The organism is Pseudomonas sp. Z2-11, from assembly GCF_054161305.1.
Genome location: NZ_CP096395.1, coordinates 4,965,768 through 5,022,842 on the forward strand (window position 1 = coordinate 4,965,768; position 57,075 = coordinate 5,022,842).

Here is a 57,075-nt window from a genome sequence, read left to right on the forward strand (position 1 = left end):
CGGCGAAGGCGTCGGCAGTCATCTGGTCAGTCACCCCAAGGTGCGCATGGTCTCGTTGACGGGCGATATCGTCACCGGCCAGAAAATCCTCCAGGCCGCGGCAAAAACCCTCAAGCGCACGCACCTGGAACTGGGCGGCAAGGCCCCGGTGATCGTCTGTGACGACGCCGACCTGCAGGCAGTGGTCGAGGGTGTACGCACCTATGGTTACTACAACGCTGGCCAGGATTGCACCGCTGCGTGCCGGATCTACGCCCAGGCCGGGATTCACGACCGGCTGGTGGCTGAACTCGGCGCGGCGGTCAGCAGCCTGCGCTTTGCCGGCAAGCGCGACGCCGACAACGAAATCGGCCCGCTGATCAGCACCCGCCAGCGCGACCGCGTCGCCAGTTTCGTCGAGCGTGCCCTCGGCCAGCCGCATATCGAGCGCATCACCGGCGCGGCGGTGCATTCCGGCGCCGGTTTCTATTACCAGCCCACGCTGTTGGCGGGCTGCAAGCAAAGCGACGAGATCGTCCAGCGCGAAGTATTCGGCCCGGTGGTCACCGTGACCCGTTTCGATGAACTCAGCCAGGCGGTGGACTGGGCCAACGATTCGGAATACGGCCTGGCCTCCTCGGTCTGGACTCAGAACCTCGACAAGGCGATGCAGGTGGCGGCGCGGCTGCAATACGGCTGCACCTGGATCAACAGTCATTTCATGCTGGTCAGCGAAATGCCCCACGGCGGCCTGAAACGCTCGGGCTATGGGAAGGATCTGTCCAGCGATTCGCTTCAGGACTACAGCGTGGTGCGCCACATCATGGCCCGGCATAGCCGGGAGCTCTGAGCTGCAAGCTGCAAGCCGTGCGCTACCTGCTTTTGCTTGCAGCTTGCCGCTTGAAGCTTGCAGCTAAGCTAAAACAATAACCAGCGACACGTTTCTCGAACCCTGCCCCGACCATAATTAAAGCAAGAGGGATTTCCATGTACGCGCACAAGACCGCATTGCTCAGTGCAATCACCACGGCGCTGCTGGCCAGCGCCAGCCTCCAGGCCGCCGAACCGCTCAAGGCCATTGGCGCTGGCGAAGGCCAACTGGATATCGTCGCCTGGCCGGGCTACATCGAACGCGGCGAAAGCGACAAGGCCTACGACTGGGTCACGGGTTTCGAGAAAGAAACCGGCTGCAAGGTCAACGTCAAGACCGCCGCCACCTCCGACGAAATGGTCAGCCTGATGACCAAGGGCGGCTACGACCTGGTCACCGCGTCGGGCGATGCCTCGCTACGGCTGATTGCCGGCAAACGCGTGCAGCCGATCAACACCGCGTTGATCGCCAACTGGAAAAACCTCGACCCGCGCCTCAAGGACGCGCCGTGGTACGTGGTCAGCCAACAGACCTACGGGACGCCCTACCAGTGGGGGCCGAACGTACTGATGTACAACACCGAAGTATTCAAGCAAGCGCCGACCAGCTGGAGCGTCCTGTTCGAGGCGCAGAGCCTGCCCGACGGCAAGCCGAACAAGGGTCGGGTGCAAGCCTACGATGGGCCGATCTACATCGCCGACGCGGCGCTCTACCTCAAGACCGCCAAGCCCGACCTGGGCATCAAGGATCCGTATCAACTCGACGAGGCCCAGTACAAGGCCGTGCTGGAATTACTGCGTGCCCAGCAGCCGTTGATCCACCGCTACTGGCATGACACGACCGTGCAGATGAGCGATTTCAAGAACGAAGGCGTGGTCGCATCCGGCGCCTGGCCATACCAGGTCAACGGCCTGATCAACGAAAAACAGCCGATCGCCTCGACCATCCCCAAGGAAGGCGCCACCGGCTGGGCTGACACGACGATGCTGCACGCCGAGGCCAAGCATCCCAACTGCGCGTATAAATGGATGGACTGGTCGCTGCAGCCCAAAGTCCAGGGCGACGTAGCCGCCTGGTTCGGCTCGTTGCCGGCCGTGCCCGAGGCGTGCAAGGCAAGCGAACTGCTGGGCGCCGAGGGCTGCAAGACCAACGGGTTCGACCAGTTCGACAAGATCGCCTTCTGGAAGACTCCGCAAGCCGAGGGCGGCAAGTTCGTGCCGTACAGCCGCTGGACGCAGGATTACATTGCGATCATGGGTGGACGCTAAGTCGCAGTCACCTGTTTGGACCGGGGGGACATGGTTAGCCCTGTGGCGAGGGAGCTTGCTCCCGCTGGCGCGCGCAGCACGCCCAATTTTGGGGTGGCTGCGCCACCCAGCGGGAGCAAGCTCCCTCGCCACGGGACCGCGTTCCAACCGTTGAGATTTCATATCCGCCCCGCTTTCTGGAGCACCGCACCATGACGCTCGCAGTCCAGTTCACTCACGTTTCCCGTCAGTTCGGCGAGGTGAAGGCCGTTGACCGGGTCTCCATCGACATCCAGGACGGCGAGTTCTTTTCCATGCTCGGCCCGTCCGGCTCGGGCAAGACCACTTGCCTGCGGCTGATCGCCGGGTTCGAGCAGCCCAGCGCCGGTTCGATTCGTATCCACGGAGAGGAAGCCGTCGGGCTCGCGCCGTATCAGCGAGACGTCAACACGGTCTTCCAGGACTACGCCCTGTTCCCACACATGAACGTGCGCGACAACGTCGCCTACGGCCTGAAAGTCAAAGGCGTCGCCAAGGCCGAGCGCATCAAGCGCGCCGATGAAGCGCTGGAGATGGTTGCCTTGGGCGGCTATGGCGAACGCAAGCCGGTGCAACTGTCCGGCGGCCAGCGCCAGCGTGTCGCCCTGGCCCGCGCGCTGGTCAATCGCCCGCGTGTGCTGCTGCTGGATGAGCCCTTGGGCGCGCTCGACCTGAAGCTGCGCGAACAGATGCAAAGCGAGTTGAAAAAACTGCAACGCCAGTTGGGTATCACCTTCATCTTCGTTACCCACGACCAGACCGAGGCCCTGTCGATGTCCGATCGCGTGGCGGTGTTCAACAAGGGCCGGATCGAACAGGTCGATACCCCACGCAACCTGTACATGAAGCCGGCCACCACCTTCGTCGCCGAATTCGTCGGCACTTCCAACGTGATTCGCGGTGAGTTGGCCAGGCAACTGAGCGGTTATCCACAGCCGTTCTCGATCCGCCCGGAACATGTGCGCTTTGCCGAAGGTCCGCTGGCCGGCGATGAAATCGAAATCAGCGGTCTGCTTCACGACATCCAGTACCAGGGCAGCGCCACGCGCTACGAGTTGAAGCTGGGAAACGGCCAGACCTTGAGTCTCAGCCAGGCCAACAGCCAATGGAACGACAGCGGCGCCCAGCACCATACCGGCCAGCACCTCGCCGTGCGCTGGGCCCGCGAGGCGATGGTTGCCCTGCACGATACCGCCGGCAGCGAGGCCTGAGATGAGCACCCTGGCCATGACTGAAACCGAGACGCACGGTACGCCGTTGCGACGCTTTTCGAACCTGCTGTACCGGCGTCCCAACCTGTACCTGTCGCTGTTGCTGGTGCCACCGCTGATCTGGTTCGGCGCGATCTACCTGGGCTCGCTGCTGACCTTGCTGTGGCAAGGCTTTTATACCTTCGACGACTTCACCATGGCGGTCACGCCGGACCTGACCCTGGCCAATTTCTCGGCGCTGTTCCAGCCGTCGAATTTCGACATCATTGCGCGCACGTTGACCATGGCGATCGCGGTGTCCATCGCCAGCGCCATTGTCGCCTTCCCGATCGCCTACTACATGGCGCGCTACACCAGCGGCAAGACCAAGGCGTTTTTCTACATCGCGGTGATGCTGCCGATGTGGGCCAGCTATATCGTCAAGGCTTACGCCTGGACACTGCTGCTGGCCAAGGGCGGCGTGGCGCAGTGGTTCATCCAGCACCTGGGGCTGGGGCCGGTGTTGCAGTTCGTGCTGGGCATTCCCGGCGTCGGTGGCAGCACGCTGTCTACTTCGCACCTGGGGCGCTTCCTGGTGTTCGTCTACATCTGGCTGCCGTTCATGATCCTGCCGATCCAGGCCTCCCTGGAGCGCTTGCCGCCATCGCTGCTGCAAGCTTCGGCGGACCTCGGCGCCAGGCCACGCCAGACCTTCATGCAGGTAATCCTGCCGCTGTCGATCCCGGGCATTGCCGCCGGCTCGATCTTCACCTTTTCCCTGACCCTGGGGGATTTCATCGTGCCCCAGCTGGTGGGCCCGCCGGGCTACTTCGTTGGCAGCATGGTCTACGCCCAGCAAGGCGCCATCGGCAACATGCCCATGGCCGCGGCGTTCACGCTGGTGCCCATCGTGCTGATCGCCATCTATCTGTCTGTCGTCAAGCGACTGGGGGCTTTCGATGCACTCTGACTCCAAGGCTTCGTGGGGCTTGCGGATCGCGGCATGGGGCGGGCTGGTGTTCCTGCATTTCCCGATCCTGATCATTTTCCTCTATGCCTTCAACACTGAAGACGCTGCGTTCAGCTTCCCGCCCAAGGGCCTGACCCTGAAGTGGTTCAGCGTCGCCTTCTCGCGCCCGGACGTGCTGGAGGCGATCAAGTTGTCATTGCAGATCGCAGCCGTCGCCACCCTGATCGCCATGGTGCTCGGCACACTCGCGTCGGCGGCACTGTACCGCCGTGATTTTTTCGGCAAGCAGGGTATCTCGCTGATGCTGATCCTGCCGATTGCGCTGCCAGGGATCATCACCGGCATCGCGCTGTTGGCGACCTTCAAGACCCTGGGCATCGAACCCGGCATGTTCACCATCATCGTCGGGCATGCGACCTTCTGCGTGGTGATCGTCTACAACAACGTCATCGCCCGTCTGCGCCGCACCTCCCACAGCCTGATCGAAGCGTCGATGGACCTGGGCGCCGACGGCTGGCAGACCTTTCGCTACATCATCCTGCCTAATCTGGGGTCGGCCCTGCTGGCCGGCGGGATGCTGGCGTTTGCCTTGTCGTTCGATGAAATCATCGTCACCACGTTCACCGCCGGTCATGAGCGCACGCTGCCGCTCTGGCTGCTCAACCAGCTCAGCCGCCCTCGCGATGTGCCAGTGACCAATGTGGTGGCGATGCTGGTGATGTTGGTGACGATGCTGCCGATACTCGGCGCGTATTACCTGACGCGCGGCGGGGAGAGCGTGGCGGGGAGTGGTGGGAAGTAACCCAGGCCCCAATGAAAACTATCCCATGTGGGAGCGAGCCTGCTCGCGATGACAGATCGGTATTCAGCAGAGATGTCGACTGTTGCATCGCCATCGCGAGCAGGCTCGCTCCCACAGGAAAACAACAGCGTTCAAGAGGACACGGACATGCAAACCAAACTGTTGATCAACGGCCATCTGGTGAACGGCGACGGCCCTGGCCAGGCCGTTTTTAATCCGGCGCTGGGCCGGGTCCTGGTGGAAATCAATGAAGCCAGCGAGGCCCAGGTCGATGCCGCCGTGCGCGCCGCTGACAGCGCTTTCGATGCCTGGTCGCAAGTGCCGCCCAAGGACCGCTCCCTGCTGCTGCTCAAGCTGGCCGATGCCATCGAGGCCAATGGTGAAGAACTGGCCAGGCTCGAATCGGACAACTGCGGCAAGCCATTGAGCGCCGCCCTGAACGATGAAATCCCAGCGATCGCCGACGTGTTCCGTTTCTTCGCCGGCGCCAGCCGTTGCATGAACGGCTCGGCGGGCGGCGAGTACCTGCCGGGGCACACCTCGATGATCCGTCGCGACCCGGTGGGCGTGATCGCTTCCATCGCCCCGTGGAACTACCCGTTGATGATGGTCGCCTGGAAAATCGCCCCGGCCCTGGCCGCCGGTAATACGGTGGTGCTCAAGCCGTCGGAACAGACGCCATTGACCGCGTTGCGCTTGGCGGAACTGGCGTCGGAAATTTTCCCGGCAGGTGTCCTCAACGTCGTCTTCGGTCGCGGGCAAACCGTCGGCCAGCCGCTCGTCACGCACCCGAAAGTCCGCATGGTTTCCCTGACCGGCTCCATCGCCACCGGCTCGAACATCATTTCCAGCACCGCCGAGAGCGTCAAGCGCACGCACATGGAGCTGGGCGGCAAGGCCCCGGTGATCATCTTCGATGACGCCGACATCGACGCTGCGGTGGAAGGTATCCGCACCTTCGGCTTCTACAACGCCGGCCAGGACTGCACGGCCGCCTGCCGCATCTATGCCCAGCAAGGCATCTACGACAAATTTGTCGAAAAACTCGGCGCCGCCGTCGCCAGCATCAAGTACGGCCTGCAGAGCGAACCCGATACCGAGATGGGACCGTTGATCACCGCTCAGCACCGTGACCGCGTGGCCGGCTTCGTCGAGCGGGCCATCGCCCAGCCCCACATCCGCCTGGTCACCGGTGGCAAGGCCGTGGACGGCAACGGCTTCTTCTTCGAACCGACGGTGCTGGCCGACGTCCAGCAGGACGACGAAATTGTCCGCCGCGAAGTGTTCGGTCCGGTGGTGTCCGTCACGCCATTCCTTGAGGAAGCACAAGTGCTGGCCTGGGCCAACGATTCGGACTACGGCCTGGCCTCATCGGTGTGGACCGCCGACATCGGCCGTGCCCATCGCTTGTCGGCACGCCTGCAATACGGCTGCACCTGGGTGAATACGCACTTCATGCTCGTCAGCGAAATGCCCCATGGCGGTCAGAAACGTTCTGGCTATGGCAAAGACATGTCGATGTATGGGCTGGAGGATTACACGGTGGTGCGGCATGTGATGTTCAAGCATTGACACGAGACAATGTGGGCAACACATGCCAACGCCTGCCATGAGTTCGTCCTGCTAAGGTTTTCGTCGATCGGTGCACGCTCGCCGGTTGACGAAAAACCTGGTACCGCCTAGGGTGTCTACAACGTATACACTTTGGAGATCCCCCATGGCCTCGCCCGTTTTGTCCTTCCGCGTGGAAGAAGGTTTGGCCCAACAGCTGGACTTGCTGGCTGCCGCCACCGACCGCGACCGTCAATATCACCTGAAGCGTGCATTGGTTCGATACGTAGAGGCCGAGTCCTGGCACCTGCAAGCGATCAGCGAAGGCATAGCGGATGCCGACGCCGGGAATCTGACCGATCTGGATGCCGTGAAGGCTAAGTGGGCAAAGCGTGCCGAGCATCGTACTGACCAACAAAGCACAAAGTGACCTCGACTCGATCCACGAACATTACCAAAGCGCACTCGGCGCAGAAGGCGCTGACGATGTCATCGCCACGATTCTGGAATCGCTGCGCCAACTGCAACGTTTTCCCGGCTCGGGGCGTCCTTCAGTGGTCCCCGATATTCGGGAGCTGGTGCTGACGCGCTACCCGTTCGTTGCCCCCTATCGGCTCAAGGACGGACAATTACAGGTCTTGCGGATACTGCATCAACGCAGCGAACGTCCTCAGGACTGGTCAGTACAATAAGGGCGGCGGGCTGCTAGCCCCGTTGCAACGACCTTCAAAACCGCGAAACACGGCCCATCGCATCCATCAGATAACGCATGGCGATCCGGTCGCTTTCCGACAACTCTCGATAACGTTCGACCAGCCTCGCTTCCTCCAGGCTGAGCGGGCGTTTGCTCCGTGTTCTGGTCAGGCCAGGAAAGATCCCCAGTATCTCGGTAATGCTCTGTATTTTGGTCATGGGTTGTCCTTCGTTACGTCGATTCAAAGCGTAGAAAGACAGTCTTAAAGTAATTGATCAAAAAATTCCCGAATCCTCACAAAAACAGAAATAACTGTAAGAATTTTTAACCAAGCCACGCTTTCCCATCTCTCCAAGCGGGCATTTCCCCTATGATTTTGCGTTTCGGTGAACCGATCCAGCTCTCAGGCATCTGTTCTAACGTTCGTCGCGTTTGGCCAAAGGCATGTCCGAACTCCTTTACCAGTCTCTGTTGCCAGGATCGGCTCGGGATTGTCTTCAGATAAGGTTGTATTTATGCACCGCAGGAATCTGCTCAAGGCCTCCATGGCCTTCGCCGCCTACACCGGACTGTCGGCCTCCGGGCTCATGGCCGCACGTGCCTGGGCTGCCGATCAGACCGCCGACGGCGAAGCCCGTCCCTTCGATTTCAACCAATTGAAAGACCAGGCCCTGCGACTGGCCGCAAGCCGCTACGTCGACACCAAGCAAGTCCTGCCGCCGACGCTGGCCCAGATGTCCCCCTTGCAGTTCAATGCCATCCAGTACGACGCCAATCATTCGCTGTGGAATGAACTGGACGGCAAGCTGGACGTGCAGTTCTTCCATGTCGGCATGGGCTTCAAGCAGCCGGTGCGCATGTACAGTGTCGACCCGAAGACCCGCATGGCGCGTGAAGTACACTTTCGCCCGGAACTGTTCAACTACGAGAAGACCACGGTCAATACCTCGCAGCTCACCGGCGACCTCGGGTTCGCAGGGTTCCGGGTGTTCAAGGCACCGGAGCTGGACCGGCATGACATTGTTTCGTTTCTCGGCGCCAGTTATTTCCGCGCGGTGGACGCCACCGGCCAGTACGGCTTGTCTGCCCGCGGCCTGGCCATCGACACGTATGCGAAAAAACGCGAGGAATTCCCGGACTTCACCAAGTTCTGGTTCGAAACGCCGGACAAGAACAGCACCCGCTTCGTGGTCTATGCCCTGCTCGACTCACCGAGCGCCACCGGTGCCTACCGCTTTGACATCGACTGCCAGCCTACCCGGGTGGTGATGGAAGTCGACGCGCACGTCAACGCGCGTACCGCCATCGAGCAGTTGGGCATCGCGCCGATGACCAGCATGTTCAGTTGCGGCACCGTCGAGCGACGCATGTGCGACACCATTCACCCGCAGATCCACGACTCCGACCGCCTGGCCATGTGGCGCGGCAACGGCGAGTGGGTCTGCCGCCCGCTGAACAACCCCGCCACCCTGCAGTTCAATGCTTTCGCCGACAACAACCCGAAAGGTTTCGGCCTGGTGCAGACCGACCACGACTTCGAGAGTTACCAGGACACCGTGGACTGGTACAGCAAACGGCCAAGCCTGTGGGTCGAACCTACGACCGCTTGGGGCGAAGGCTCGGTCGATCTGCTGGAAATTCCTACCACCGGCGAGACCCTGGATAACATCGTTGCGTTCTGGACGCCGAAAAAACCGGTCGCTGCCGGCGATTCGTTGAACTATGGCTACAAACTCTACTGGAGCGCCCTGCCGCCGGTCAGCACGGACCTGGCCCGCGTCGACGCCACCCGTTCCGGCATGGGCGGCTTCATCGAAGGCTGGGCTCCCGGCGAACATTACCCCACCGTCTGGGCACGGCGCTTCGCGGTGGACTTTACCGGTGGCGGTCTCGATCAGTTGCCACCGGGCACCGGCATCGAGCCGGTGGTGACCTGCTCCCACGGCGAGGTCAAGGATTTCAACGTGCTGGTGCTGGACGCGATCAAGGGTTATCGCATCACCTTCGACTGGTACCCGACCGACGACCGCGTGGACCCGGTGGAGATGCGCCTGTTCATTCGCTCCAAGGACCGGACGCTGAGCGAGACCTGGTTGTACCAGTACTTCCCGCCGGCGCCGGATAAGCGTAAGTACCCCTGAGCCCTGCTGCGTCAGAAATGACGCCTTCGCGAGCAGGCTCGCTCCCACAGTGAGCCTGGTTATGAACGCTATGCGCCACACAACAGATCCACTGTGGGAGCGAGCCTGCTCGCGATGAGGCCGGTACAAGCACCAAATTTTTTAAATCAGAAAAAAAGCCCCGGCCAATCGACCGGGGCTGTTTGTTTTATCAGGTGCTCAGTCGCGCAAATCCGACTCATGGATCGGCTGGTCCCGATGCGTCGCGCGCTGGTACTGCGCCGGCCAGGTGGCCTTGCGTCCGCCCAGGTCGTCGTCGGCATGCAACGCCCAGTACGGATCGCGCAACAGCTCGCGAGCGAGGAAGATGATATCGGCCTGGCAGGTGCGCAGGATGTGTTCGGCCTGGGCCGGCTCGGTGATCATCCCGACCGTGCCAGTGGCGATTTCCGACTCCTTGCGCACCCGCTCGGCGAAGCGCGTCTGGTAGCCCGGGCCGGTGGGAATCTCGGCGTTGGCGGCGGTGCCGCCCGACGACACATCAATCAAGTCCACCCCCAGTGCCCGGAATCGCCGCGCCAGTTCCACCGTTTCATCGGGGTTCCAGCCGTCTTCGACCCAGTCGGTGGCGGATACCCGAACAAAAACCGGCAACTCCTCAGGCCATACGGCCCGGACCGCTTCGGTCACTTGCAGTACCAGGCGGATACGATTTTCAAACGACCCACCGTATTGATCCCGACGCTGATTGCTCAACGGCGACAGGAACTGGTGCAGCAGATAGCCATGGGCTGCATGGACCTCGACGACCTTGAAACCAGCCGTCAGGGCGCGCTTGGCCGCGTCGACGAATGCCTGGATGACATCGGCGATTTGTCCTTCATCGAGCTGCTTCGGTTGGGTGTGCTGGGGGTCGAAGGCAATCGGCGAAGGGCCGACCGGAACCCAGCCGCCCTCTTCCGGTTTGACGCTGCCATGCTTGCCCAGCCAGGGCCGCCAGGTGCTTGCCTTGCGCCCGGCGTGGGCCAGCTGGATGCCGGGCACGGCGCCTTGGGCGGTGATGAACCGGGTGATGCGTTGCAAAGGCTCGATCTGTCCATCGTTCCACAACCCGAGGTCCTCGGCGGTAATCCGGCCATCGGCCGTGACGGCGGTGGCTTCGGTGAACACCAGGCCGGCACCGCCCACGGCACGACTGCCGAGGTGCACCAGATGCCAGTCGTTGGCCAGGCCATCGGCGCTCGAATACTGGCACATCGGCGAAACCGCGATGCGATTGGGCAGGGTCAGTTGACGAAGGGTATAAGGTTCCAGCAGCAGACTCATGGGGCACCTCTCGAATCAGTGGGCAGGCTCCAGGGTTCTGTTTGAAAAGTCGACGAGTGACAAACGGTGCAACACCCGCCCCCGCGGGCAAAACAATCGACAAGACGTCACAAGGCCTATCAAGCAGTGCTTAGAGACTAGTCGACAACCGGGGAGGAGGAAGGGTTCAGAGTCAAAAACCGCCCTTTCGAAGCCAAGCTTTGTCTTCAAGGCTTGTGTGAACTCCCGTGGCGAGGGAGCTTGCTCCCGCTCGGCTGCGCAGCAGTCGTAAAACCGATCATTGCGGTTTACCTGAAAGAATTGCTTCACGCCAACAGGGGCCGCTTCGCAGCCCAGCGGGAGCAAGCTCCCTCGCCACGGGGGCAGTAAAGCTACCGCGGTTCGATATGAGCAATCATCAACTGCACCGTTTCCTGGCCACGGAACTCGTTGAGGTCAAGCTTATAGGCCAGCTCTACCCAGCGCACGGTGGGGTTGGGCCAGATTTCCCGATCAATGCCGAAGGCTATGCCATCGAGTTTCACCGAACCGCACTCAGTCTTGAGAATGACCTTCAGGTGCCGTTCACCCACCACTCGCTGCTCGACCAGCTGGAACACGCCGTGGAACACCGGCTCCGGAAAATGCTGTCCCCACGGCCCGGCATGGCGCAGTGCCCGGGCCAGTTCCAGGTGGAACTCTTCCACCGCCAGAGAGCCATCCGACAACAGCCGCCCCGTCAGGTCTTCTTCACGTAGTTGCCGGCGCACCTCCGCGTCAAAAGCCTCGGCAAACAAGGCAAAGTTCGCCTCCGGCAACGTCAGCCCCGCCGCCATGGCGTGACCGCCGTATTTGCTGATCAGGGTCGGATGCTGCGCCGCGACAACGCTCAACGCATCGCGGATATGAAATCCCGGCACCGAGCGGCCCGACCCTTTGAGCAGGCCGTCCCCGGCATCGGCGAAAGCAATGGTCGGACGGAAATAGCGCTCTTTCATGCGTGACGCCAGGATCCCGATGACGCCTTGGTGCCATTGCGGATCGAACAGGCACAAGCCGAACGGCATCGACTCCACCGGCAGATCCTTGAGCTGGGCCATGGCTTCACGTTGCATGCCCTGTTCGATGGATTTGCGGTCCTGGTTCATGCCATCCAGCTGCGCCGCCATGTCCCGTGCCAGCGCCGGGTCGTTGGTGAGCAGGCATTCGATGCCCAGGCTCATGTCGTCCAGCCGCCCCGCCGCATTCAGGCGCGGCCCGAGGATGAAACCGAGGTCGGTGGACGTGATGCGCGAGTGATCGCGCTTGGCTACTTCGAGGATGGCCTTGATGCCGGGCCGGGCGCGTCCGGCGCGAATACGCTCCAGGCCCTGGTGCACCAGGATCCGGTTGTTGGCATCCAGCGGCACCACGTCGGCGACGCTGCCCAGCGCCACCAGGTCGAGCAGTTCGCCGATATTCGGCTGCGGCTTGCTGGCATACCAACCGAGGCTGCGCAGACGGGCCCGCAGGGCCATCAGCACATAAAAAATCACCCCGACGCCCGCCAGTGCCTTGCTCGGGAACTCACAACCGGGCTGGTTCGGGTTGACGATGGCATCGGCCGCCGGCAATTCGAGCCCCGGCAAGTGGTGGTCGGTGACCAGCACCTTGAGGCCGGCCGCTTTCGCCGCTGCCACGCCTTCCACGCTGGAGATGCCATTGTCCACGGTGACCAACAATTGCGGCGCGCGTGTCAGGGCGACTTCGACGATTTCCGGCGTGAGGCCATAGCCATATTCAAAGCGATTGGGCACCAGGTAGTCGACATGGGCCGCACCGAGCAGGCGCAGACCAAGCATGCCCACGGTACTGGCGGTCGCGCCATCGGCATCAAAATCGCCGACGATGAGGATGCGCTGGCGTTGCTCCAGCGCCGCCACCAGCAGGTCCACCGCGGCATCGATCCCCTTGAGTTGCTGATAAGGAATCAGGCGCGCCAGGCTCTTGTCCAGCTCCGCTTCGGACTGCACGCCACGTGCTGCGTAAAGACGGGTCAACAACGGCGGCAGGTCACCGAGAAACGGCAGGGTGGCGGGTAACTGGCGGGGTTCTATGCGCATGGGGTAACGATCATTTCTCTATTTTTGGAAATCCTGTGGCGAGGGAGCTTGCTCCCGCTGGGCTGCGTAGCGGCCCTTTTTTGTGGGCGCTGCGCACCCAAGCGGGAGCAAGCTCCCTCGCCACAAAGCGTTCACTTGATACAGGGTCAACGGCTCAGCCACGCTCGCCCAGCAACCATTGCAACTGAACCGCATGCTGGCCACGGTCGTCGGTCACGAAAATCGTCCCTTCGCTGATCATCACGTCCCACTTGATCACCCGTGGCATGTCCTTGGCCAGGGTTTCGAGCACCTCCTGGGGGACGGCGGCGATGTTCACGTTCTTCAGGTTCTTCACCGCGGGGATCACCTTGCCTTCCCACACCCGCAGGCTGCCGTAGGCCAGCAGGCTGGTGCGCTCGGTGCGGCGCGAGCACCAGGTCAGGCGATCGGCATCCGGCTGGCCTACTTCGATCCAGTGCAGCACACGGTCATCCAGACTTTTTTCCCACAGCGCGGGTTCGTCGACATCCGACAGCCCACGACCAAACGCCAGCAGCTCGTTGTACCAGAACGCGTAGGCCAAGAGGCGCACGGTCATGCGCTCTTCCGTTTCCGAAGGATGGCGGGCAATGGTCTGCTTCACATTCTCGTACACGCTGCGGTCGAGGTCAGTGAGGTTCAGTTCAAACTTGTAGGTCGTGGACGGCTGGGCCATGAACGGGCTTCTTGATACGAGGAAAGGCGGCAAGTCTAACCGATGCGACGGCTAATCCACGAATTGCCGACCATCAACCTGCGGCGACGATGGTCGGCCTATGATAAAACGCTCTATTCGTTCTGCCTTTGTCCTACAGGATCCGTCATGTCGCTTACTGCCAAACCTCTTGCCGGCGTCAAGGTCATCGAACTCGGCACGCTGATCGCCGGCCCTTTTGCCTCGCGTATCTGCGGTGAATTCGGTGCGGAGGTCATCAAGGTCGAATCGCCGGACGGCGGCGATCCGCTGCGCAAGTGGCGCAAATTGTATGAAGGTACGTCCTTGTGGTGGTTCGTCCAGGCACGCAACAAAAAGTCCGTGACGCTGAACCTCAAGCACCCCGAAGGCCTGGCGATCCTGAAAAAACTGCTTGGCGAAGCCGACATCCTGATCGAGAACTTTCGCCCCGGCGTGCTGGAAAAGCTCGGCCTGGGCTGGGACGTGTTGCACGCACTGAATCCGAAGCTGGTCATGGTCCGGCTATCAGGCTTCGGCCAGACCGGGCCGATGAAGGATCAGCCCGGGTTCGGCGCCGTCGGTGAGTCGATGGGAGGCCTGCGCTACATCACCGGCTTCGAGGATCGCCCACCGGTGCGCACCGGTATCTCCATCGGCGACTCGATCGCCGCGCTCTGGGGGGTGATCGGCGCGCTGATGGCCTTGCGTCATCGGGAGGTCAACGGCGGGACCGGCCAGGTGGTGGACGTGGCGCTATACGAAGCGATTTTCGCCATGATGGAAAGCATGGTGCCGGAGTTCGACGTGTTCGGTTTCATCCGCGAACGCACCGGCAACATCATGCCTGGTATCACGCCGTCGTCCATCCACACCAGCGCCGACGGCAAGCATGTACAGATCGGCGCCAACGGTGACGCCATCTTCAAGCGTTTCATGCAGGTCATTGGCCGGGATGACCTGGCGAACGACCCGCAGCTGGCCAGCAACGATGGCCGTGACGAACGCCGCGACGAGTTGTATGGGGTCATTGATCGCTGGGTCAACTCGCTGCCGTTGGATGCCGTCATCGACCAGTTGAACCAGGCCGGCGTGCCGGCGAGCCGGATCTTCAGTGCCGAGGACATGTTCAGCGACCCGCAATTTCTCGCCCGCGAGATGTTCCTGCAAGCCAGGCTGCCGGATGGCAAGGCGTTCAAGATGCCTGGGATCGTACCGAAGCTTTCCGACACACCGGGAACAGCCGAATGGGTCGGGCCAGCATTGGGTGAGCACACGGCAGAGGTGCTCGGTGAGCTTGGCTACGATGCGCAACAGGTCGCCAGGCTGCGCACCGACGGCGCCGTTTGAGGCAAATTCTTCGGATAGCTGAAGATCCACGGTGGGAGCGAGCCTGCTCGCGAAGGCATCAGACCAGTCAACCTGCTATTGACCGACAAACCGCTTTCGCGAGCAGGCTCGCTCCCACAAGGGTTCTGTTTTGCCTGATGCAGAGCACCGTGGCCATAAACACCAGGCAAAAAGAAACCCCGAGAAGTGGGGAGACAACTCGGGGTTAAACGTGACCCTTAAAGGTCCGTACAACAAGCGACAAGCACCGGAGCACAATGCTTGCTCTTGTTGGTAAAAAGTCTGACTCGCTAGAACGTAGGAAGGTTCCCGCGGGATGTCACTCAATTGGCAGCAAGCATGACCTTGTCGCGCGCCACGTTACGTAACGCCGCGATGACACACGGCTCCAGCCGCCCCTCGGCAATCAGCACATCGCGATGCAGGCCGTCGACCACGTCGGTCAGTTGGCGCTTGTCGGTCAGCTGGGCCTGGTTGAACAGCCGTTCGACCATGATGGCCCCCGAGGAATTCTTCAGCGTTACCAGGCATTCGCCTTTGGTACCGGAGGGCGTGAGCGTGACCTGATACGGGCTCAAGGCTTCACTGAGCAACAGGCTGATACTTTCCATTCGATCACCCTTCAATAGTCAAAAAAAAAACAACTGCACATTAAGTGACCCCGCGGCCCGGCGGAAAGTTCGCCAGCGCAACGAACCGGCACAACGGCGACCTGTTCAACCGAGCATGCGCGTTCAATATGACAGCTGGATATCAGCCTCAGCGGATGCAATCGATCAAGCCGGCAGCCGCTTGGAACGATCCCTCCGGCGTCCAACCTCGATCCAACCGCCCAGGACACCGCGCAACCGGCCATCGGCGGCATAAAAGGGCACCGACCAGTGATAGATGTCCTGCAATCCACCGCGCAACATCAGCTGGCGTTCGACAAACCGAGGCTGACGGGTTCGCAGCTGCTCCATCAGCTCCTCGTGCAACAGTTCGGCGGTCGCCGCCGGCATTGCCGCAGACTCCGTCAGACACGTGCCTCGCAGCTTCTCGAAGCGAGTCGCGAACCGCTCCTCATAACTTTTGTTGCACATGATCAGCCGCCCTTCGAGATCTCGAATGAAGATCGGATCGGGAATGGCATCCATCAAGGCGCGCTGGAACGTCAATTGGTCGTTGAGTACGGTCTCGGCCTTGAGGCGCTGTCCGATCTGGCCCTGCAAGCGGCGGTTCCAGAGCAGCGACAACAGGCCGAACACCCCTGCCGCGATTACACACCAATAGCCCTGCAGGGGGATGCGTGACCAGAACGACGGCTCCTGATCAAGTGTTTTCTCGGCGAACCACTTGAAACGTAGCGCGCGCATATCTTCGGCGGGAAACGCTTCCAGCGCCTTGTTGAGGATCTCCAGCAATGTTTGGGAATCCTGCCGTACAGCGAGATAGTCCGGTTCCCACATGCCTTCGAGACTGCCCCCCACCTGCAGTTGCCCTGAAGGATAGAGGTGCACGGCGGTTTCGCTTTCGATGGTGGCATGGGCTACGCTATTTTCCACTAACGCCCTTGCCTCGGCAGGGGTCATCACCGTGCGCAGCGCTATGGTCGGATGCTCGCGGCGGATTTCCGCTTCCAGGGCATGCCGTGCCGGCAACGCCAGCACCTTGCCCGCCAACTGATCCAGCGAACGAAGCGCGGGCTCCCCCTCACGGCCAACGAATACCCAGTCGAAACCGCCGAACGCATGGCTGAAATTCAGCACAGCCCGGCGCTCGTCATTCATCGCCAGGACACTAGACATGTCAGCTTCGCCGTTTTCCAGCATCTCTATCAATTGATCGGCAGAGAACGACTCCCGATGGATGAATTCAAGTCCGGTCATTTGCTCAATGGCATGGAGCATGTCAGCGTTCAGGCCGCTCCATTCCCCCTGTGCATTCTTGAACAGGTACAGCGGGATTTGCATCGACGCCACAACGACACGCGGGTTCTGCCTGATCCAGTCCAGCTGCCGGGCGTCGAGCACCAGTCTCTCGCCGGCTTCGAGCGGTGACTGTCCGGGAGTCGTCGACGGGTCAGCGCCGCCCCATTGGGTCCAGTACATCAGGGCCAGGCCCATCATCCAGCTCAACGCCGGCTTGCATCGGTTAACGAATAGCATCTGCATTCCTTCGAGATAACTCACCCGTCCTTCCTTGGGCGAAACCCGGCCAGTTTGGCATGCAGAAACAAAGAAGCCCGTCAGGAGACGGGCTTCAAGATGTGACAGCTTCCAGCGATCAGAGCGGTTTGCCGCGGTTGCCATGCAGGCTGACAAAGGCCTGCACGGCCTTCAGATCATTAGGCAATACGGTGCAACGCTCATCTCGCTCAAACAAATCAGAAAGATGTGCAGGCAGCTCAAGCGCTTTTCCTACGCCAGCTTTCTCCACGGCCTCTGGAAACTTCACCGGGTGAGCGGTGCCCAGGATGACCATCGGGATATCCAGGCTGCGGCGGCATTCGCGCGCCGCTCGCACCCCGATGGCGGTGTGCGGATCGAGCAACTCACCGCTCTGCTCGAACACTTCGGCGATGGTTTCGCAGGTCTGCGCGTCATCCACCGCCAGGGAGTCGAACAGCTTGCGGGCTTCGGTCCAGCGCTCGGCCTCGACGCTGAAACCACCGCCCTGGCGGAAGCTGTCCATCAGGCCGGCAATCGCCGCGCCATTGCGCCCGTGCAGGTCAAACAGCAAACGTTCGAAGTTCGACGACACCATGATGTCCATCGACGGCGACAACGTGGCGTGCAGGGTTTCCTTGACGTACTGGTTACCGCTCATGAAGCGGTGCAGGATGTCGTTGCGGTTGGTGGCGACGATCAACTGGTTGATCGGCAGCCCCATGTTGCGTGCCAGGTAACCGGCGAAGATATCGCCGAAATTGCCGGTGGGTACCGAGAACGCCACCGAGCGGGCCGGGCCGCCCAACTGCAGGGCCGCGTGGAAGTAATAGACGATCTGGGCCATGATCCGCGCCCAGTTGATCGAGTTCACCGCCACCAGCCGGGTGCCCTTGAGGAAGCTCTGGTCGGCGAAGCTGGCCTTGACCATTTCCTGGCAGTCATCGAAGTTGCCTTCGATGGCGATGTTATGGATGTTGTCGCCGAAAATCGTCGTCATCTGCCGACGCTGCACTTCCGAGACGCGGTTGTGCGGGTGCAGGATGAAAATATCGACGTTCTCGCAATGCTTGCAACCTTCGATGGCGGCCGAGCCGGTGTCGCCGGAGGTGGCACCCACAATCACCACGCGCTCGCCACGCTTTTGCAGCACATAGTCCAGCAGGCGGCCGAGCAATTGCAGGGCGAAATCCTTGAAGGCCAGGGTCGGGCCGTGGAACAGCTCCATCACCCATTCGTTACCGTTGAGCTGACGCAACGGCGCGATAGCGTTGTGGGAAAAGACGCCGTATGTCTCTTCCAGGATCTTCTTGAAATCAGCGTCCGGAATGCTCCCTGTGACGAACGGGCGCATCACTCGGAAGGCCAGCTCGTGATACGGCAGGCCGGCCCAGGAAGCGATTTCTTCCTGGGTGAAGCGCGGCAGGTTCTCCGGCACATAGAGGCCGCCGTCCGTGGCCAGGCCGGCCAGCAGGACATCTTCGAAATTCAGGGCCGGTGCCTGGCCGCGGGTACTGATATAGCGCATAGGGGCAAACCTTCGGTTTGAGCTGCGAGCTGTAAGCTACAAGCTCCAAGTAAAAGCGGATCTGCTTTTACTTGGAGCTTGCAGCTTGAAGCTTGTAGCTGCTTAGTTCAAATGCTCGACGCGGATACGGACCACCGGGCCAACGACTCCCTGAAGCGCCTCCAACGCTGCGATCGCATCGTTGATGCGTTGCTCGACCACGCGGTGGGTCAGCAGGATCATCGGCACCAGGCCGTCGTGCTCCTCGACTTCCTTCTGCATGATCGACTCGATGTTGATGCCGCGTTCCGAAAGAATGCTGGCAACCTGGGCCAACACCCCTGGATGATCCTTCGCCTGGATACGCAGGTAGTAGGCACTTTCGCACGCTTCGATCGGAAGAATCGGGTGGTCCGACAGCGAGTCCGGCTGGAACGCCAGGTGCGGCACGCGATTTTCCGGGTCGGATGTCATGGCGCGAACCACGTCCACCAGGTCGGCAACCACCGAAGAAGCGGTCGGCTCCATGCCAGCGCCAGCGCCATAGAACAAGGTCGAGCCGGCGGCGTCGCCGTTGACCATTACCGCGTTCATCACGCCGTTGACGTTGGCGATCAGGCGATCGGCGGGGATCAGCGTCGGATGCACACGCAACTCGATGCCGCTGGCGGTGCTGCGCGCCACGCCCAGGTGCTTGATGCGATAGCCCAGGGCCTCGGCGTAGTTCACGTCGGCGGTGGTCAGCTTGGTGATGCCTTCGGTGTAGGCCTTGTCGAACTGCAGCGGAATACCGAAGGCGATCGACGCCAGGATCGTCAGCTTGTGCGCCGCATCAATGCCTTCGACGTCGAACGTCGGGTCCGCCTCGGCGTAGCCCAGCGCCTGGGCTTCGGCCAGCACGTCTTCAAAAGTGCGGCCCTTCTCGCGCATCTCGGTGAGGATGAAGTTGCCGGTGCCGTTGATGATCCCGGCCACCCAGTTGATCCGGTTGGCCGACAGCCCTTCGCGAATCGCCTTGATCACCGGGATACCACCGGCCACGGCGGCCTCGAAAGCCACGATCACGCCCTTCTCGCGGGCCTTGGCGAAAATTTCATTGCCGTGAACGGCGATAAGCGCCTTGTTCGCGGTGACCACATGCTTGCCATTCTCGATGGCCTTGAGTACCAGCTCGCGGGCAACGGTATAGCCGCCCATCAGCTCTATCACGATGTCTATCTCAGGGTTCGTGGCCACTTCGAAGACATCGTTGGTAATCGCAATACCGGTCGTCTGGAACTGAGGCTTTGACGTGCGCATGGCAATTTGTGCCACTTCGATCCCACGCCCGGCACGACGAGCAATTTCCTCGGCGTTGCGCTGAAGTACGTTGAAGGTGCCGCCACCGACGGTACCTAACCCACAGATGCCTACTTTGACCGGATTCACTCTTGACTCCCCATGAAACGGCCGACACAAGGTCGGCCGTGAATACAGCCGCGCAGCAACGCGACTTTGTGTTTAACGGCCCGGCAAAGATTTTCGCCAGGCCGTGATCTTCTGCAGCGCACTGGCCACGATCATTTCGCCCCAAGGGCCAGTTTGGCGACTTGCGGCGCCGGCTGGTAGCCCGGAATCACCTGGCCATCGGCCAAAACGATGGCCGGCGTGCCGTTCACACCAATGGACTGGCCGAGGGCGAACTGCTTGGAGACCGGGTTCTCGCACTTGGCGGCTTTGATTTCCTTACCGTCGACCATTTTGTCCATGGCCGCTTTCTTGTCCTTGGAGCACCAGACTGCCTGCAATTGCTCATCACCCGGCGAGCCGAGGCCCTGACGCGGGAACGCCACGTAGCGCACCTCGATGCCACGCTTGTTCAGCTCTGGCACTTCGGCGTGCAGTTTGTGGCAGTACGGGCAGGTGGTGTCGGTGAACACGGTAATGTGCGACTTGGTTTCGCCCACCGCCGGGTAGACCACGGTTTCGGCGACCGGGATACCGTTGATCAATTTGGAGATGCCTTGGCGCTCGGTGATCTCGGTGAGATTCACCGGCTTGCCGTCCTTGAGCGCGAACAGGTTGCCCTGGACGATGTACTGACCGTCGGCGCTGGCATACAGCACACGGCTGCCCTGCAGCTTGACCTCATACAGGCCGGACATCGGGCTGGCGGAGATGGCCTCGATCGGCACTTCAAGCTCGAGGTTGGCGAGGCTTTTGCGGATCGCCTGGTCGGCCGCGTCATCGGCGATGGCAAAGGTACTGGCCAACGCAATGGCGGCGGCGGTGAACATCTGGATCAAACGCATGAGGACTCCTGAGGCAAACAAATAGGCGGGGACACCGAGGCAGAGATTCGGGTTCCAGCCGCCCACTGTGCAAACCGGGAAAGCCTACCACATAAGGCCCGTATGGCCGAATTCACCTGTCGCAAGACAACACACGATGTCGGTGTACCAGGTCCCCTGTGGCGAGGGAGCTTGCTCCCGCTCGGCTGCGCAGCAGTCGCAAATGGAGTCACTCCGCTCTCAGGGAAGATCGCGGCTGCTGCATTGGGGCGCTTCGCGCCCAGCGGGAGCAAGCTCCCTCGCCACAAAAGCGGGTGTTCATTCAGCCGCGCGGATGGTGCCTGGCATGCAACTCCTGCAACCGCGCCCGGGCCACATGGGTATAGATCTGGGTGGTGGACAGGTCGCTATGCCCCAGCAGCATCTGCACCACCCGCAGGTCGGCGCCGTGATTGAGCAGGTGCGTGGCGAAGGCATGGCGCAGCGTGTGGGGCGAGAGCGATTTGTTGATCCCGGCCACCTTGGCCTGGTGCTTGATGCGGTGCCAGAAAGTCTGGCGGGTCATCTGCTCGCCGCGCAGGCTGGGAAACAGCACGTCGCTGGGACGCCCGCCCAGCAAGTCATGACGGGCATCGCGCATGTAGCGCTCGACCCAGACGATCGCTTCTTCGCCCATCGGAACCAGGCGCTCCTTGCTGCCCTTGCCCATCACCCGCAACACGCCCTGGCGCAGGTTCACTTGTTCCAGCGTCAGGCTGATCAGTTCAGTGACCCGCAAGCCACAGGCGTACAGCACTTCCAGCATGGCCCGGTCGCGCTGACCGATGGGGTCGCTGAGGTCCGGTGCCGCCAGCAGCGCCTCGACGTCCGCTTCCGACAGGGATTTGGGCAGCGGACGCCCCAGTTGCGGCATTTCCACGCGCAAGGTCGGGTCCACCGCGATCAGCTTTTCCCGCAACAAATAACGATAGAACCCACGCAAGCCAGAGAGAAACCGGGCAGTAGAGCGCGGCTTGTAGTTCTGCTCCAGGCGCCACGCCAGATGATCGAGGATCAACTCCCGCCCGGCATTGGCCAGCTCCAGGTTGTTTTCCTGGAGCCAGCCGTGGAACAGGGCGAGGTCGCTGCGATAGGCATCGCGGGTGTTATCGGACAACCCCTTCTCCAGCCACAGGGCATCGAGAAACTGGTCTATCAGCGGGTGATCGATGGCAGGCATAAAGACTCTTGGGACGGGCGCACACGGCTACGAATGAGAATGAAGCCATGCAGGGTGCGCAAAGACCAAATCGCAGGCAACAAAAAAGCAGCCCGCAGGCTGCTTTTTTTGCATCGGAAGCTGGACTTAAGCCAGTTTTTCCTTGATGCGAGCTGCTTTACCGGACAGGTCACGCAGGTAGTACAGCTTGGCTTTACGCACGTCACCGCGACGCTTCACAGCCATGCTGTCGATCTGCGGGCTGTAGGTCTGGAAAGTACGCTCTACGCCAACACCGTTGGAGATTTTACGAACGGTGAATGCACTGTTTACGCCGCGGTTACGCTTGGCGATAACAACGCCTTCGAACGCTTGCAGACGTGCACGGTCGCCTTCCTTCACTTTCACCTGAACGACAATGGTGTCGCCCGGGGCAAAGGGAGGGATTTCTTTGGTCATCTGCTCTGCTTCGAGTGCAAGGATGATTTTGTTAGTCATGCTGTGCTCCTAAGGCAAGTCATCGGACTTACCATCGATACGTTGTTAACTATCGTCCCGCTCGCGGATGTATTCCTCGAGCAGCTTCTTCTCTTCTCCAGAAAGCGAGCGGCTTTCCAGAAGATCGGCGCGTCGTTCATAGGTCCGACCAAGGGACTGCTGTAAACGCCAACGCCGGATGTGCGCGTGGTTGCCACTTAGCAACACGTCGGGAACACGCTGATCCGCATACACCTCCGGTCGGGTGTAGTGCGGGCAATCCAGCAGACCATCCGTAAAGGAATCTTCCTCGGCGGAATCCGCATGCCCTAAAGCTCCAGGCAGCAGTCGTGTAACCGCATCGATCAGGACCATCGCCGGCAGCTCGCCGCCAGACAGTACATAGTCGCCAATCGACCACTCTTCATCGACATGAGCTTCAATGAAACGCTCGTCAATGCCTTCGTAACGGCCGGCAATCAGGATCAATGCATCCGATTTCGCCAGCTCGCGTACCGCCGACTGAGTCAGCTGACGGCCTTGGGGCGACAGGTAGATCACCTTCGCACCCTCCCCGGCTGCCGTCCTGGCCTGAACCAGTGCATCTTCCAGGGGCTTGATCTTCATCACCATGCCCGGACCACCGCCAAACGGGCGATCGTCCACAGTGTGATGTCGATCCGTGGTGTAGTCCCGCGGATTCCAACAAGTGAGCTGCAACAGCTCCTGTTTCACCGCGCGGCTGGTTATGCCGTACTCGCTGATGGCGGAAAACATCTCGGGAAACAACGTGATGACTTCAACGCGCAGATTAGCCACGTCTAGAAATCCGCATCCCATTCCACCTTCATCTCGCCTGCTGCCAGGTCAACGGCCAACACGCATTGCTCGGTATAGGGCAACAGGCGTTCGCGATCATCCAGGCTGCCGACGCAAGGCTTTACCACCATGACATCGTTCGAACCGGTCTCGAGCAGGTGATCGATCTTCCCGAGCAGTTGCCCGAGGTGGTCGACGACCTTCAGACCTACAAGCTGGTACCAGTAGTACTCGCCGTCGGTCAGTTCAGGGAACAGGTTGCGCGGCACGCAGATCTCATAACCGGCCAGAAGACGCGCTTCTTCACGATCATCGAGACCTTTGAGCTTTGCGACCAGGAACTTGTCGTTCCCACGTCCGCTGACCAGCTCAACCTGTTTCACGCTACCTTCGCGCTTGAGCGTCCAGGTTTTGTAGTCCAACAGGTTTTTGATCGGATCAGTAAAGGAGTAAACCTTCACTTCGCCGCGAACGCCATGAACAGAATAGATCTTGCCGACAACGATCAGATCATCAGCATCTTTTGGCGTCGCGTTCATATGCTCAGGCCGCAGCCTTAGCCGATTCCTTCAACAACTGAGCAACACGCTCAGAAGGCTGTGCACCAACGCTCAGCCAGTAGGCTACGCGCTCTTGGTTCACAGACAGACGGATTTCCTGACCACGGGCAACAGGGTTGAAGAAACCAACCTGTTCCTTGTGGGAACCGTCACGCGGATTGCGGCTGTCGGTTACGGTCAGGTGGTAAAACGGGCGCTTTTTGGAGCCGCCAAGGGCAAGACGGATTGTTAGCATGTGAACATCGTTCCTGTAGTCGGTGCTGCAAATCTAAATGCACAGCGGGCATAGGTGCCCGAAAGGCCGCATATTCTAAGGAATATCCGGACTTTTGCAAATGACTTTTTCCGGCGCATGGCGCCGTGCGATCAAGATTTGCCGTAGAGCCGTCATGAAAAACGGCAGGTAGCTCCCGCATAGCACGGGTTTGCTGGAGATCCCCGCATCCGTGCGGGGCAACGCCGACATGACAGCCGGCGCAGATTCTTTACATTTTCGGCATACCGCCGCCGGGCAACATACCGCCCATGCCGCGCATCATCTTGGCCATCCCGCCCTTGGCGGAGAACTTCTTCATCATCTTCTGCATCTGCTTGTGTTGCTTGATCAAGCGGCCGATGTCCTGCACCTGCGTGCCGGAACCCATGGCGATACGGCGTTTGCGCGAACCACTGATCAGGTCAGGGTCGCGGCGCTCGGCCGGGGTCATGGAGTTGATAATGGCTTCCATCTGCTTGAACTGCTTCTCGGCCGCGCCCTGTGCATTGCCCATTTGCGCCAGGTTCACGCCACCAATGTTCGGCAGTTTGTCCATGAGGCCGCCGAGGCCGCCCATGTTCTTCATCTGTTGCAACTGGTCGCGGAAGTCTTCGAGGTCGAAGCCCTTGCCCTTCTTCAGCTTCTTGGCCAGTTTGTCGGCCTTGTCCTTGTCGAGGGTCTGTTCGGCCTGCTCGATCAGGCTGAGCACGTCGCCCATGCCGAGGATACGCGAGGCGATACGCTCGGGGTGGAACGGCTCGAGCGCCTCGCTCTTCTCGCCCATACCGATAAACTTGATCGGCTTGCCGGTAATCGCGCGGACGGACAGCGCGGCACCGCCACGGGCATCGCCGTCGACCTTGGTCAGGATCACGCCGGTCAGCGGCAGTGCGTCGCCGAAGGCCTTGGCCGTGTTGGCCGCATCCTGGCCGGTCATGGCGTCGACCACGAACAGGGTTTCCACCGGGTTGATCGCGGCGTGCAGTGCCTTGATCTCGCCCATCATCTCTTCATCGATGTGCAGGCGACCGGCGGTGTCGACGATAACCACGTCGATGAACTTGAGCTTCGCTTCCTTTATAGCAGCCTGAGCAATGTCCACCGGCTTCTGGCTCAGGTCGGACGGAAAGAACGTCACGCCGATGTCGTTGGCCAGGGTTTCCAGCTGCTTGATAGCCGCCGGGCGATAGATGTCCGCGGACACCACCATCACCGACTTCTTCTTGCGCTCTTTAAGGAAGCGCGCCAGCTTGCCGGCAGTGGTGGTCTTGCCCGCGCCCTGCAGGCCGGCCATCAGCACGACCGCCGGAGGCACGGCGCTCAGGTTCAGGTCTTCGTTGGCGGCGCCCATCAGGCTTTCGAGTTCGGCCTGGACAATCTTCACGAAGGCCTGGCCCGGCGTCAGGCTGCGCGACACTTCGGTGCCGACGGCGCGTTCCTTCACCGAATTGACGAAGTCCTTGACCACCGGCAGGGCGACGTCGGCTTCGAGCAACGCCATGCGCACTTCGCGCAGGGTGTCTTTGATGTTGTCTTCGGTCAGTTTCGCCTTGCCGGTGACATGGCGCAGCGTCTGCGAGAGACGGTCGGTTAGGTTTTCAAACATGCGCGATCCTTTCAGGCCCAGATAAGACCGGGATAATGGCGGCCCAGACCGTGAAATATGTGCTCGGCGAGCCTGCGGCGTGGGCAGGTCGCGGATTATAGCGAAGAAGCGTGCGACGTACACCTCGCCGTCGGTTGCGGTGGTCTTTCGTGCGGTGGGGGTTCTATGCCAAACTCAGCGCCTTTCGGGCTTGCCTAACAGGATTTATGCTCCCCTTGTCACCCAGCTTGCTTGCTTCCCTCGCCGCCGCTTGTCTTTATGCCGCTGCGACCTTCTATCAGGGCACCCGCCTGGCCTCCGGCGCCAAGGCGAACAAGCGCCTGCTGGTCACGCTCGGCGTGCTGGCGGTGCTTGTCCACGCGGCCAGTCTTGTCACCCACCTGATGACGCCGATCGGCCTGGGCCTGGACTTCTTCAATGCCGCCAGCCTGATTGCCGTGGCCGTGATTGCCCTGACGCTGCTGGCCTGCTCGCGCATCCCCGTGGAAAACCTGCTGGTGCTGCTGTTCCCGCTGGGACTGGCCACGGTGCTGCTGGCGCAGTTCGCGCCGTCGGGTACTGTGCAGATCATCGACGAAGAGCCAGGCATTCTCGCTCATATCCTGTTGTCGATCCTCGCCTACGGCCTGTTCACCATCGCGGTATTCCAGGCATTGCTGCTGCTGGTGCAAGACCACCAGCTCAAGCACAAGCACCCGTCCGGGCTGATCCGCAACTTTCCGCCGCTGCAAACGATGGAAAGCCTGCTGTTCGGTTTCCTCTGGGCCGGCTGGACGCTGCTGTCGCTGTCGCTGATTTCCGGCTGGCTGTTCGTTGAAAACCTGTTCGCCCAACACCTGGTGCACAAGACATTGTTGGCGTGCCTGGCGTGGATCGTGTTCAGTGTGCTGCTGTGGGGGCGTAATCGTCTCGGCTGGCGGGGCCACAAGGCAATTCGCTGGACCCTGGCCGGATTCTGCCTGCTGATGCTCGCCTACTTCGGCAGCAAGCTGGTCCGCGAATACATCCTGCATGTCTGACGGACGACACTGATGGATAGGCTGCCCTTGGGGCCATTGTTTGCGGTAATGGTCGTGCTGATCCTCTGGTCGGCGCTGTTCACGGCCATCGAAGCGGCCCAACAGTATCTGCTCGCGCAACGCAAAGCGTCGCGCTCTGGCGACAAGCCACTGGCGAAGCTGAACTTCCCTATCGCCAGCCTGATCCTGGGCAACACCCTCTGTCGTGCGCTGGCCGTGGTAATCGGCACCTGGCTGGCGATTTTTGCCTGGCTGGAAAACGGCCCGTGGCTGGCCTGGCTCGGCACCAGCGCGGCCTTGCTGGTTTTTGCCGACTACCTGCCTCGCACCCTGGCGACCCGCTACCCCGACGCGGTGCTGGGCCTGGGCAACAGCTTGCTCGCCCTGCCGCTGAAAATTGTCTATCCGGCCGCCTGGTTGCTCAACGGTTTCAGTCAGTTGCTGCTGCGCCCGTTTGCCCGCAAGACCGGCGCTGTCCAGCACAGCGACGATGAGATGCCCGCACCGCCGCGCGCTGAGCATGAACAGGAACACAGCGGCCGGGTCCATCCGGTATCCGGCATCCACGCGCTGGACAACATCACCGTCAACGACATCCTCGTGCCCCGCAGCGAGGTGGACGGGATCAACCTCGACGACCCTATCGGCGAAATCATCGAACAGCTGCGCCTGAACCGTCGGACCCGCCTGCCGGTGTTCCACAGCGACATCAACCAGGTCGAAGCGGTGCTCAACACTCGCCAGATCCGCCACCTGCTGGCGGACGCGAGCCTGACCAAGGAAGCGCTGCTGAGCGCTTGCCACGAGCCTTACTTCGTCCCCGAGAGCACGCCGCTGCAACTGCAGTTGCTCAACTTCCACAAGCAGCAGCGACGCCTGGGCATGGTGGTGGATGAATACGGTGAAGTACTGGGCATCGTGACCCTGGAAGACATCCTCGAGGAAATCGTCGGCGAGTTCGAAAGCGAGCACAGCCTCGACAATCCTCATGTCCATCCCCAGCCCGATGGCCGCCTGATGATCGAGGGCGCGGCGTCGATCCGCGAGTTGAACAAGACCCTCGGCTGGCACCTGCCTTGCGATGGTCCCAAGACGCTCAACGGCCTGGTCACCGAAGCGCTGGAAACCATCCCCGAAAGTCCGGTCTGCCTGAAGATCGGCCGCTACCGGCTGGAAATCATCGAGACCGTCGACAACCGCGTCAGCCAGGTGCTGGTGTGGCATAACAGCTCGGTGCCGGTGGTTATCTAACCGCCGTACCCGTGGCGAGGGAGCTTGCTCCCGCTGGGCGGCGCAGCAGCCCCAAAGCATCCACCCCAACCTGCCTGACACACCGAGTGCTCAGGTTTCAGGGCCGCTGCGCAGCCCAGCGGGAGCAAGCTCCCTCGCCACAAAAGCTCAGCACACACTTCAATATTGTGCGCAGGCTCTCTTGTCGACTCGTTAGCCCCCTTCCTATACTCAACCCGCTTACCCAGCCCCGCCCGAACCCAGTGCTTACCCGGCACTCAGACCGTTCCGGGCAGTCCACCGGCAATATCCGCTGTAACCCTGCGACTGTTCCTACCCGAAACAGCGACAGCGCCCCAACCCACATCCCTGGGTGTTCGACCATAATAATTCGCTCCAACGGAGCACATGACTGTCAGGGATAACCGCATGACCACCATCACTTGCAATGACGCCGTGGCGAACCAACCGACCAACTCGGCCACCCGCGTGGCAACCGCGAGTTTCATCGGCACCGCCATCGAGTTCTACGATTTCTACGTCTACGCGACCGCTGCCGCCCTGGTGATCGGGCCGGTATTCTTTCCGCAAACCTCGGGCACGGCACAGATGCTGTCGTCCTTCCTGACGTTCGGCATCGCCTTCCTCGCCCGGCCGCTGGGCTCGGCGCTGTTCGGCCATTTCGGCGACCGGATCGGGCGCAAGTCCACCCTGGTGGCGTCGCTGCTGTTGATGGGCGTGTGCACCACACTCATCGGCGTGCTGCCCGGCTATGCCAGCATTGGCGCGTGGGCGCCGATTCTCCTGTGCCTGCTGCGTTTCGGCCAGGGCCTGGGGCTGGGCGGTGAATGGGGCGGCGCGGCGTTGCTCGCCACCGAGAACGCCCCGAAAGGCAAGCGCGCCTGGTTTGGCATGTTCCCCCAACTGGGCCCCTCCATCGGCTTCCTGGCGGCCAACGGATTGTTCCTGACCCTGGCCATGACCCTCGACGACGAGCAGTTCCGCTCCTGGGGCTGGCGAATTCCGTTCCTGCTGAGCGCCGCCCTGGTCATCGTTGGCCTTTATGTGCGTCTCAAGCTCCATGAAACGCCGGTCTTCGCCAACGCGGTGGCCCGTCAGGAACGGGTGAAAATCCCCTTGGTCGAGCTGTTCAGCCAGTATTGGGCGCCAACATTGCTCGGCGCGGCCGCGATGGTGGTGTGTTACGCCCTGTTCTACATCTCGACGGTATTTTCCCTGAGCTATGGCGTGTCCACCCTCGGTTACAGCCGCGAGACCTTCCTCGGCCTGCTGTGCTTTGCCGTGCTGTTCATGGCCGCTGCCACGCCGCTATCGGCCTGGGCCAGCGATCGCTACGGGCGCAAGCCGGTACTGGTTATCGGCGGCGTCCTGGCGATTGCCTCGGGTTTCCTCATGGAACCGTTGCTGACCCACGGTTCCACCGCCGGCGTGGCATTGTTCCTGTGCATCGAACTGTTCCTGATGGGCGTGACTTTCGCCCCCATGGGTGCGTTGCTGCCGGAGCTGTTTCCCACACACGTGCGCTACACCGGCGCGTCGGCGGCCTACAACCTGGGCGGCATCGTCGGCGCGTCGGCGGCACCGTTCTTCGCCCAGAAACTGGTGGCGATGGGCGGCCTGAGCTACGTCGGTGGATACGTTTCCGCAGCGGCGGTGCTCAGCGTTATCGCGGTACTGTGCCTTAAGGAAACGCGTCATAACGACTTGAATCGCATCGGTTGACGCGGTGGCGAGGGACCATTCCCTCGCCACATCAACCTGTCGCCAGCCTGAACGCAGACCATTGAAATAACCCCTGACAATTATCCAGCATTGAAACAACCCCTCACCTGCCCCATCTAAGACCCATACTCCATTGCGCAGGTGCCCCATGAGCGACCAGCACTCGACTGAAGCAAACGACGAATACGCAGACGCCGAACAGATCGAACACACCGTTTCCGGTACGGGCCTGGCCCTGCCCGGCCAGAGCCTGCCGGACAAGGTCTACATCATCCCGATCCACAATCGTCCGTTCTTCCCGGCCCAGGTACTGCCGGTCATCGTCAACGAAGAACCGTGGGCCGAGACCCTGGAGCTGGTGGCCAAGTCCGATCACCATTCCCTGGCGTTGTTCTTCATGGACACGCCCCAGGAAGACCCGCGCCACTTCGACACCTCGAAACTGCCGCTGTACGGCACACTGGTGAAGGTCCACCACGCCAGCCGTGAGGCCGGCAAATTGCAGTTCGTTGCCCAGGGCCTGACCCGCGTGCGCATTCGCACCTGGCTCAAGCACCATCGCCCGCCGTACCTGGTGGAAGTCGAATACCCGCATCAGCCAAGCGAGCCGACCGACGAGGTCAAGGCCTACGGCATGGCGCTGATCAATGCGATCAAGGAACTGCTGCCGCTCAACCCGCTGTACAGCGAAGAGCTGAAGAACTACCTCAACCGCTTCAGCCCCAACGACCCTTCGCCGTTGACCGACTTTGCCGCCGCGCTCACCTCCGCCACCGGCAGCGAATTGCAGGAAGTGCTCGATTGCGTGCCGATGCTCAAGCGCATGGAAAAAGTCCTGCCGATGCTGCGCAAGGAAGTCGAAGTGGCGCGGCTGCAGAAAGAGATTTCCGCCGAGGTCAACAGCAAGATCGGCGAACATCAGCGCCAGTTCTTTCTAAAGGAACAACTCAAGGTCATCCAGCAGGAGCTGGGCTTGACCAAGGACGACCGCAGCGCCGACCTGGAACAATTCGAACAGCGCCTGGAGGGCAAGGTGCTGCCGGCCCAGGCACAGAAACGCATCGAAGAGGAAATGAACAAGCTCTCGATCCTGGAAACCGGCTCGCCGGAATACGCCGTTACGCGTAATTACCTCGATTGGGCAACATCGGTGCCGTGGGGCGTGTATGGCCAGGACAAACTTGACCTCAAGCACGCCCGCAAGATTCTCGACCAGCACCACGCCGGCCTGGACGACATCAAGGACCGCATCCTGGAATTCCTCGCGGTGGGCGCCTATAAAGGCGAGATCAGCGGTTCGATCGTTTTGCTGGTTGGCCCTCCGGGTGTGGGCAAGACCAGCGTCGGCAAGTCCATTGCCGAATCCCTCGGGCGGCCGTTCTATCGTTTCAGTGTCGGCGGCATGCGCGACGAGGCCGAAATCAAGGGCCACCGACGCACCTACATCGGCGCCCAGCCGGGCAAGCTGGTGCAGGCGCTCAAGGACGTCGAAGTGATGAACCCGGTGATCATGCTCGACGAAATCGACAAGATGGGCCAGAGCTACCAGGGCGACCCGGCTTCCGCGCTGCTGGAAACCCTCGACCCGGAACAGAACGTCGAATTCCTCGACCATTACCTGGACATGCGCCTGGACCTGTCGAAAGTGCTCTTCGTGTGCACAGCGAACACTTTGGACTCGATTCCCGGCCCGCTGCTGGATCGGATGGAAGTGATTCGCCTGTCGGGCTATATCACCGAAGAAAAAGTCGCCATCGCCAAGCGCCACTTATGGCCCAAGCAACTCGCCAAGGCCGGCGTTTCCAAGGGCAGCCTGAGCATCAACGACAGCGCCCTCAAGGCACTGATCGACGGTTATGCCCGGGAGGCCGGCGTCCGTCAGTTGGAAAAACAGCTGGGCAAACTGGTGCGCAAGGCGGTGATGAAGCTGATCGACGAGCCGAAAGCCGTGATCAAACTCGGGCCGAAGGATCTCGAGGCGTCCCTGGGCAAACCGGTATTTCGCAATGAGCAGGTGCTGTCCGGCATTGGCGTGATCACCGGCCTGGCCTGGACCAGCATGGGCGGCGCGACCCTGCCGATCGAGGCAACGCGTATCCACACGCTCAATCGCGGCTTCAAGCTCACCGGGCAGCTGGGCGAAGTCATGAAGGAATCGGCTGAAATTGCCCACAGCTACGTCAGTTCGCACCTGAAGCAATTTGGCGGTGATCCGAAGTTTTTCGATGAGGCTTTTGTTCACCTGCACGTACCGGAAGGCGCCACGCCCAAGGACGGCCCGAGTGCCGGCGTGACCATGGCCAGCGCCCTGCTGTCCCTGGCGCGTAACCAGCCGCCGAAAAAAGGCGTGGCCATGACCGGTGAACTGACCCTTACCGGGCATGTCCTGCCGATTGGCGGCGTGCGCGAAAAAGTCATCGCGGCGCGTCGGCAGAAGATCAATGAATTGATCCTGCCGGACGCCAACCGGGGCAATTTCGAGGAACTGCCGGACTACCTCAAGGAAGGTGTCACGGTGCACTTTGCCAAGCGGTTTGCGGATGTGGCGAAGGTGTTGTTCTGACGGTCCTGTAGTGCCTGTGCTGGCGCCTTCGCGAGCAGGCTCGCTCCCACAGGGGAATCGGTGTGGATCACGAATCAGGTGAACGACACAAATCCACTGTGGGAGTGAGCCTGCTCGCGAAGGGCCTCCGGCATCAACACATCCTCACCTGACACACTAAGTAGCATCTTCGGTTATGCTCGCCGTTCGTCGTGAACGCCGGAGCCCTTATGTCTCTCACCCGCCTGCTCGTACCCGTCAGCCTCGCCTTGTTGAGTGCCTGTGCCATGCAACCGAAACACAACGTGACGGTCGAGAAGCTTAGCCAATGCCCGGTGCAGCTCAATAACGGCCAGAACCTGATCCTGAGCCTGCCGACCAACCCCAGCACCGGCTACCGATGGACAGTTCAGGATTCAGCCGGCGGCGTGTTGAAGGCGTTGGGCCCGGAGGTCTATCGCAACCCGGAAGACGCCGGCATCGTCGGCGCCGCCGGGGTGTCAACCTGGCGCTTCCAGGCATTCAACGCCGGCACTGGGCGCTTGCGCCTGACGTATCAACAACCCTGGGCGCCTGAAGTACCGCCTGTGGAAACCTTCGACTGCGCCATTTCGGTGAATTGAACGTGGTTGGCTGATACTCGTGCTGATGGGTGCGGCCACCTTTCTCCTCCAAAAACATCACTAACAGAGATTAAATGTGCGAGCGAGCAAGCTCGCTCCCACAGGTTTTTTGGTTAAAATGCCGGCCTTTTCACTATCCCTGCCGCCGGAACCGTCGTGAGCAAAGAACCCGATCGCCTATTCGCCCAGCCCTTGGCCCAGGTGCCCGACTTCGCCTTCAATGAAGACGTGGTTCGAGTGTTCCCGGACATGATCAAGCGCTCGGTGCCAGGCTACCCGACCATCGTCGAGAACCTCGGCGTGCTCGCCGCGCAGTTCGCCCAGCCCAATAGCGTGCTGTATGACCTCGGTTCGTCCCTGGGCGCCGTGACCCAGGCGCTGCGCCGTCATGTGCGCACCGACGGTTGCCGGGTGATCGCGGTGGATAACTCGGCGGCGATGGTCGAGCGCTGCCGCGAATACCTCAACGGCCAGGACTCGATGTTCCAGGAGCTGTTGCCGGTGGAGGTGATCGAAGGCGACATCCTTGCGCTGGCGTTCCAGCCGGCCTCGGTGGTGGCGTTGAACTTCACGCTGCAATTCATCGCACCCGAAGAACGCACCGCGTTGCTGACCCGTATCCGTCAGTCCTTGCTGCCCGGCGGCGCCTTGATCCTCTCGGAAAAACTGCGCTTCAACGATGCCGAGGAACATACCCTGCTGACCGACCTGCACGTGGCGTTCAAGCGCGCCAACGGCTACAGCGAACTGGAAATTGCTCAGAAACGCAGCGCCATCGAAAACGTCATGAAGCCCGACAGCCTCGAAGAACACCGCGAGCGCCTGCTGGCGGCCGGCTTCTCGAAAGTCGTGCCGTGGTTCCAGTGTCTTAACTTCGCCTCGTTGATTGCCTTGCCATGATTGATCTGTCCCCCCTCGCCCGCCATCTGGCCGGCACGCCCCTGGCCGACTGGGCCGCGACGCTGCAAACGCAGCTCGATATCAAAATGGAAAAGGGCCACGGCGACCTGGAGCGTTGGCAAAGCGCCCTCGATGCGCTGCCGGCCTTGCAGCCCACCACCGTGGATCTGCTGAACGGGCTGACGCTGGACGCAGATTGCTCTGACGAAACCCACGCCCAGATGCGTACCGCGCTGATGGGTCTTTCTCCGTGGCGCAAGGGCCCGTTCGATCTGTTTGGCGTGCACGTGGACACCGAATGGCGCTCGGACTGGAAATGGTCACGCGTCGCCCCGCACCTGGACCTCAAGGGCAAGCGCATCCTCGATGTCGGCTGCGGCAACGGCTACTACATGTGGCGGATGCTCGGTGCCGGCGCGGACACGGTGATTGGCGTCGACCCGAACTGGCTGTTCTTCTGCCAGTTCCAGGCGGTGCAGCGCTACCTGTCACAGCCCAACGCCTGGCACCTGCCGTTCCCATTCGAAGCCCTGCCGCCGGAGCTGGAAGGTTTTGACACGGTCTTCTCCATGGGCGTCTTCTACCACCGCCGCTCGCCGATAGAGCATCTGTTGGCCTTGAAGGACTGCCTGGTAAAAGGCGGTGAGCTGGTGCTCGAAACATTGGTGATCGAAGGCGACGAACACCAGGTGCTGGTGCCCGAGGACCGCTACGCGCAGATGCGCAACGTCTGGTTCCTACCGTCGGTCCCCGCCCTTGAGCGCTGGCTGCGCCGCGCCGGGTTCAGCGATGTGCGTTGCGTGGACGTCAGCCTGACGACCGTGGAGGAACAGCGCAGCACCGAGTGGATGAAGTACCAGTCACTGAGCGATTTCCTCGATCCTGCGGACCACAGTAAAACCATCGAAGGACTGCCGGCGCCGATGCGGGCGGTGATTGTGGCGCGTAAGTAAACAGCCCAAGCAACACGACACCCTAGTAGGGAGCAATGGGCTCTAAAGGCTTGCTTATCATCGTGGCGAGGGAGCTTGCTCCCGCTGGGCTGCGCAGCAGCCCCCGCCCCTTCACCACGATGCACCTGGAAAAACCGGTTAGCAGGTTTTACGACTGCTGCGCAGCCGAGCGGGAGCAAGCTCCCTCGCCACAGGGTTGTGTGTTCAATTTTGGGATCTGGCTCGCCTGGCCTTGAAAAACTCGCTCAACACCGCGCTGCACTCCTCCGCCAACACCCCGCCCTCGAACATCACTCGATGATTCAAGAATCCCTGGCTGAAAAACTGCCCCTGGCTCTGCACGATCCCAGCCTTGGGCTCCAGCGCCCCGTAGACGACCCGGGCGACGCGTGAGTGGACGATGAGGCCGGCGCACATGCTGCACGGTTCCAGCGTCACATACAGCGTGCTGCCGGGCAGGCGATAGTTGTTCACCGCCTGGGCAGCGGCGCGGATGGCGACCATCTCCGCGTGGGCGCTGGGGTCGTGGCCACTGATCGGGCAGTTGAAGCCACGCCCGATGATCTCACCGTCCTGCACCAGCACCGCGCCCACCGGTACTTCGCCCAGCGCGGCGCCTTGGGCGGCGAGGGCCAGGGCCTCACGCATGAAATCCTGGTCGCGGCTGCGGTCGATGATCCGCGCGGGACGAATCTGGCGCATCACGCCACCTCGATGGCGGCCATCAGGCCGGTTTCCATATGATCGATCACATGGCAGTGGAACATCCACACGCCGGGATTATCCGCCACCAGCGCCACCTGTGCCCGCTCGTTCTTGCCCAGCAGGTAGGTGTCGGTGAAATACGGAATGACCTTGTGCCGGTTCGACGCAATCACCTTGAAGCTCATGCCGTGCAGATGGATCGGGTGCTGGTACTGGGTCATGTTCTTCAATTCGAATATATAGCTCTGGCCTTTCTTCAGCGTGGCAATCGGCCGATCGGCGCAGGTCTTGTCGGTGATATCCCAGGCCTTGCCATTGATTTGCCACAGGCTCGGCGGCTTGCCATTGTCGACATTGACCGAGACCGAACCGACCCATTCGAAATTGAAGTTGAGTTTCTGCGCATTGGCCAGGTCCGGCTCGGCCACCGGGTTAGGCGGCAACGCCGGCGGCCACTGGGTCGGTGCGTCACTGTTGGGCACCGAACGCAGCGTCCCCAGGCGCACCGGGCCATTGCGCAACGACAACTCTTCACCGGCCGGCGGCGCCTTGATCGCCAGGCAGATGCGCATACCCGGGCCCAGCCAGTACTCCTTGCCCAACGGGCGCGGCTCGATGGGGTTACCGTCCAGCGCATAGATCTGCGCTTCAACGCCGGGGATATTGATGCGGTAAGTCAGCGTGTTGTCGAGGTTCAGCAAACGCACCCGGGTAATCTGCCCGGCCGGCAAATCAATCACCGCCTGGGGCACGCCGTTGATCGTCGACAGCCGCCCGGCCGTGCCGCCACGCGCCGCCTCGCGAGGGATGCTGAACGCGACGAACTCGCCCTGCTCGTCCACATGCCAACTCTTGAGGCTCAACGTCTGCTCGTATTTGAAGCCGGTAGGCTCACGCTCTTCGATGATCAGCGGCCCCACCAGCCCGCGTCCGAGCTCCTCGCTGCTGTTGACGTGCGGGTGATACCAATAGCTGCCGGCATCCGGCACGCGGAATTTGTAATCGAAGTACTCGCCTGGCAACACCGGCAGTTGCGAGACATACGGTACGCCGTCCATCTCCAGTGGCAAACGGATACCGTGCCAGTGAATGGTCGTCGCGACCGGCAAATGATTGATGAAGCGAACCCGCAACCACTCGCCCTGGCGCACCCGCAGCTCGGTACCCGGCGCCGAAGGGCCAAAAGCCCAGGCCTGGGTCTTGTGCCCGGCCACCAGCTCCATGTCCAGCGGCGCCGCGATCAATTCATAGTCGTGACCGGCCTCTGAATCGGCCATCTTGCCCAACCAATACCGCGACGCGCCTCCCGCACCTACGCCAACGACAACAAGACCGGCCAGGCCACCGAGTATTTGGCGACGGGTAAAAGACATGAACGCGACTACCTCTTGAATCTGCGACGGGCCGGCGGGGCCCGGAAAAGGCGAATACGATACACCTGCAATTGAGAAAGATTAAGTGAAGGATTGTCGCGGGACGCGCTCGGGCGATGAACCCCTTTTTCAAACTTGATGTCCAGGCAATGGATTTGTGTTGCTTCGTCCCACCGGAAAATGTTCGGATACCGGTCTAAGCGGGACCGCACGGTATCTTTCATACAAAGGGATTTATTCATGAGCAAAATTGGCGCTTGCATCACTCTGTCTGCAACCCTGGCATTTGCCGTATCCACAGCTTTCGCGGCGGTTCCCACCGATATTTCGGGTGTCGCCCTTGGCTCGACTCTGGAAGAAGCCAAAGATGCGATCATGAAAGCCAACCAGGCCTATACGATCAGCCCGCTGAAAACTGTCGATGGCACCGAGGCCGGCGTGACAGCCGTGACCAACAAGACTCTTGCCCAAGCCGACCAGTTTGCCGCGCTTCAAGACGATGCTGGCAAGGTATGGTTTGTCGGGCATATGAAGCACTACGAAGAAGGGTCGCGTATCCCACTCGACAATCTGGTGGCATCGCTGACCGAAAAATTCGGCCCGACCTCGTTCCGCAATTCCCAGATGGGAGAAGTCATGTACTGGGAGTTTGACCGAAACGGCAAGCTGTATAAGGGTGTAGACCAAGTCTTTAACGACCGTGGCATTGGTCCTTGCGCGCAGGTGCACTTTAGCAATATGCATATTCCTGGCGTTTCCTTCCCTGCACCACAAAACTTCCCATCCGAGTGCAGCCTTCTGATCATGGCTTATTCACAACCTGATCAGGACAAGATGGTGCGTGAGTTCTCTCTGAGCGTAACCGATGTCAAGAGCATGTATGACCAGTTGAATGCCAAAGAGACGCAAGCAAAGGCGGAACAGGCCAGGAAACTGGAGGAAGAAAAATCCAAGGCGGCCAAACCGAACATCTGACCCCCCGGGACGCAAAAGGCCCGCATCATCCGGGCCTTTGCTTTTTTGCTAGCGACTACCGTTCAAAACACTCCCAGTCAATCGTCGTCGGCGGCTTGCTCGACACCTCGTATCTCACGCGAGACACGCCTTCGATTCGTTGACGAGTTCAGGACTGTCTCCCAACCAAAGCCTCCAGCTCTTTGAAAGCCATGCCAGGCATTCACCGGCCTTCTTTCGCCACGCTGACCTGAAACGCCACCTAGGCCACATCCAATACGTTCCCGGTAAGCGGATAGTTGCCTCTGGCCTGCAGCCAATCAACACGATGCGCAGAAGGCGGCTCCTTGAATGTCAAAAAATAGCGGGCTCCTTTTCGCGATCCGTGATCGACCGTCTCGATATCGCATCCGATACCGGGATCTGCCTGCCATTCGTGATGGACTTGCAGGAGCGGCGCGTGATTTGGGCCGATCTGGGGCTCACGTCATCTCCGCGGTGGAACAACGTTCAGAACAACCTGAGTGGGATATCGTTGATGCTGCGGGCCTTGGTGCATACGCCACGTCCGGATTTGGAGACGCTGTTCGATTTACATGCACGAGCCCGAGGAGAACGGGTGGCTTCGCCACAACAGGCACAGGCGGTATTTGCGCTTCATCAGGGGGTAACGCCGTTCGATACGGACTTGATTCGATCACGATTTCTCTAATAGCTAAGCCAGCCGTTGCCATCCAATCCGGGCGTAACGAACTTCGCATGAAGGACTTCAGCGGTCGACGGGCTTCCCCGGACGATATCGATCAATCACAGCAGCCCCCGCTCCGCCGTCCTCCGCAAACGCCCGCGAGACGGCGTCAACGATTTCGGCCCACACCCCGACCTGTTGCAGGACGGGCATTTCCTTGGCAAGCACATTGCTCAACTCGCCGCGATTCTGCTCGATTGAACGCAGTACTCGATCCGCTTGGTGGTCGGGCATCTCGACTACCTCCTTCAGCATCGCGCGCGCCCGCGCGTGGCTGCGCAGATAACGAGACTCTTCGCGCATCTGCTCAGTCAACGTCCGGCCAATGATATTGGCCAGAAACACGGTATGAGGTCCGAGATCCGGATAACGCCACAGCGGTCGGGCCTGGTCAGCGCCCTGAAAAGAGAAGTTCGACACCACACCATCTGGATAGGTGGCCTGCATGGGCTCGAAGACTACTCGCTCGCGTACAGCCTGCATGAGCGGCTTGGACACCTGGTCCAGCACCCGGTCGTAGCTGCGGCGCTCGCCCACGTCATCTGTAATGACCGCTGAGATCGGCAGAATTACCGGATCCGGAATCGCGCCGTCGCGTCGCAGTACGTCGTTGACCAAAAACCGGTGCACACGACCGTTGCCGTCAGCGAGCGGGTGTATATAGACGAAACCAAAGGCTGCGACTGCGCTGCGCATTACCGGCGACTGGCCCTGCGTCCTCTCGAGGAACACTCCCAGCCCTTCAAGCATCGCGTCGATTTCATCGGCCGCCGGGGCGACGTAATGAACGACCTCCTCGTAGCGCACCGTTTCGCCGACGAAAACCGGAGACTGACGCACGCCGAAGTGGGTGATCGTCGTCCGATCACCGAGAATTTCCTGCTGCAACTCTGCCAGCGCGGCATTGCTCAATGGGACCGCACCTTGCCCTGTACGACGCGCCATTACGTCGGCAAAGCGTTGCACCCGCCCTACCCGGTCGGCCTCGCCTTCGATGGCGAAGCTGGCCTTGCTCTCGCGTAGCGTCATCCAGACCGCCGACCGCATCAGCAGATCCTCGCCGAACTCGTCTGTCAGTTCAACGAACAGGCGTGGAACGTCCAGTTCGACCGCACGCATTACCGCCTCGGTCTTGACCACGCAGGGGCAGAATTCACGCGTGCCGGGCAGGTTGTCATTTACCCGCCAGCGCTGCACTTTCACCACTTGGTCGCGGGATGCCGACACCAGCTTGGCTTCGTCAATGACATCGACGTAATTGCCGCCCAAGCGCTCGGGCACGACCAAAGTGTTTCCGGTCAGCCATTCATACAGAAACGCAGCACGACGCGCGTACTGCCCAGTAGGCTCGACCGTAACCCAGTCCTGGACGAAAACAGGCCCGGTCTTCTCGAACAGACGGGCAAGGAACTCCAGATGCGGGACTTCATGACGCAGATGGAACTGCAAATGTGCAGCCGGCTCCTCATCCGGCCGCATCGCCTCGGTGTAGGTCTCCAGACGAAAGCCATCGATGACTTGAGTTGCGCGTCGCCCGCCTACTTGACTCATCACCGGCAGTCGCCCCAAAGGCCGCACATCATAGATTTGGGCCAGCCAGGCGGCGCCTATCGCGTCTGCGGGCAAATCGGTCATATAGGGCCTCCGCGGACAAGTTGAGTTTTAGGGGCTAAAAAATGATGTCGTGCCGCCTGATCTGGTCAGCTAACGATTAAGATGGGATAAAAACGATTAGATAACAAGAGCTGTGCGCAAAAACGATTATTTCAACAACCGGCTCGTCAGAGCTGAGAAAGAGGCTGAACCCGCCCCTTTCTCCCTCCGATCACAAAATCGACGTTGCATCGATTTCAGGACAACAGGGGGGTTACCCCTGTTGAGGTTCCGTTATTCCCACTCGATCGTCGCCGGCGGCTTGCTCGACACGTCATACGTGACGCGGGAGATGCCTTCGATTTCGTTGATGATCCGCCCGGATACGGTTTCCAGCAGTTCGTACGGCAGGTGTGCCCAGCGAGCGGTCATGAAGTCGATGGTTTCCACGGCACGCAGGGCCACGACCCAGGCGTAGCGACGGCCATCGCCGACCACGCCGACCGATTTCACCGGCTGGAATACCACGAATGCCTGGCTGACCTTGTGGTACCAGTCGGCCTTGCGCAGTTCTTCGATGAAGATGTGGTCGGCGCGACGCAGCAGGTCGGCGTATTCCTTCTTCACTTCGCCGAGGATCCGCACGCCCAGGCCCGGGCCGGGGAATGGGTGGCGGTAGACCATGTCGTAGGGCAGGCCCAGTTCCAGGCCGAGGCGACGTACTTCGTCCTTGAACAGTTCGCGCAGCGGCTCGACCAGTTTCAGGTTCATCTCTTCCGGCAGGCCACCGACGTTATGGTGGGACTTGATCACGTGAGCCTTGCCGCTCTTGGCGCCGGCCGACTCGATCACGTCGGGGTAGATGGTGCCCTGGGCCAGGTACTTGATGTTGTCCAGCTTGCAGGATTCGGCATCGAATACGTCGATGAAGGTGCGACCGATGATCTTGCGCTTCTTCTCCGGGTCGGACTCGCCGGCCAGGTTGTTCAGGAACTGCTCTTCGGCGTTGGCGCGGATCACCTTGACGCCCATGTTCTCGGCGAACATGGCCATCACTTGCTCGCCTTCGTGCAGGCGCAGCAGACCGTTGTCGACAAAGACGCAGGTCAGCTGGTCGCCGATGGCCTTGTGCAGCAGCGCGGCAACCACCGAGGAATCGACACCGCCGGACAGGCCGAGCAATACGTTGTCGGTGCCGACCTGGGCGCGAACCTGGGCGATGGCATCTTCAGCGATCTTGGAAGGCGTCCACAGGGCTTCGCATTCGCAGATGTCGAGGATGAAGCGCGACAGGATGCGGCCGCCCTGCTTGGTGTGGGTCACTTCCGGGTGGAACTGTACGCCGTAGTAGCGGCGATCGTCGTTGAACATGCCGGCGATCGGGCAGCTCGGGGTGCTGGCGAGGATGTGGAAGTCTTCCGGCATCTTCGTGACCTTGTCACCGTGGCTCATCCACACGTCGAGGCCGAACAGGCCGTCGGCGTCGATGTGGTCTTCGATGCCGTCCAGCAGGCGGCTCTTGCCGACCACGTCGACACGGGCATAACCGAACTCACGCAGGTCGGAACCTTCGACCTTGCCGCCCAATTGCTCAGCCATGGTCTGCATGCCGTAGCAGATGCCGAACACCGGTACGCCGAGGTCGAACACCGCTTGCGGGCAGCGCGGGCTGTCGGCTTCGTGCACGGACTCGGGGCCGCCGGCAAGGATGACGCCTTTGGGAGCGAACTCGCGAATCGCTTCTTCATCCATGTCGAACGGATGCAGCTCGCAGTACACGCCGATTTCACGCACGCGGCGGGCGATCAGCTGGGTGTACTGGGAACCGAAGTCGAGGATCAGGATGCGGTGAGCGTGAATGTCGAGGGCCATGACTCATTCTCATGTAGTGAATCAGAAACAACTCGGGGCTGAATGAACAGCCCCGGTGATTAACGTTTTGCTGGAAGCCTTAACCTACACGGTAGTTCGGCGCTTCCTTGGTGATCTGTACGTCGTGGACATGGGACTCGGCCATGCCGGCGCCGGTGATGCGCACGAATTCCGGCTTGGTGCGCATCTCTTCGATGTCCGCGCTGCCGGTGTAGCCCATGGAAGAACGCAGGCCGCCCATCAGTTGATGGATGATCGCGCTCAGGGTGCCCTTGTACGGCACGCGACCTTCGATGCCTTCCGGCACCAGCTTCTCGGCACCCGCGGAGGAGTCCTGGAAGTAACGGTCGGAAGAGCCCTGGGCCTGGGACATGGCGCCCAGCGAACCCATGCCGCGATAGGCCTTGTAGCTACGGCCCTGGAACAGTTCGATCTCGCCCGGCGCCTCTTCGGTGCCGGCGAACATCGAACCCATCATCACGCAGTACGCACCGGCGACGATGGCCTTGGACAGGTCACCGGAGAAGCGGATACCGCCGTCGGCGATCAGCGGCACGCCAGTGCCTTCAAGGGCGGCGGCGACGTTGGCGATGGCGCTGATCTGCGGCACGCCGACACCGGCAACGATGCGGGTGGTGCAGATCGAGCCAGGGCCGATACCGACCTTGACCGCGTCGGCGCCAGCTTCGGCCAGGGCCTTGGCGGCTTCGCCGGTGGCGATGTTGCCGCCGATCACCTGGACGTCAGGGAAGTTCTGCTTGACCCAGCGAACGCGGTCGATCACGCCTTTGGAATGACCGTGGGCAGTGTCGACCACCACCACGTCAACGCCGGCATTGACCAGGGCGGCGACGCGATCGCCGGTGTCCTTGCCGGTGCCGACCGCCGCGCCAACGCGCAGACGACCCTGGTCGTCCTTGCTCGCCAGCGGATAAGCCTTGGCTTTTTCGATATCGTTGACGGTCATCATGCCTTTGAGGGCGAACTTGTCGTCGACGATCAGCACGCGCTCGATGCGGTGCTTGTGCAGCAATTCACGGACTTCGTCCTTGCTGGTGCCTTCCTTGACCGTGACCAGGCGCTCTTTCGGCGTCATCACCTGGCGAACGCTGGCGTCCAGGCGATTCTCGAAACGCACGTCACGGGAGGTGACGATGCCGACCAGGTCGCCATCGTGCAGCACCGGAACGCCGGAGATGTTGTGCATGCGGGTCAGTTCGAACAGATCCCGGACCGTGGCGTCAGCCTCGATGGTGATCGGATCCTTGACCACGCCAGCCTCGAACCGCTTGACCTTGCGCACTTCGGCGGCCTGCTGTTCGATGGTCATGTTCTTGTGGATGATACCGATACCGCCTTCCTGGGCCATCGCAATGGCCAGACGGGCTTCGGTCACGGTGTCCATGGCGGCGGAAACCAGCGGGATATTCAGTTCGATGCCACGGGTGAGACGGGTTTTGAGACTGACTTCGTTAGGCAGTACCTCGGAATAACCGGGCACTAGGAGAATGTCGTCGAAGGTCAGAGCTTCTTGGCTGATACGCAGCATCGCGGGGGCTCCCGAGCGGGAAAATGGAAGCGCGCCATTATACTCATGGACCCCGTCTGGCTCAATGTAAAACTCTGTCTATTATTGGCGGGGTGATTGAGGGGCTGAAACCACTGCGTTTCTGATCCACACATTGAACCCTGTGGCGAGGGAGCTTGCTCCCGCTCGGTTGCGCAGCAACCGCCAAAAAGCCGGGGCCGCTGCGCAGCCCAGCGGGAGCAAGCTCCCTCGCCACAAGGGCTGCGCAGAAAGGGAGTGTCCTCGCTACAACTCCACCCTCACCCAACTCACCGGCTGGTCCAGCCAATCGGCGAACTCATCGATGAACTCCTGCTTGAACCCCGCCTCCAGCCAGTTATTGAAGATGAAACCCAGGTTGGAGAAGGCGCAGGGTTGCAGGAACAGGAACCCGTTGATGTCATCCTCATGCCCGCACTCAGGGCAGGTGAAGTTGTCGGTGCGACCCGGCATCCACTCCTCCAGGCTTTCGAACAGCGCTTCGCCAATTTCCCTGCGGCACTCGGCGCAGCCGGCCTCTTCAAGAAAGCCCTTGGCCGGCGTGTAGATGCAGCGTTTGGTGATGATCTCCAGGCCGTTGACCGGTTCGCCGAACGGCAACGCGTCGGGATGCAGGACCACCTGGCGGGCGCCGGGGGCGATGGCGTGGGCCATGCGATTGCCAGTGCGACCGCAAGTGGTCAATTGCTCTTCGACGATGTTCTTGCGCACCAGCCAGCGCACGATCGCCCGAGCCCGGGGCTCGTGAACCGGCAAGGTGGAAATTTTCGGGACGATGATGCTTTGCGAATTCATGGCGAGGCCTGGCTGTTTCCCTGGCGGGTCTTATAAAAGGCCGGCAGCTTAATCCCTGGCCCGGCCAGGTCAAGCACTCAGATAGCGCCCGATCAATGCCAGGCCGCTGGCGAGCACCAGCCAGGTGACTAGTCGTACAAACGCCTCTCGCGACATCTTCATGGTCAAGCGGCGCCCAACCCACAGCCCTAGCGCCATGGCCGGCAACAAACACAGCGCCAGTACCAGCAAGGGTAGCTCGGCATACACCCCGGCGACGATGAACAGACTCAAGCGCACCACCGTGCTGCAACTGATCAGCGCACTCTGGGTCGCCCGGGCCGCCTCCTTGGATAACCGGCTATTCAAATAAATGGCATATAAAAAGCCGCCGCTGCCAAACAGCGCGCCGAACATTCCGCCGACCGTGCCCATCGGCAGCGCCCACAACGCCGACAGCTGCGTCGGTCGGGTCTTTATCCACAGGCTGTAGATCGCATAGGCGCTGATGAACAGGCCCATCAACAATAGCAGCAGGTCGGATTTGAGGTTGAGCAGGAAAATCACCCCGAGGGTGCAACCCACCGCCATGCATGGCAACAATCGCAGCAACTCTGGCCGGGCGACGTCCCGACGCGATGGCAACAAGTTGCCGAATGCCGCGACAAAATCCAGCAGCACCAGCAGCGGGATGATTTTCGCCAGTGGCATGTACAGCAGCAGGATCGGCGCGGCCACCAGTGCCGTGCCGAACCCGGCGATGCCGAACACGATGTAGGCCAGGGTAATGGCCAGCCCGATCACCAGCCATTGCGTGGGGGCGAACGCCCACTCACCCAACCACGAGAAAAAATCCATCCGGCACGTCCTTGTTGAGAGCACCGGCGACTTTAGCCAGATTTATTGCGGCATATCCACTATTACCGTGGTGCGCCATCGCGAACACATGGCTTGCCGCAGGCGCCCGCGTGCCAGATGCCCCCTGCGCTCAATGCGCCAACATGTTGTGATGCACGCTGTACATGATCCACAGCGACAGCCCGACCAACAGCGCAATCACCACGGTCGAGAACGCCAGGGCCGTCAGGTTCCAGCGTTGTTGCGGTGAGAAGTTCAGGTGCAGGAAATAGATCAGGTGCACAACGATCTGGATCACCGCAAAAATCGCCACGATCCCGGCCGTCAAGGGCTTGGGCAATGTGGGATACATCACCAGGGCGAACGGGATAACGGTGAGGATGACCGACAGAACGAACCCGGTGAGGTAGGATTTTGCGCTGCCGTGGCTGGCATCGACGCTGCTCTGATGACTGCTCATTTACATCACTCCAAACAGATAGACCACGGTAAACACACAGATCCAGACCACGTCGAGGAAGTGCCAGAACAGGCTCAGGCAGCCCAGGCGGGTGGCGTTGACGGTGGTCAGGCCGTTGCGTTGCACCTGGAACATCAGCACGGCCATCCACAGCAGCCCCGTGGCGACGTGCAGGCCGTGAGTGCCCACCAGCGTGAAGAAGCCGGTGAGAAAGGCGCTGCGGTTGGGGCCATAGCCTTCGGCGATGAGTTTCTGGAACTCATGGATTTCCATGCCGATGAACGCCAACCCCAGGACGAAGGTCAGGCCGAGCCAGGCCAATACCTTCTGCTTGTTCCCGGCGCTCAGCGCGAGCATGGCGAAGCCGTAGGTGATGCTGCTGAACAGCAGGATGAAAGTTTCCGTGAGGACGTAGGGCAATTCGAAGATATCGGCGGCGCCGGGCCCGCCGGCGACGCTCTGGCCGAGTACCGCATAGGTCGCGAATAACGTCGCGAACAGAATGCAGTCGGTCATCAGGTAGATCCAGAACCCGAACAGGGTCATGGAGCTTGCGTCCGAGTGACCGTGTTCGGATTCCGGCGCGGTGGCGTGTGGCTGAACGAGATTGGACATGGATCAAGCCTCCGCCAGTGCCTTGATACGTTGGTTTTCGATGCGTGCTACCTCTTCGGCAGGCACGTAGTAATCGATGTCGTCATCGACGCTGCGCCAGATCACCCCACCGATGGTCGCAAGCAGCCCGACGATGGCCAGCCACCAGATATGCCAGACCAGGGCGAAGCACATGATCAGGCTGAACAGGCTGATGACCAGGCCCATCGCGGTGTTGCGCGGCATGTGGATGGCTTGGAAGTCGGCTTCGACGGCGGTCTTCTGGCCGCGCTCCTTCATGCCCCAGTACGCGTCGATGCCCTCGACCACCGGTTGTTGGGCGAAGTTGTAGAACGGCGGCGGCGAGGCGGTGGACCATTCCAGGGTACGACCGTCCCACGGATCGCCTGTCAGGTCACGGTTCTGGTGACGCTGGCGAATGCTGAAATAGAACTGCAGGATCTGGCAGACCACGCCGCAGAGGATGATGCCGACGCCGAGCAACTCCAGCTCCAGCCAGGGCCGCCATTCGGGTACGTCGAAATGGTTGAGGCGCCGGGTCATGCCCATGAAGCCAAGGAAGTAGGACGGCATGAAGGCGAAGTAGAAACCGACAATCCAGCACCAGAACGCCGCCCGGCCCAGGCGATCGTGAAGCTTGAAGCCGAACGCCTTGGGGAACCAGTAAGTCAGTCCACACAGGTAGCCGAACACGGCACCGCCGATGATCACGTTATGAAAGTGCGCGATCAGAAACAGGCTGTTGTGCAGCAGGAAATCCGCCCCGGGCACCGCCAGCAGCACCCCGGTCATGCCGCCGATGCTGAAAGTGACGATGAAGCCGACGGTCCATAGCATCGGCGTTTCGAAGCGCACGCGCCCCCGATACATAGTGAACAGCCAGGTGAATATCTTCACCCCGGTGGGCACGGCGATGATCATGGTCATGATGCCGAAGAACGCGTTGACGCTCGCCCCCGAACCCATGGTGAAGAAGTGGTGCACCCAGACGATGAACGACAGGATGGTAATGACAATCGTCGCCCACACCAACGAGTGATAACCGAACAGGCGCTTGCGGCTGAAAGTGGAAGCTACCTCGGAGAAAATACCGAACGCCGGCAGGATCAGGATGTACACCTCCGGGTGGCCCCAGGCCCAGATGAGGTTGACGTACATCATCGGGTTGCCGCCCAGCTCGTTGGTGAAAAAGTGCATGTCCAGATAGCGGTCGAGGCTGAGCATGAACAGCGTCGCGGTGAGGATCGGGAATGACGCCAGGATCAGCACAGCCGTGCACAGTACCGTCCAGGTAAACACCGGCATGCGGAATAGGGTCATGCCCGGCGTACGCATTTTCAGGATGGTGACGAAGAAATTTACCCCGGTGAGCAACGTCCCGACGCCAGATATCTGCAATGACCATATGTAGTAGTCCACCCCGACCCCGGGGCTATAGGACAACCCGGATAACGGCGGATAGGCGACCCAACCGGTGCGCGCAAACTCGCCAACCGCCAGGGAAACATTCACCAGCATCGCGCCGGCCACGAACAGCCAGAAACTCAACGCGTTGAGGAACGGGAACGCCACGTCCCGGGCGCCAATCTGCAACGGCACGACGATGTTCATCAAGCCCACCACCAGCGGCATCGCCATGAAAAAAATCATGATCACGCCGTGGGCAGTGAATATCTGGTCGTAGTGTTCCGGCGGAAGGTAACCGGGCGAACCGTCGGACGCCATGGCCTGTTGCGTGCGCATCATGATCGCGTCGGAGAAACCGCGCAGCAGCATCACCAGCGCCACGACGATGTACATCACGCCGATGCGCTTATGGTCCACCGAGGTAAACCACTCTTTCCACAGATAGGTCCATTTGCGGTAGTAGGTGATGGCACCCATGCCGGCCAAGGCGACCAGTCCCACCACCGCCAGCGTCCACATGATGATCGGCTCATCCGTCGGGATCGCCTCAAGCGTCAGTTTTCCAAACATGTCCTACTCCTGCGCTGATCTTTGAGTCCCGACGGGAGACCCGATGCTGCCCTGCATGTCGTGCATGCGATGCTCGACTTCACGGGAACGATTCATGCCTTCGTATTTGTCGATGATGCTCTGGAACAAGTCCGGCTGGACCAATGCGTAATGTTCAACCGGGTGCTTGAACGTCGGCTTGGCAAGTCGGGCATAACTGTCCTTGTCTAACCGTCCTTGCCCCGCCCGCACGTCGGCGACCCACTTGTCGAAGCCCGCCGCATCGGTGGCGAGGGTCCGGAAATGCATGTCGGAGAAACCCGGGCCGTTGTAGTTGGCGGCGATGCCCCGGTACTCCCCGGCCTCGTTGGCGATCAGGTGCAGTTGGGTCTGCATGCCGGCCATGGCATAGATCTGCCCGCCCAGCGCCGGAATGAAAAACGAGGTCATGGCGCCGTCCGAGGTCACGCGAAAATTCACCGGTGTGTCTAGTGGCATGGCCAGTTCGTTGACCGAGGCAATGCCCAGCTCCGGATAGATGAACAGCCATTTCCAGTCGGTCGCGACGACCTGCACCACCAGCGGCTTGACGTCCGAATCCAGCGGTCGGTACGGATCCAGCGCATGGGTCGACTTCCAGGTAACCACGCCGAGAATGATGATGATCACCAACGGGACGCCCCAGACCACCGTTTCGATCTTGCGTGAATGGGCCCACTCCGGCGTGTACTTGGCCTTGGTATTGGAGGCGCGGTACTTCACGGAAAAGACCAACGCCATGACGATGACCGGCACCACTACCAGCAACATCAACAGCGTCGAGAGAATGATCAAGTTGCGTTGGTCAACGCCGACCTGTCCCTTGGGATTGAACAACACCATGTCGCAACCGCCGAGCAACAGCATCCCGCCGACCAGCAACAACCTTGATAAATGCCAAGGCAGTCGAGTTCGCATGTCTACGCTTCGCTTATTGAGTGGCTGTCAGTTGCTGAGCGATCTTGTCTTTTATCGACAGACGCTGTTCCTTGAGTCTGCGGATGTCATCATCCTCGACGTTGCCCGCCGATATCGATTCGGCGGCCAGGACCTGGTTATCCACGTCCGTGTATTCGTCCAGCAGCCGAGCAAGTTCCGGGTCTTGCTGGCGACGCTGTTGGACCGTCTCTTTGCTGCAATTCAAATCTTGGTAGAGATCATGAGAAGCAGGCATGGCCTTCTCCTTTAGCAGTGTTGTTGGGTACACGATTTTTAGAATTGCCCCCTCCGGCTAAGTTGAGAGAAACATCCGGAAACGGTGACGAACGGCACTGCCGACAAAAAAAAAGCCCACGAGACGTGGGCAAAAGGGAAAGCTGTTTTTTCGCCTGGGCGGCTCAGGAAGATTGTCTGCCGGCGGCCGGCGACATAGCGGTGGAATCCACCCGCACCGTGTGCGCCTGGTTTACGGCCCGCTCCCATTCCCTGGCATCGTGACTGCAGAAAATCTCGACGTGCCCGTTCTGGACTTGCGCCAACTCGCGAAGGCGATCCTGATTGCGCATCCGTGCCGAACGGTAGGTGTCCATCATGTATTGGTAGAACCTCAGCCCCGGCGGGCAATGGCGCTCGGGTTGATGGACCTCGTCATGGAAAAAATAGGCATCACCGGCGTGCAGCAGCCAACCGTCCGGAGTGCGCAGCGCGATCCCGGCATGTCCGGCGGTGTGTCCCTGAAGCGGCACCAGGAAAATGTCCTCTTCCTCGGCGCCGATCAGCGCGCGCACCGAATCGAAGCCGAACCAGGTATCGCCTTCGGGGGCATAGAACTCCCAGCTATCGACGCCCTGCCACTGCCGCGCCTGGAACCGTCGTCGACTTATCCAGGTGTCGGCGCTGCGGGCCGTCGCCATCTCGTCGCGCATTACATGCACCCGGGCCTGGGGGAAATCCTGGAGCCCGCCGGCGTGATCGAAATCCAGGTGCGTCAGCAGGATGTGCCGCACATCGTTGGCCTCGAAACCTAGGCGCCGCACCTGTTCCAAAGCCGTGAGGCGATGCTCGAACTGGATGTTGTTGAACACTCGAAAGAACCGGCTCAGCCGTTGCGGTGTCTGCACATCCCGCTGGCCAAACCCGGTGTCCACCAGGACCAGACCGTTGGTGTCGGTTTCAATCAGCAGGCAATGACACACCAGGCACGCCGTCAGCCCCCGGCTGTAACCATCGAACAGCGCCCCGCCTACCGGGCACATGCATCCGCAGTTCAGGTGATGGATACGCATGGATGGCCTCCTTTCGCGGGGATATTCGTCTCTTGAAATCGACTGGAAGCAGGCGCGGTGAATTCCGCGCAGGCGACGGGCGGCGCAACCCACAAGCGGTGGAAACGGGCTCGCTCGAAGCAGGCGACTCCGCTTGACTGGCGGTACGCAGGAGGAAATTTCTACATACATGGAGATTCGCAAGCGAATCCCCTTATCATGCCGCCCATGATTAAAGATCCTTTTGCCCGACTGGGCCTGGACCGCGAGGTCCTGACTGTCAGCCAGCTCAACGGCCGTGCGCGGGTGTTGCTCGAAGACGTGTTCAGCAACATCTGGGTCGAGGGCGAGATTTCCAACCTCGCCCGCCCCGCCTCCGGCCACGTGTATTTCACGCTCAAGGACAGCGGCGCCCAGGTGCGTTGCGCGCTGTTCCGACAGAACGCCGCGCGGGTGCGCCAGGCATTGAAAGACGGGCTGGCGGTAAAGGTACGCGGCAAGGTCTCGCTGTTCGAGGGCCGTGGCGACTATCAACTGATCCTCGACACCGTGGAGCCGGCCGGCGATGGTGCCCTGCGCCTGGCGTTCGACGCCCTGAAGGAAAAGCTCAGCGCCGAAGGCCTGTTCAGTGCCGAGCGCAAGGTACCGCTGCCGGCCCATCCGCAACGCATCGGCATCATCAGTTCGCCCACCGGCGCGGTGATCCGCGACATCATCAGCGTGTTCCGTCGCCGCGCGCCGCAGATTTCCCTGACGCTGATTCCGACCGCCGTGCAGGGCCGTGAAGCCACCGCACAGATCGTCCGCGCGCTGAAACTGGCCGATGCCCGAGGCTTCGATGCGCTGATCCTGGCCCGGGGCGGCGGTTCGCTGGAAGACTTGTGGTGCTTCAACGAAGAAGCCGTGGCTCGTGCGGTAGACGCCTGCGTCACGCCCATCGTCAGCGCGGTAGGCCATGAGACCGACGTCTCCATCAGCGATTTCGTCGCCGATGTGCGCGCCCCGACTCCGTCCGCCGCCGCCGAACTGCTCGCACCGGACGCCGGCGACCTGGTGCGCCGGGTCGAAAGCCTGCACCGGCGCCTGGTGATGCGCATGCGCGACCGCCTGATGCGCGACCAGTTGCGCCTCGAAGGCCTCACCCGCCGCCTGCGCCATCCCGGCGAACGCCTGCGCCAGCAAGCCCAGCGCCTCGACGACCTGGACATGCGCATGCGCCGGGCCTTCGAACGCAGCCTCAATACCCGCCGCGAACGCCTGATTCGCCTGGAAACCCGCCTGGCCGGGCAACATCCGGGCCGTCAGCTGGCCATGTTGCGCCATCGCCTCGACAGTCTCGCCGAACGCCTGCCCCGAGCCATGCGCGAAGGCCTGAAAACGCGCCGCGTACAGTTGCACAACCAGATGCAGACGCTGCATATCGTCAGCCCGCTGGCGACCCTTGGTCGCGGATACAGCATCCTGCTCGACGAACGCGGCCATGCGATCCGCAACGCCGGGCAAACCCGCACCGGCCAGCGCCTGACCGCCAGGCTCGGCGAAGGCGAACTGCTGGTGCGGGTCGAAGACAATCACCTGACACCGGTCACCCTTTCTCTACTGGATTGATTCATGCCGCGATTTCTCGCTCCCCTGCTCTTGCTGTGCCTGGCCGCCAACGCCCACGCTGACAGCTACATCACTCGCCTGCTGAACAAGCCGGTGCCCGGCGGCGTGGCCGTGGTGGATCTGGGCAGCGCGGCCCAGACGCCAAAAGCCACGTACCAGGGCAAACCGGTGCTGGTGGTCAAGGAACAGCAGAACTGGCTGGCAATTGTCGGCATTCCGCTGACCGTCCAACCTGGCACCCAGCAGATCAGCAGTGGCGGCGCCACCCAGCCCTTCGTGGTTGGCTACAAGAAATATCCCGAGCAGCACATCACCCTGAAAAACAAGCGCCAGGTCAATCCGGACCCGGCGGATCTGAAGCGCATCGAGGCCGAGCTTGCGGTGCAGTTGAAGGCCTACCGCAGCTTCAGCCCCAATATCCCCAGCAACCTGCTGCTGGACAAACCGGTGAACGGCCCGCTGTCGAGCAAGTTCGGGGTGCGCCGCTTTTTCAACGGCGAAGAGCGCAACCCTCATTCCGGCCTGGACTTCGCCGTGCCCGCCGGCACGCCGATCAAGACCCCGGCCGCCGGCAAGGTGATCCTCACCGGCAACTACTTTTTCAATGGCAACACCGTGTTCGTCGACCATGGCCAAGGCTTCATCAGCATGTTCTGCCACATGTCGAAGATCGACGTGAAGGTCGGCCAGCAACTGGCGCGCGGCACCGTGGTCGGCAAGGTTGGCGCCACCGGCCGCGCGACCGGGCCGCACATGCACTGGAACATCAGCCTGAATGATGCGCGGGTGGATCCGGCGATCTTTATCGGGGCGTTTCAGCCCTGAGTGTTTGTGGTGAGGCTACTGGCCTCATCGCGAGCAAGCTCGCTCCCACATAGGGATCTCAGTGACAACATTTGCAATCAACACAGATCCCCTGTGGGAGCGAGCTTGCTCGCGATGACGGCAGTCGCATCACCACTATCCTGGGAATTGCCAAGCCTTAAATATCGACGCAATCCTTAGGATACAAACTGTCTATATGCGCGATTAAATCTCGCAAACCCACCCAAAAACAGAACTTCTCCCAATTTTTCCCGACTGCTTGCAACCCCCCGGCCACGCGGTTAGGGTTGAGAGCATGAAAACCTCTCACACCCTCATTCAGCTTCGCCAGCACCGCAGCCTGTGCCTCGTCAGCGCACGACTGCCGGGCTGAATCGCGGCACCTCGTCCAGGCGTGAAGCCAACCCGTTCGAACCACCGGCAGGCCGCCTCTTTCCGGCCACGACAATAAGGATTTCCCCATGAGCATGCTCAAAGACCCGTCTTCGAAGTACCGCGCCTTCCCGACCATCAACCTGCCGGATCGCACCTGGCCGTCGAAGACCATCACCGCCGCGCCGATCTGGTGCAGTTCCGACCTGCGTGACGGCAACCAGTCGCTGATCGAGCCGATGGATGCGGCCAAGAAGCTGCGCTTCTGGAAAACCCTCGTTGCAGTGGGCGTGAAGGAAATCGAAGCATCGTTCCCGGCCGCTTCGCAGACTGACTTCGACTTTGTGCGCACCCTCATCGAAGAAGGCCACATCCCGGACGACACCACCATCCAGGTGCTGACCCAGGCCCGTGAAGACCTGATCGCTCGCACCTTCGAGTCCCTGCGTGGCGCGAAGAAAGCCATCGTCCACCTCTATAACGCCACTTGCCCGTCGTTCCGCCGCATCGTGTTCAATCAGGACAAGGAAGGCGTGAAGGAAATCGCCGTGAACGCGGCCAAGCTGTTCGTCAAATACGCCGCCCAGCAGCCGGAAACCCAATGGCAGTTCGAGTACTCGCCAGAAACCTTCAGCGCGACCGAGCTGGAGTTCGCCAAGGAAGTCTGCGACGCGGTGATCGAAGTGTGGAACCCGACACCTGAGCGCAAGGTGATCCTCAACCTGCCGGCCACCGTCGAAGTCGCCACTCCGAACATCTACGCCGACCAGATCGAGTGGTTCCACCGCAACATCACCCGGCGTGACAGCGTGCTTATCAGCCTGCACACCCACAACGACCGTGGCACCGGCGTGGCCGCCACCGAGCTGGGCCTGATGGCCGGCGCCGACCGTGTCGAAGGCTGCCTGTTCGGCAACGGCGAACGCACCGGTAACGTCGACCTGGTGACCGTGGCGCTGAACCTCTACACCCAGGGCATCGACCCTGAGCTGGACTTCTCCGACATCGACGGCGTGCGCAAGGTCGTCGAGGAATGCAACCAGATCCCGGTCCATCCACGTCACCCGTATGTCGGCGACCTGGTCCACACCGCGTTCTCCGGCTCGCACCAGGACGCGATCCGCAAGGGCTTCGCCCAGCAGAAACCGGATACCCTGTGGGAAGTACCGTACCTGCCGATCGACCCGGCCGACATCGGCCGCAGCTACGAAGCGGTGATCCGCGTGAACAGCCAGTCGGGCAAGGGCGGCATCGCCTACCTCCTGGAGCAGGAATACGGCATCAGCCTGCCGCGTCGCATGCAGATCGAGTTCAGCCAGGTGGTACAGCGTGAAACCGATCGCCTGGGCCTGGAAATGACTGCCCAGCAGATCCACGCCCTGCTCCAGCGCGAATATCTGCAAGCCAACACTCCGTACGCGCTGGTCAGCCATCGCCTGCAGGAAGAGAACGGCAACAGCGCCGTGGAAGTGGAAGTCGCCAGCAAGGGCCAGGGCGAGACCAACCTGCACTGGCGTGGCAGAGGCAACGGCGCGCTGGAAGCGCTGGTGGCCGGGCTGCCGATTCCGGTGGAAATCATGGACTACAACGAACACGCCATCGGCGCCGGCACCAACGCCAAGGCTGCGGCGTACATCGAACTGCGCGTCAACGGCGAACGTGCGGTGCATGGCGTGGGCATCGATGAAAACATCACCACGGCGAGCTTCAAGGCGCTGTTCAGTGCGTTGAACCGCTCGCTGAGCCAGCCGGAAGCCAAGGCGGCTTGATCGGTCGCTGAAAAACAAAAGGCCCCGGGGTGTGAACCTCGGGGCCTTTTGTTTGGCTTGGTTTTGGGTTGGCTGTTCCGGCCTCTTCGCGAGCAGGCTCGCTCCCACAATGGTCGGCGTGATGCACATGTTGTGGGAGCGAGCCTGCTCGCGAAAGCGGTCCATCAGACAACACCAAACTCAGGCATGGGTATCGATCGAAACCGTCATCGCCTGCAGCAGCGCGGCCTGCAAAGTCTGCAAAGTCGCCTGGGTCCCCATGATCTGGGTCTGGATCGCCATGGCCTGCTGGGCTTTCTGCTCCTCGTCGGCCCGGCTTTTCTGCACGCGGGCCAATTGGGCCTGCTGATCGGCCAGCAACTTTTCGGTCCGCTCGATCTGCTTCTTCAGCTGCTCGATGATATTGCTGCCGTTGCTGCCGCCAACACCGGCGATATTTGCGCCGCTGGTGTCTACTTTCAGTTCCTTGTCCTTGTCCTTGTCCTTGTCTTCGCCGGTGTCAGGCGGTACCACCGGACTGACGGCTTTCTCTTCCTCGGCGCCCCTGATGGAGACTTTGGGGGCCGACAGCGGATAAGGGTTTACGGTCGTTGCGCTGATACTGGTCATGGGGACTCCTCCTTGGCTGACCTGTTATCGGCGTGCAATACCGTTCCTTGAGGGCTGAATCGTTTCAATAGATGAATTCGAAGCGATCAGCGTCCAGGTTCGCCGGAAAGCGTGTGCGATACGCCGCCAGGTCCGCCGCGCTCAGGCACACCGTGAACACGCCGTCGGCCTCGCCGGCACTGAGCAGCGTCTCGCCCTGAAAGTCCAGCACCTGACTGTCTCCGGTATAAGCGAAGCCCTTGCCGTCGGTGCCGATCCGGTTCACCGCCGCCACATAGCAGAGATTTTCGATGGCCCGTGCCGGCAGCAGCCGGTTCCAGTGCTGACGCCGGGCGCCCGGCCAGTTGGCGGTATACAGCAACAGGTCGGTGTCCTCGGCATCGCGACTCCACGCCGGGAAGCGCAGGTCATAGCAGATCAGCGGCCGAATCCGCCAGCCCTTGAGCTCGAACAACACCTGCTGGTCACCCGGTGTGTAATGGTTGTGCTCGCCGGCCATGCGAAACAGATGACGCTTGTCGTAATGCAGCACCTCGCCATCCGGACGCGCCCACAGCAAGCGATTGCGATGGCTGCCGTCGGCGGCCTGGATGATCACGCTGCCGGTGATCACGGCGTCCAGCTTTGCCGCCTGGGCCTTGAGCCATTGGCTGGCGGGGCCGTTCTCCGGCTCGGCCAGGGCCTCGGACTCCATGGAAAAACCGGTGGTGAACATTTCCGGCAGGATGATCAGGTCCGCCCCGCGCGCCTGTTCGAGCAGCGCGTCGAAATGTTCCAGGTTGGCCCGGCGGTCATGCCAGGCCAGCGTAGTCTGGATCAAGGCAATGTTCAGATTGGGCAACGCGCTCAGATCACGCATAGTTTTTCCGCCGCTTCGCGCAGCGTCTCCTCGCGTTTGGCAAAACACAGGCGCACCAGGCGCTGGCCCTGCGGCGGGTTCTGGTAGAACACCGAGATCGGAATGGTCGCCACGCCGTGTTCGCGGGTCATCCAGAGCGCCATGTCGACGTCATTGAGGTCCGGGCGGATCTGCGAATAATCCACCAACTGGAAATACGTGCCGGCGACACGCTGGAAAGTGAAGCGCGACGGCGCCAGCAGATCGCAGAACAGGTCGCGCTTGGCCTGATAGAAATCAGGCAGTTCATCGACATGCTCCGGATGCTCGGCCATGTAGTCGGCCAACGCGTATTGCAACGGTGTCACGCCGCAGAAACTGACGTACTGATGCACCTTGCGCAGCTCCGCCGTCAGGGCCGCTGGCGCGACGACGTAGCCGGTTTTCCAGCCCGTGACGTGGTAGGTCTTGCCGAACGAACTGACGACGAAGGCACGGCGGTAGAGTTCTTCGTGGGCAAGGACGCTGACATGGGGCACGTCGTCGAATACCAGGTGCTCATAAACCTCATC

Annotated in this window: 54 protein-coding genes (2 of these 54 running past the window's edge); 22 read left to right on the top strand and 32 right to left on the bottom strand. The window is 61.1% G+C overall.

The window, feature by feature from the left end; translation table 11 throughout:
* From M1E16_RS22025 to M1E16_RS22060, 8 genes are all read left to right on the top strand, one after another.
* Nucleotides 1–829 carry the 3' portion of a gamma-aminobutyraldehyde dehydrogenase gene (locus M1E16_RS22025; RefSeq protein WP_458128366.1) on the top strand. 629 nt of this gene lie to the left of the window's left edge, so the window shows 829 of its 1,458 coding nt (coding positions 630–1,458); the start codon falls outside the window, past its left edge; the stop codon is at nt 827–829.
* A 137-nt stretch (nt 830–966) separates the two neighbouring features.
* Nucleotides 967–2,118: a putative ABC transporter substrate-binding protein YdcS gene (gene ydcS, locus M1E16_RS22030; RefSeq protein WP_458128367.1), complete on the top strand. Its 1,152-nt coding sequence runs from the start codon at nt 967–969 to the stop codon at nt 2,116–2,118.
* A 191-nt stretch (nt 2,119–2,309) separates the two neighbouring features.
* Nucleotides 2,310–3,347 (top strand): ABC transporter ATP-binding protein, encoded by a 1,038-nt coding sequence (locus tag M1E16_RS22035; RefSeq protein ID WP_458128368.1) that lies wholly within the window; start codon nt 2,310–2,312, stop codon nt 3,345–3,347.
* A gap of 1 nt (nt 3,348) precedes the next feature.
* Nucleotides 3,349–4,296, top strand: coding sequence for an ABC transporter permease (locus M1E16_RS22040; protein WP_458128369.1), 948 nt, complete (start codon nt 3,349–3,351; stop codon nt 4,294–4,296).
* Nucleotides 4,286–5,098, top strand: coding sequence for an ABC transporter permease (locus tag M1E16_RS22045; protein WP_305499042.1), 813 nt, complete (start codon nt 4,286–4,288; stop codon nt 5,096–5,098). Before M1E16_RS22040 ends, M1E16_RS22045 begins: the two co-directional genes overlap by 11 nt.
* 147 nt (nt 5,099–5,245) lie before the next feature.
* Nucleotides 5,246–6,670, top strand: coding sequence for a gamma-aminobutyraldehyde dehydrogenase (locus tag M1E16_RS22050; RefSeq protein ID WP_458128370.1), 1,425 nt, complete (start codon nt 5,246–5,248; stop codon nt 6,668–6,670).
* A 145-nt stretch (nt 6,671–6,815) separates the two neighbouring features.
* On the top strand, nt 6,816–7,079 hold the full coding sequence (locus M1E16_RS22055; protein ID WP_434628628.1) for a CopG family ribbon-helix-helix protein: 264 nt from the start codon (nt 6,816–6,818) through the stop codon (nt 7,077–7,079).
* Nucleotides 7,042–7,341: a type II toxin-antitoxin system RelE/ParE family toxin gene (locus tag M1E16_RS22060; protein ID WP_434696900.1), complete on the top strand. Its 300-nt coding sequence runs from the start codon at nt 7,042–7,044 to the stop codon at nt 7,339–7,341. Before M1E16_RS22055 ends, M1E16_RS22060 begins: the two co-directional genes overlap by 38 nt.
* Nucleotides 7,342–7,375: 34 nt before the next feature.
* Here the strand turns inward: M1E16_RS22060 and M1E16_RS22065 are convergent, their stop codons facing one another.
* Nucleotides 7,376–7,561 (bottom strand): hypothetical protein, encoded by a 186-nt coding sequence (locus tag M1E16_RS22065; RefSeq protein ID WP_458128371.1) that lies wholly within the window; start codon nt 7,559–7,561, stop codon nt 7,376–7,378.
* Nucleotides 7,562–7,858: 297 nt separating this feature from the next.
* Here M1E16_RS22065 and M1E16_RS22070 point away from each other — a divergent pair, with 297 nt between their 5' ends.
* Nucleotides 7,859–9,484: a glucan biosynthesis protein D gene (locus tag M1E16_RS22070; protein ID WP_434655967.1), complete on the top strand. Its 1,626-nt coding sequence runs from the start codon at nt 7,859–7,861 to the stop codon at nt 9,482–9,484.
* Nucleotides 9,485–9,682: 198 nt separating this feature from the next.
* On the opposite strand, the gene M1E16_RS22075 is transcribed toward M1E16_RS22070, so the two are convergent.
* The 3 genes from M1E16_RS22075 to M1E16_RS22085 form a co-directional block, all read right to left on the bottom strand.
* A complete protein-coding gene (locus tag M1E16_RS22075; RefSeq protein ID WP_434655964.1) occupies nt 9,683–10,789 on the bottom strand; it encodes an NADH:flavin oxidoreductase/NADH oxidase in 1,107 nt (368 codons plus the stop codon).
* 371 nt (nt 10,790–11,160) lie between these two features.
* Entirely contained in the window at nt 11,161–12,870 is a 1,710-nt protein-coding gene (gene recJ, locus M1E16_RS22080; RefSeq protein ID WP_434655963.1) for a single-stranded-DNA-specific exonuclease RecJ, read from the bottom strand.
* A 154-nt stretch (nt 12,871–13,024) separates the two neighbouring features.
* Nucleotides 13,025–13,567: a YaeQ family protein gene (locus M1E16_RS22085; protein WP_458128372.1), complete on the bottom strand. Its 543-nt coding sequence runs from the start codon at nt 13,565–13,567 to the stop codon at nt 13,025–13,027.
* Between the two features lie 147 nt (nt 13,568–13,714).
* On the opposite strand from M1E16_RS22085, the gene M1E16_RS22090 reads away from it, so the two are divergent.
* On the top strand, nt 13,715–14,914 hold the full coding sequence (locus M1E16_RS22090) for a CaiB/BaiF CoA transferase family protein (protein ID WP_434628615.1): 1,200 nt from the start codon (nt 13,715–13,717) through the stop codon (nt 14,912–14,914).
* 323 nt (nt 14,915–15,237) lie between these two features.
* On the opposite strand, the gene M1E16_RS22095 is transcribed toward M1E16_RS22090, so the two are convergent.
* From M1E16_RS22095 to ffh, 11 genes are all read right to left on the bottom strand, one after another.
* Complete coding sequence (locus tag M1E16_RS22095; RefSeq protein WP_458128373.1) at nt 15,238–15,525, bottom strand: DUF3509 domain-containing protein; 288 nt, start codon at nt 15,523–15,525, stop codon at nt 15,238–15,240.
* A 165-nt stretch (nt 15,526–15,690) separates the two neighbouring features.
* Complete coding sequence (locus tag M1E16_RS22100; RefSeq protein ID WP_458130361.1) at nt 15,691–17,061, bottom strand: transporter substrate-binding domain-containing protein; 1,371 nt, start codon at nt 17,059–17,061, stop codon at nt 15,691–15,693.
* A 118-nt stretch (nt 17,062–17,179) separates the two neighbouring features.
* Nucleotides 17,180–18,589, bottom strand: a complete 1,410-nt coding sequence (gene thrC, locus M1E16_RS22105) for a threonine synthase (RefSeq protein WP_458128374.1) — start codon at nt 18,587–18,589, stop codon at nt 17,180–17,182.
* 102 nt (nt 18,590–18,691) lie between these two features.
* A complete protein-coding gene (locus tag M1E16_RS22110) occupies nt 18,692–19,996 on the bottom strand; it encodes a homoserine dehydrogenase (protein ID WP_434696897.1) in 1,305 nt (434 codons plus the stop codon).
* A gap of 131 nt (nt 19,997–20,127) precedes the next feature.
* Nucleotides 20,128–20,859: a DsbC family protein gene (locus M1E16_RS22115; protein WP_305499030.1), complete on the bottom strand. Its 732-nt coding sequence runs from the start codon at nt 20,857–20,859 to the stop codon at nt 20,128–20,130.
* A gap of 301 nt (nt 20,860–21,160) precedes the next feature.
* Nucleotides 21,161–22,057: a site-specific tyrosine recombinase XerD gene (xerD, locus tag M1E16_RS22120; protein WP_434696896.1), complete on the bottom strand. Its 897-nt coding sequence runs from the start codon at nt 22,055–22,057 to the stop codon at nt 21,161–21,163.
* A gap of 126 nt (nt 22,058–22,183) precedes the next feature.
* Complete coding sequence (rplS, locus tag M1E16_RS22125; RefSeq protein WP_305499028.1) at nt 22,184–22,534, bottom strand: 50S ribosomal protein L19; 351 nt, start codon at nt 22,532–22,534, stop codon at nt 22,184–22,186.
* Nucleotides 22,535–22,579: 45 nt separating this feature from the next.
* Entirely contained in the window at nt 22,580–23,353 is a 774-nt protein-coding gene (gene trmD, locus M1E16_RS22130; RefSeq protein WP_434572025.1) for a tRNA (guanosine(37)-N1)-methyltransferase TrmD, read from the bottom strand.
* Entirely contained in the window at nt 23,335–23,871 is a 537-nt protein-coding gene (gene rimM / locus M1E16_RS22135) for a ribosome maturation factor RimM (protein WP_458128375.1), read from the bottom strand. Before rimM ends, trmD begins: the two co-directional genes overlap by 19 nt.
* A 4-nt stretch (nt 23,872–23,875) precedes the next feature.
* Nucleotides 23,876–24,127 (bottom strand): 30S ribosomal protein S16, encoded by a 252-nt coding sequence (gene rpsP / locus M1E16_RS22140; RefSeq protein ID WP_003185073.1) that lies wholly within the window; start codon nt 24,125–24,127, stop codon nt 23,876–23,878.
* Nucleotides 24,128–24,377: 250 nt separating this feature from the next.
* Nucleotides 24,378–25,754: a signal recognition particle protein gene (ffh, locus tag M1E16_RS22145; protein WP_135843856.1), complete on the bottom strand. Its 1,377-nt coding sequence runs from the start codon at nt 25,752–25,754 to the stop codon at nt 24,378–24,380.
* A gap of 206 nt (nt 25,755–25,960) precedes the next feature.
* Here ffh and M1E16_RS22150 point away from each other — a divergent pair, with 206 nt between their 5' ends.
* From M1E16_RS22150 to cmoB, 7 genes are all read left to right on the top strand, one after another.
* Complete coding sequence (locus M1E16_RS22150; RefSeq protein ID WP_305499026.1) at nt 25,961–26,773, top strand: cytochrome C assembly family protein; 813 nt, start codon at nt 25,961–25,963, stop codon at nt 26,771–26,773.
* A gap of 12 nt (nt 26,774–26,785) precedes the next feature.
* Nucleotides 26,786–28,024: an HlyC/CorC family transporter gene (locus tag M1E16_RS22155; RefSeq protein ID WP_434601754.1), complete on the top strand. Its 1,239-nt coding sequence runs from the start codon at nt 26,786–26,788 to the stop codon at nt 28,022–28,024.
* Nucleotides 28,025–28,432: 408 nt separating this feature from the next.
* A complete protein-coding gene (locus tag M1E16_RS22160; protein ID WP_458128376.1) occupies nt 28,433–29,746 on the top strand; it encodes an MFS transporter in 1,314 nt (437 codons plus the stop codon).
* 148 nt (nt 29,747–29,894) lie between these two features.
* Complete coding sequence (gene lon, locus M1E16_RS22165) at nt 29,895–32,309, top strand: endopeptidase La (RefSeq protein WP_458128377.1); 2,415 nt, start codon at nt 29,895–29,897, stop codon at nt 32,307–32,309.
* Nucleotides 32,310–32,518: 209 nt separating this feature from the next.
* Nucleotides 32,519–32,911, top strand: a complete 393-nt coding sequence (locus tag M1E16_RS22170) for a protease inhibitor I42 family protein (RefSeq protein ID WP_434572015.1) — start codon at nt 32,519–32,521, stop codon at nt 32,909–32,911.
* A 156-nt stretch (nt 32,912–33,067) separates the two neighbouring features.
* Complete coding sequence (gene cmoA, locus M1E16_RS22175; protein WP_458128378.1) at nt 33,068–33,811, top strand: carboxy-S-adenosyl-L-methionine synthase CmoA; 744 nt, start codon at nt 33,068–33,070, stop codon at nt 33,809–33,811.
* Nucleotides 33,808–34,764, top strand: coding sequence for a tRNA 5-methoxyuridine(34)/uridine 5-oxyacetic acid(34) synthase CmoB (cmoB, locus tag M1E16_RS22180; RefSeq protein ID WP_458128379.1), 957 nt, complete (start codon nt 33,808–33,810; stop codon nt 34,762–34,764). The genes cmoA and cmoB overlap by 4 nt, the downstream gene beginning before the upstream one ends.
* 204 nt (nt 34,765–34,968) lie before the next feature.
* On the opposite strand, the gene tadA is transcribed toward cmoB, so the two are convergent.
* Entirely contained in the window at nt 34,969–35,466 is a 498-nt protein-coding gene (gene tadA / locus M1E16_RS22185; protein WP_458128380.1) for a tRNA adenosine(34) deaminase TadA, read from the bottom strand.
* Nucleotides 35,466–36,842, bottom strand: coding sequence for a multicopper oxidase family protein (locus tag M1E16_RS22190; RefSeq protein ID WP_458128381.1), 1,377 nt, complete (start codon nt 36,840–36,842; stop codon nt 35,466–35,468). Before M1E16_RS22190 ends, tadA begins: the two co-directional genes overlap by 1 nt.
* 240 nt (nt 36,843–37,082) lie before the next feature.
* Here M1E16_RS22190 and M1E16_RS22195 point away from each other — a divergent pair, with 240 nt between their 5' ends.
* Complete coding sequence (locus M1E16_RS22195; RefSeq protein WP_434601760.1) at nt 37,083–37,817, top strand: hypothetical protein; 735 nt, start codon at nt 37,083–37,085, stop codon at nt 37,815–37,817.
* A 55-nt stretch (nt 37,818–37,872) separates the two neighbouring features.
* Here M1E16_RS22195 and M1E16_RS22200 read toward each other — a convergent pair whose 3' ends face one another.
* On the bottom strand, nt 37,873–37,944 hold the full coding sequence (locus M1E16_RS22200) for a hypothetical protein (RefSeq protein WP_458130362.1): 72 nt from the start codon (nt 37,942–37,944) through the stop codon (nt 37,873–37,875).
* A 237-nt stretch (nt 37,945–38,181) separates the two neighbouring features.
* Here M1E16_RS22200 and M1E16_RS22205 point away from each other — a divergent pair, with 237 nt between their 5' ends.
* Complete coding sequence (locus M1E16_RS22205) at nt 38,182–38,508, top strand: hypothetical protein (RefSeq protein ID WP_458128382.1); 327 nt, start codon at nt 38,182–38,184, stop codon at nt 38,506–38,508.
* Nucleotides 38,509–38,565: 57 nt separating this feature from the next.
* On the opposite strand, the gene M1E16_RS22210 is transcribed toward M1E16_RS22205, so the two are convergent.
* The 11 genes from M1E16_RS22210 to M1E16_RS22260 form a co-directional block, all read right to left on the bottom strand.
* A complete protein-coding gene (locus M1E16_RS22210) occupies nt 38,566–40,179 on the bottom strand; it encodes a Fic family protein (protein WP_458128383.1) in 1,614 nt (537 codons plus the stop codon).
* Nucleotides 40,180–40,431: 252 nt separating this feature from the next.
* On the bottom strand, nt 40,432–42,009 hold the full coding sequence (gene guaA, locus M1E16_RS22215) for a glutamine-hydrolyzing GMP synthase (RefSeq protein WP_305499016.1): 1,578 nt from the start codon (nt 42,007–42,009) through the stop codon (nt 40,432–40,434).
* A 79-nt stretch (nt 42,010–42,088) separates the two neighbouring features.
* Nucleotides 42,089–43,558, bottom strand: coding sequence for an IMP dehydrogenase (gene guaB, locus M1E16_RS22220; protein WP_305499015.1), 1,470 nt, complete (start codon nt 43,556–43,558; stop codon nt 42,089–42,091).
* Between the two features lie 264 nt (nt 43,559–43,822).
* Nucleotides 43,823–44,371: a sugar ABC transporter ATPase gene (locus M1E16_RS22225; protein WP_458128384.1), complete on the bottom strand. Its 549-nt coding sequence runs from the start codon at nt 44,369–44,371 to the stop codon at nt 43,823–43,825.
* A 69-nt stretch (nt 44,372–44,440) separates the two neighbouring features.
* Nucleotides 44,441–45,208 carry a sulfite exporter TauE/SafE family protein gene (locus M1E16_RS22230; protein ID WP_434696884.1) on the bottom strand — a complete coding sequence of 256 codons (768 nt, stop codon included), beginning with the start codon at nt 45,206–45,208 and terminating at the stop codon, nt 44,441–44,443.
* A gap of 130 nt (nt 45,209–45,338) precedes the next feature.
* Nucleotides 45,339–45,668, bottom strand: coding sequence for a cytochrome o ubiquinol oxidase subunit IV (cyoD, locus tag M1E16_RS22235; RefSeq protein WP_434696883.1), 330 nt, complete (start codon nt 45,666–45,668; stop codon nt 45,339–45,341).
* On the bottom strand, nt 45,669–46,283 hold the full coding sequence (cyoC, locus tag M1E16_RS22240; protein WP_434571996.1) for a cytochrome o ubiquinol oxidase subunit III: 615 nt from the start codon (nt 46,281–46,283) through the stop codon (nt 45,669–45,671).
* Between the two features lie 3 nt (nt 46,284–46,286).
* Nucleotides 46,287–48,260 (bottom strand): cytochrome o ubiquinol oxidase subunit I, encoded by a 1,974-nt coding sequence (gene cyoB, locus M1E16_RS22245; RefSeq protein WP_458128385.1) that lies wholly within the window; start codon nt 48,258–48,260, stop codon nt 46,287–46,289.
* Between the two features lie 3 nt (nt 48,261–48,263).
* Nucleotides 48,264–49,196, bottom strand: a complete 933-nt coding sequence (gene cyoA / locus M1E16_RS22250; RefSeq protein ID WP_458128386.1) for a ubiquinol oxidase subunit II — start codon at nt 49,194–49,196, stop codon at nt 48,264–48,266.
* 13 nt (nt 49,197–49,209) lie between these two features.
* Nucleotides 49,210–49,452, bottom strand: coding sequence for a YdcH family protein (locus tag M1E16_RS22255; RefSeq protein WP_434601768.1), 243 nt, complete (start codon nt 49,450–49,452; stop codon nt 49,210–49,212).
* A 163-nt stretch (nt 49,453–49,615) separates the two neighbouring features.
* The gene (locus M1E16_RS22260; protein WP_434571990.1) at nt 49,616–50,503 is read right to left on the bottom strand and encodes an MBL fold metallo-hydrolase; all 888 of its coding nucleotides are present in this window, start codon (nt 50,501–50,503) and stop codon (nt 49,616–49,618) included.
* A gap of 207 nt (nt 50,504–50,710) precedes the next feature.
* Between M1E16_RS22260 and xseA the strand changes: the two genes are divergently transcribed.
* The 3 genes from xseA to leuA all read left to right on the top strand — a co-directional run bounded on the left by xseA (nt 50,711) and on the right by leuA (nt 55,056).
* Entirely contained in the window at nt 50,711–52,090 is a 1,380-nt protein-coding gene (xseA, locus tag M1E16_RS22265) for an exodeoxyribonuclease VII large subunit (RefSeq protein WP_434601769.1), read from the top strand.
* A gap of 3 nt (nt 52,091–52,093) precedes the next feature.
* Nucleotides 52,094–52,915: a peptidoglycan DD-metalloendopeptidase family protein gene (locus M1E16_RS22270; RefSeq protein WP_458128387.1), complete on the top strand. Its 822-nt coding sequence runs from the start codon at nt 52,094–52,096 to the stop codon at nt 52,913–52,915.
* Between the two features lie 461 nt (nt 52,916–53,376).
* On the top strand, nt 53,377–55,056 hold the full coding sequence (gene leuA, locus M1E16_RS22275) for a 2-isopropylmalate synthase (RefSeq protein WP_305499003.1): 1,680 nt from the start codon (nt 53,377–53,379) through the stop codon (nt 55,054–55,056).
* A 180-nt stretch (nt 55,057–55,236) separates the two neighbouring features.
* On the opposite strand, the gene M1E16_RS22280 is transcribed toward leuA, so the two are convergent.
* From M1E16_RS22280 to M1E16_RS22290, 3 genes are all read right to left on the bottom strand, one after another.
* Nucleotides 55,237–55,665, bottom strand: a complete 429-nt coding sequence (locus M1E16_RS22280) for a hypothetical protein (protein ID WP_458128388.1) — start codon at nt 55,663–55,665, stop codon at nt 55,237–55,239.
* Between the two features lie 64 nt (nt 55,666–55,729).
* Nucleotides 55,730–56,524 (bottom strand): amidohydrolase, encoded by a 795-nt coding sequence (locus tag M1E16_RS22285; protein WP_458128389.1) that lies wholly within the window; start codon nt 56,522–56,524, stop codon nt 55,730–55,732.
* On the bottom strand, nt 56,512–57,075 hold the final stretch of the coding sequence (locus M1E16_RS22290) for a pyridoxal phosphate-dependent aminotransferase (RefSeq protein ID WP_434698796.1). The gene runs 585 nt beyond the window's last position; 564 of the gene's 1,149 nt are visible here — the last part of the coding sequence; its start codon lies off the right edge, out of view; it ends in the stop codon at nt 56,512–56,514. The genes M1E16_RS22285 and M1E16_RS22290 overlap by 13 nt, the downstream gene beginning before the upstream one ends.

What these genes read in the sequence shown, in the direction of transcription:
- guaA (WP_305499016.1), bottom strand. Translation starts at nt 42,009, where the DNA reads ATGGCCCTCGACATTCACGCTCACCGCATCCTGATCCTCGACTTCGGT.
- M1E16_RS22045 (WP_305499042.1), top strand. Translation starts at nt 4,286, where the DNA reads ATGCACTCTGACTCCAAGGCTTCGTGGGGCTTGCGGATCGCGGCATGG.
- cyoD (WP_434696883.1), bottom strand. Translation starts at nt 45,668, where the DNA reads ATGAGCAGTCATCAGAGCAGCGTCGATGCCAGCCACGGCAGCGCAAAA.
- trmD (WP_434572025.1), bottom strand. Translation starts at nt 23,353, where the DNA reads ATGGGATGCGGATTTCTAGACGTGGCTAATCTGCGCGTTGAAGTCATC.
- ydcS (WP_458128367.1), top strand. Translation starts at nt 967, where the DNA reads ATGTACGCGCACAAGACCGCATTGCTCAGTGCAATCACCACGGCGCTG.
- M1E16_RS22055 (WP_434628628.1), top strand. Translation starts at nt 6,816, where the DNA reads ATGGCCTCGCCCGTTTTGTCCTTCCGCGTGGAAGAAGGTTTGGCCCAA.
- thrC (WP_458128374.1), bottom strand. Translation starts at nt 18,589, where the DNA reads ATGCGCTATATCAGTACCCGCGGCCAGGCACCGGCCCTGAATTTCGAA.
- M1E16_RS22150 (WP_305499026.1), top strand. Translation starts at nt 25,961, where the DNA reads ATGCTCCCCTTGTCACCCAGCTTGCTTGCTTCCCTCGCCGCCGCTTGT.
- M1E16_RS22070 (WP_434655967.1), top strand. Translation starts at nt 7,859, where the DNA reads ATGCACCGCAGGAATCTGCTCAAGGCCTCCATGGCCTTCGCCGCCTAC.
- M1E16_RS22100 (WP_458130361.1), bottom strand. Translation starts at nt 17,061, where the DNA reads ATGCTATTCGTTAACCGATGCAAGCCGGCGTTGAGCTGGATGATGGGC.
- xerD (WP_434696896.1), bottom strand. Translation starts at nt 22,057, where the DNA reads ATGCCTGCCATCGATCACCCGCTGATAGACCAGTTTCTCGATGCCCTG.
- xseA (WP_434601769.1), top strand. Translation starts at nt 50,711, where the DNA reads ATGATTAAAGATCCTTTTGCCCGACTGGGCCTGGACCGCGAGGTCCTG.
- M1E16_RS22155 (WP_434601754.1), top strand. Translation starts at nt 26,786, where the DNA reads ATGGATAGGCTGCCCTTGGGGCCATTGTTTGCGGTAATGGTCGTGCTG.
- rpsP (WP_003185073.1), bottom strand. Translation starts at nt 24,127, where the DNA reads ATGCTAACAATCCGTCTTGCCCTTGGCGGCTCCAAAAAGCGCCCGTTT.
- M1E16_RS22190 (WP_458128381.1), bottom strand. Translation starts at nt 36,842, where the DNA reads ATGTCTTTTACCCGTCGCCAAATACTCGGTGGCCTGGCCGGTCTTGTT.
- M1E16_RS22255 (WP_434601768.1), bottom strand. Translation starts at nt 49,452, where the DNA reads ATGCCTGCTTCTCATGATCTCTACCAAGATTTGAATTGCAGCAAAGAG.
- M1E16_RS22115 (WP_305499030.1), bottom strand. Translation starts at nt 20,859, where the DNA reads ATGCGTTTGATCCAGATGTTCACCGCCGCCGCCATTGCGTTGGCCAGT.
- ffh (WP_135843856.1), bottom strand. Translation starts at nt 25,754, where the DNA reads ATGTTTGAAAACCTAACCGACCGTCTCTCGCAGACGCTGCGCCATGTC.
- M1E16_RS22230 (WP_434696884.1), bottom strand. Translation starts at nt 45,208, where the DNA reads ATGGATTTTTTCTCGTGGTTGGGTGAGTGGGCGTTCGCCCCCACGCAA.
- M1E16_RS22065 (WP_458128371.1), bottom strand. Translation starts at nt 7,561, where the DNA reads ATGACCAAAATACAGAGCATTACCGAGATACTGGGGATCTTTCCTGGC.
- rplS (WP_305499028.1), bottom strand. Translation starts at nt 22,534, where the DNA reads ATGACTAACAAAATCATCCTTGCACTCGAAGCAGAGCAGATGACCAAA.
- cyoB (WP_458128385.1), bottom strand. Translation starts at nt 48,260, where the DNA reads ATGTTTGGAAAACTGACGCTTGAGGCGATCCCGACGGATGAGCCGATC.
- recJ (WP_434655963.1), bottom strand. Translation starts at nt 12,870, where the DNA reads ATGCGCATAGAACCCCGCCAGTTACCCGCCACCCTGCCGTTTCTCGGT.
- M1E16_RS22270 (WP_458128387.1), top strand. Translation starts at nt 52,094, where the DNA reads ATGCCGCGATTTCTCGCTCCCCTGCTCTTGCTGTGCCTGGCCGCCAAC.
- guaB (WP_305499015.1), bottom strand. Translation starts at nt 43,558, where the DNA reads ATGCTGCGTATCAGCCAAGAAGCTCTGACCTTCGACGACATTCTCCTA.
- M1E16_RS22210 (WP_458128383.1), bottom strand. Translation starts at nt 40,179, where the DNA reads ATGACCGATTTGCCCGCAGACGCGATAGGCGCCGCCTGGCTGGCCCAA.
- cyoC (WP_434571996.1), bottom strand. Translation starts at nt 46,283, where the DNA reads ATGTCCAATCTCGTTCAGCCACACGCCACCGCGCCGGAATCCGAACAC.
- rimM (WP_458128375.1), bottom strand. Translation starts at nt 23,871, where the DNA reads ATGAACGCGACGCCAAAAGATGCTGATGATCTGATCGTTGTCGGCAAG.
- M1E16_RS22280 (WP_458128388.1), bottom strand. Translation starts at nt 55,665, where the DNA reads ATGACCAGTATCAGCGCAACGACCGTAAACCCTTATCCGCTGTCGGCC.
- M1E16_RS22170 (WP_434572015.1), top strand. Translation starts at nt 32,519, where the DNA reads ATGTCTCTCACCCGCCTGCTCGTACCCGTCAGCCTCGCCTTGTTGAGT.
- lon (WP_458128377.1), top strand. Translation starts at nt 29,895, where the DNA reads ATGAGCGACCAGCACTCGACTGAAGCAAACGACGAATACGCAGACGCC.
- M1E16_RS22225 (WP_458128384.1), bottom strand. Translation starts at nt 44,371, where the DNA reads ATGAATTCGCAAAGCATCATCGTCCCGAAAATTTCCACCTTGCCGGTT.
- M1E16_RS22160 (WP_458128376.1), top strand. Translation starts at nt 28,433, where the DNA reads ATGACCACCATCACTTGCAATGACGCCGTGGCGAACCAACCGACCAAC.
- M1E16_RS22040 (WP_458128369.1), top strand. Translation starts at nt 3,349, where the DNA reads ATGAGCACCCTGGCCATGACTGAAACCGAGACGCACGGTACGCCGTTG.
- M1E16_RS22285 (WP_458128389.1), bottom strand. Translation starts at nt 56,524, where the DNA reads ATGCGTGATCTGAGCGCGTTGCCCAATCTGAACATTGCCTTGATCCAG.
- M1E16_RS22260 (WP_434571990.1), bottom strand. Translation starts at nt 50,503, where the DNA reads ATGCGTATCCATCACCTGAACTGCGGATGCATGTGCCCGGTAGGCGGG.
- M1E16_RS22035 (WP_458128368.1), top strand. Translation starts at nt 2,310, where the DNA reads ATGACGCTCGCAGTCCAGTTCACTCACGTTTCCCGTCAGTTCGGCGAG.
- cmoB (WP_458128379.1), top strand. Translation starts at nt 33,808, where the DNA reads ATGATTGATCTGTCCCCCCTCGCCCGCCATCTGGCCGGCACGCCCCTG.
- M1E16_RS22050 (WP_458128370.1), top strand. Translation starts at nt 5,246, where the DNA reads ATGCAAACCAAACTGTTGATCAACGGCCATCTGGTGAACGGCGACGGC.
- M1E16_RS22090 (WP_434628615.1), top strand. Translation starts at nt 13,715, where the DNA reads ATGTCGCTTACTGCCAAACCTCTTGCCGGCGTCAAGGTCATCGAACTC.
- M1E16_RS22195 (WP_434601760.1), top strand. Translation starts at nt 37,083, where the DNA reads ATGAGCAAAATTGGCGCTTGCATCACTCTGTCTGCAACCCTGGCATTT.
- M1E16_RS22085 (WP_458128372.1), bottom strand. Translation starts at nt 13,567, where the DNA reads ATGGCCCAGCCGTCCACGACCTACAAGTTTGAACTGAACCTCACTGAC.
- cyoA (WP_458128386.1), bottom strand. Translation starts at nt 49,196, where the DNA reads ATGCGAACTCGACTGCCTTGGCATTTATCAAGGTTGTTGCTGGTCGGC.
- leuA (WP_305499003.1), top strand. Translation starts at nt 53,377, where the DNA reads ATGAGCATGCTCAAAGACCCGTCTTCGAAGTACCGCGCCTTCCCGACC.
- tadA (WP_458128380.1), bottom strand. Translation starts at nt 35,466, where the DNA reads ATGCGCCAGATTCGTCCCGCGCGGATCATCGACCGCAGCCGCGACCAG.
- M1E16_RS22075 (WP_434655964.1), bottom strand. Translation starts at nt 10,789, where the DNA reads ATGAGTCTGCTGCTGGAACCTTATACCCTTCGTCAACTGACCCTGCCC.
- M1E16_RS22095 (WP_458128373.1), bottom strand. Translation starts at nt 15,525, where the DNA reads ATGGAAAGTATCAGCCTGTTGCTCAGTGAAGCCTTGAGCCCGTATCAG.